At 57.3% G+C, this 57,324-nt stretch carries 51 protein-coding genes, 1 other RNA gene and 1 riboswitch (1 of these 53 only partly in view); of the genes, 34 read left to right on the top strand and 18 right to left on the bottom strand.

Annotation, left to right across the window (positions count from 1 at the left end):
• The 4 genes from ACR0D7_RS17370 to ACR0D7_RS17355 all read right to left on the bottom strand — a co-directional run.
• On the bottom strand, window positions 1-407 hold the 5' portion of the coding sequence (locus ACR0D7_RS17370; RefSeq protein WP_480680149.1) for a hypothetical protein. The gene continues 82 nt to the left of window position 1, outside the view; the window shows 407 of its 489 coding nt (coding positions 1-407); the start codon lies at window positions 405-407; its stop codon lies beyond the left edge, outside the window.
• A gap of 496 nt (window positions 408-903) precedes the next feature.
• Window positions 904-1,497, bottom strand: a complete 594-nt coding sequence (gene recR, locus ACR0D7_RS17365) for a recombination mediator RecR (protein ID WP_480680148.1) — start codon at window positions 1,495-1,497, stop codon at window positions 904-906.
• Window positions 1,498-1,561: 64 nt separating this feature from the next.
• Window positions 1,562-1,906: a YbaB/EbfC family nucleoid-associated protein gene (locus ACR0D7_RS17360; RefSeq protein ID WP_170387688.1), complete on the bottom strand. Its 345-nt coding sequence runs from the start codon at window positions 1,904-1,906 to the stop codon at window positions 1,562-1,564.
• A 160-nt stretch (window positions 1,907-2,066) separates the two neighbouring features.
• Window positions 2,067-3,824 carry a DNA polymerase III subunit gamma/tau gene (locus tag ACR0D7_RS17355; protein ID WP_480680147.1) on the bottom strand — a complete coding sequence of 586 codons (1,758 nt, stop codon included), beginning with the start codon at window positions 3,822-3,824 and terminating at the stop codon, window positions 2,067-2,069.
• A gap of 133 nt (window positions 3,825-3,957) precedes the next feature.
• On the opposite strand from ACR0D7_RS17355, the gene ACR0D7_RS17350 reads away from it, so the two are divergent.
• Window positions 3,958-4,452: a protein-tyrosine phosphatase family protein gene (locus ACR0D7_RS17350; RefSeq protein ID WP_480680146.1), complete on the top strand. Its 495-nt coding sequence runs from the start codon at window positions 3,958-3,960 to the stop codon at window positions 4,450-4,452.
• Window position 4,453: 1 nt separating this feature from the next.
• On the opposite strand, the gene ACR0D7_RS17345 is transcribed toward ACR0D7_RS17350, so the two are convergent.
• A complete protein-coding gene (locus ACR0D7_RS17345; RefSeq protein WP_480680145.1) occupies window positions 4,454-4,861 on the bottom strand; it encodes a hypothetical protein in 408 nt (135 codons plus the stop codon).
• 84 nt (window positions 4,862-4,945) lie between these two features.
• Window positions 4,946-5,166: riboswitch (cobalamin riboswitch) on the bottom strand.
• Between the two features lie 135 nt (window positions 5,167-5,301).
• On the opposite strand from ACR0D7_RS17345, the gene ACR0D7_RS17340 reads away from it, so the two are divergent.
• On the top strand, window positions 5,302-6,159 hold the full coding sequence (locus tag ACR0D7_RS17340) for an alpha/beta hydrolase family protein (protein WP_480680144.1): 858 nt from the start codon (window positions 5,302-5,304) through the stop codon (window positions 6,157-6,159).
• A 38-nt stretch (window positions 6,160-6,197) separates the two neighbouring features.
• Here the strand turns inward: ACR0D7_RS17340 and ffs are convergent.
• Both ffs and ACR0D7_RS17330 read right to left on the bottom strand, forming a co-directional pair.
• Window positions 6,198-6,296: signal recognition particle sRNA small type (gene ffs, locus ACR0D7_RS17335), an RNA gene on the bottom strand.
• A 39-nt stretch (window positions 6,297-6,335) separates the two neighbouring features.
• Entirely contained in the window at window positions 6,336-8,216 is a 1,881-nt protein-coding gene (locus tag ACR0D7_RS17330; RefSeq protein ID WP_480680143.1) for a bifunctional 2',3'-cyclic-nucleotide 2'-phosphodiesterase/3'-nucleotidase, read from the bottom strand.
• 174 nt (window positions 8,217-8,390) lie between these two features.
• Between ACR0D7_RS17330 and nudC the strand changes: the two genes are divergently transcribed.
• The gene (gene nudC, locus ACR0D7_RS17325; RefSeq protein WP_480680142.1) at window positions 8,391-9,371 is read left to right on the top strand and encodes an NAD(+) diphosphatase; all 981 of its coding nucleotides are present in this window, start codon (window positions 8,391-8,393) and stop codon (window positions 9,369-9,371) included.
• A 40-nt stretch (window positions 9,372-9,411) separates the two neighbouring features.
• A complete protein-coding gene (locus ACR0D7_RS17320) occupies window positions 9,412-9,879 on the top strand; it encodes an SRPBCC family protein (protein ID WP_170387674.1) in 468 nt (155 codons plus the stop codon).
• Between the two features lie 57 nt (window positions 9,880-9,936).
• On the opposite strand, the gene ACR0D7_RS17315 is transcribed toward ACR0D7_RS17320, so the two are convergent.
• The gene (locus tag ACR0D7_RS17315) at window positions 9,937-10,770 is read right to left on the bottom strand and encodes a prephenate dehydratase (protein WP_480680141.1); all 834 of its coding nucleotides are present in this window, start codon (window positions 10,768-10,770) and stop codon (window positions 9,937-9,939) included.
• A gap of 119 nt (window positions 10,771-10,889) precedes the next feature.
• Here ACR0D7_RS17315 and ACR0D7_RS17310 point away from each other — a divergent pair, with 119 nt between their 5' ends.
• From ACR0D7_RS17310 to ACR0D7_RS17290, 5 genes are all read left to right on the top strand, one after another.
• Complete coding sequence (locus ACR0D7_RS17310) at window positions 10,890-11,399, top strand: c-type cytochrome (RefSeq protein ID WP_170387708.1); 510 nt, start codon at window positions 10,890-10,892, stop codon at window positions 11,397-11,399.
• A 172-nt stretch (window positions 11,400-11,571) separates the two neighbouring features.
• Window positions 11,572-13,476, top strand: coding sequence for an extracellular solute-binding protein (locus ACR0D7_RS17305; RefSeq protein ID WP_480680140.1), 1,905 nt, complete (start codon window positions 11,572-11,574; stop codon window positions 13,474-13,476).
• A gap of 9 nt (window positions 13,477-13,485) precedes the next feature.
• Entirely contained in the window at window positions 13,486-14,571 is a 1,086-nt protein-coding gene (locus ACR0D7_RS17300) for a microcin C ABC transporter permease YejB (RefSeq protein ID WP_170387668.1), read from the top strand.
• Window positions 14,572-15,678 carry an ABC transporter permease gene (locus tag ACR0D7_RS17295; protein WP_480680139.1) on the top strand — a complete coding sequence of 369 codons (1,107 nt, stop codon included), beginning with the start codon at window positions 14,572-14,574 and terminating at the stop codon, window positions 15,676-15,678. It begins immediately after the preceding gene.
• Window positions 15,675-17,252 carry an ABC transporter ATP-binding protein gene (locus tag ACR0D7_RS17290; protein WP_480680138.1) on the top strand — a complete coding sequence of 526 codons (1,578 nt, stop codon included), beginning with the start codon at window positions 15,675-15,677 and terminating at the stop codon, window positions 17,250-17,252. Before ACR0D7_RS17295 ends, ACR0D7_RS17290 begins: the two co-directional genes overlap by 4 nt.
• 23 nt (window positions 17,253-17,275) lie before the next feature.
• Here the strand turns inward: ACR0D7_RS17290 and ACR0D7_RS17285 are convergent, their stop codons facing one another.
• Entirely contained in the window at window positions 17,276-19,204 is a 1,929-nt protein-coding gene (locus ACR0D7_RS17285) for an elongation factor G (RefSeq protein ID WP_480680137.1), read from the bottom strand.
• Between the two features lie 175 nt (window positions 19,205-19,379).
• Window positions 19,380-20,735, bottom strand: a complete 1,356-nt coding sequence (hemN, locus tag ACR0D7_RS17280; RefSeq protein WP_480680136.1) for an oxygen-independent coproporphyrinogen III oxidase — start codon at window positions 20,733-20,735, stop codon at window positions 19,380-19,382.
• A 49-nt stretch (window positions 20,736-20,784) separates the two neighbouring features.
• On the opposite strand from hemN, the gene fnrL reads away from it, so the two are divergent.
• Both fnrL and ACR0D7_RS17270 read left to right on the top strand, forming a co-directional pair.
• Window positions 20,785-21,540 (top strand): transcriptional regulator FnrL, encoded by a 756-nt coding sequence (gene fnrL, locus ACR0D7_RS17275; RefSeq protein WP_480680135.1) that lies wholly within the window; start codon window positions 20,785-20,787, stop codon window positions 21,538-21,540.
• A 72-nt stretch (window positions 21,541-21,612) separates the two neighbouring features.
• Complete coding sequence (locus ACR0D7_RS17270; RefSeq protein ID WP_480680134.1) at window positions 21,613-21,864, top strand: GlsB/YeaQ/YmgE family stress response membrane protein; 252 nt, start codon at window positions 21,613-21,615, stop codon at window positions 21,862-21,864.
• A 38-nt stretch (window positions 21,865-21,902) separates the two neighbouring features.
• On the opposite strand, the gene ACR0D7_RS17265 is transcribed toward ACR0D7_RS17270, so the two are convergent.
• Window positions 21,903-22,742 (bottom strand): universal stress protein, encoded by an 840-nt coding sequence (locus tag ACR0D7_RS17265; protein ID WP_480680133.1) that lies wholly within the window; start codon window positions 22,740-22,742, stop codon window positions 21,903-21,905.
• Window positions 22,743-22,938: 196 nt separating this feature from the next.
• On the opposite strand from ACR0D7_RS17265, the gene ccoN reads away from it, so the two are divergent.
• From ccoN to nusG, 11 genes are all read left to right on the top strand, one after another.
• On the top strand, window positions 22,939-24,546 hold the full coding sequence (gene ccoN, locus ACR0D7_RS17260) for a cytochrome-c oxidase, cbb3-type subunit I (protein ID WP_170387655.1): 1,608 nt from the start codon (window positions 22,939-22,941) through the stop codon (window positions 24,544-24,546).
• Between the two features lie 14 nt (window positions 24,547-24,560).
• Complete coding sequence (gene ccoO, locus ACR0D7_RS17255) at window positions 24,561-25,289, top strand: cytochrome-c oxidase, cbb3-type subunit II (RefSeq protein WP_170387652.1); 729 nt, start codon at window positions 24,561-24,563, stop codon at window positions 25,287-25,289.
• 10 nt (window positions 25,290-25,299) lie between these two features.
• The gene (locus ACR0D7_RS17250; RefSeq protein WP_170387651.1) at window positions 25,300-25,485 is read left to right on the top strand and encodes a cbb3-type cytochrome oxidase subunit 3; all 186 of its coding nucleotides are present in this window, start codon (window positions 25,300-25,302) and stop codon (window positions 25,483-25,485) included.
• A complete protein-coding gene (gene ccoP / locus ACR0D7_RS17245; protein ID WP_480680132.1) occupies window positions 25,482-26,345 on the top strand; it encodes a cytochrome-c oxidase, cbb3-type subunit III in 864 nt (287 codons plus the stop codon). Before ACR0D7_RS17250 ends, ccoP begins: the two co-directional genes overlap by 4 nt.
• A 376-nt stretch (window positions 26,346-26,721) precedes the next feature.
• Window positions 26,722-27,597 (top strand): LysR family transcriptional regulator, encoded by an 876-nt coding sequence (locus ACR0D7_RS17240; protein WP_480680131.1) that lies wholly within the window; start codon window positions 26,722-26,724, stop codon window positions 27,595-27,597.
• Window positions 27,598-27,699: 102 nt separating this feature from the next.
• Window positions 27,700-29,127 carry a cytochrome c oxidase accessory protein CcoG gene (gene ccoG, locus ACR0D7_RS17235; protein WP_480680130.1) on the top strand — a complete coding sequence of 476 codons (1,428 nt, stop codon included), beginning with the start codon at window positions 27,700-27,702 and terminating at the stop codon, window positions 29,125-29,127.
• Between the two features lies 1 nt (window position 29,128).
• Window positions 29,129-29,587, top strand: a complete 459-nt coding sequence (locus tag ACR0D7_RS17230; RefSeq protein ID WP_480680129.1) for a FixH family protein — start codon at window positions 29,129-29,131, stop codon at window positions 29,585-29,587.
• Between the two features lie 4 nt (window positions 29,588-29,591).
• On the top strand, window positions 29,592-31,769 hold the full coding sequence (locus ACR0D7_RS17225) for a heavy metal translocating P-type ATPase (protein ID WP_480680128.1): 2,178 nt from the start codon (window positions 29,592-29,594) through the stop codon (window positions 31,767-31,769).
• Window positions 31,770-31,774: 5 nt separating this feature from the next.
• Complete coding sequence (gene ccoS, locus ACR0D7_RS17220) at window positions 31,775-31,933, top strand: cbb3-type cytochrome oxidase assembly protein CcoS (protein WP_170387639.1); 159 nt, start codon at window positions 31,775-31,777, stop codon at window positions 31,931-31,933.
• An 82-nt stretch (window positions 31,934-32,015) separates the two neighbouring features.
• Window positions 32,016-32,213 carry a preprotein translocase subunit SecE gene (secE, locus tag ACR0D7_RS17215; RefSeq protein ID WP_480680127.1) on the top strand — a complete coding sequence of 66 codons (198 nt, stop codon included), beginning with the start codon at window positions 32,016-32,018 and terminating at the stop codon, window positions 32,211-32,213.
• 200 nt (window positions 32,214-32,413) lie between these two features.
• Window positions 32,414-32,947: a transcription termination/antitermination protein NusG gene (gene nusG, locus ACR0D7_RS17210; protein ID WP_170387635.1), complete on the top strand. Its 534-nt coding sequence runs from the start codon at window positions 32,414-32,416 to the stop codon at window positions 32,945-32,947.
• A gap of 133 nt (window positions 32,948-33,080) precedes the next feature.
• On the opposite strand, the gene ACR0D7_RS17205 is transcribed toward nusG, so the two are convergent.
• The 4 genes from ACR0D7_RS17205 to ACR0D7_RS17190 form a co-directional block, all read right to left on the bottom strand.
• Entirely contained in the window at window positions 33,081-33,845 is a 765-nt protein-coding gene (locus ACR0D7_RS17205; RefSeq protein WP_480680126.1) for a hypothetical protein, read from the bottom strand.
• A complete protein-coding gene (locus ACR0D7_RS17200; protein WP_480680125.1) occupies window positions 33,842-34,702 on the bottom strand; it encodes a hypothetical protein in 861 nt (286 codons plus the stop codon). The genes ACR0D7_RS17205 and ACR0D7_RS17200 overlap by 4 nt, the downstream gene beginning before the upstream one ends.
• 231 nt (window positions 34,703-34,933) lie before the next feature.
• Window positions 34,934-35,830 (bottom strand): sulfotransferase domain-containing protein, encoded by an 897-nt coding sequence (locus ACR0D7_RS17195; RefSeq protein ID WP_480680124.1) that lies wholly within the window; start codon window positions 35,828-35,830, stop codon window positions 34,934-34,936.
• A 459-nt stretch (window positions 35,831-36,289) separates the two neighbouring features.
• Window positions 36,290-37,501 (bottom strand): peptidoglycan-binding domain-containing protein, encoded by a 1,212-nt coding sequence (locus tag ACR0D7_RS17190; protein ID WP_480680123.1) that lies wholly within the window; start codon window positions 37,499-37,501, stop codon window positions 36,290-36,292.
• 383 nt (window positions 37,502-37,884) lie between these two features.
• Between ACR0D7_RS17190 and rplK the strand changes: the two genes are divergently transcribed.
• Together rplK and rplA are read left to right on the top strand one after the other, a co-directional pair.
• A complete protein-coding gene (gene rplK / locus ACR0D7_RS17185; RefSeq protein ID WP_010440985.1) occupies window positions 37,885-38,334 on the top strand; it encodes a 50S ribosomal protein L11 in 450 nt (149 codons plus the stop codon).
• A gap of 1 nt (window position 38,335) precedes the next feature.
• Entirely contained in the window at window positions 38,336-39,034 is a 699-nt protein-coding gene (gene rplA / locus ACR0D7_RS17180) for a 50S ribosomal protein L1 (RefSeq protein WP_480680122.1), read from the top strand.
• 77 nt (window positions 39,035-39,111) lie between these two features.
• On the opposite strand, the gene ACR0D7_RS17175 is transcribed toward rplA, so the two are convergent.
• Both ACR0D7_RS17175 and ACR0D7_RS17170 read right to left on the bottom strand, forming a co-directional pair.
• On the bottom strand, window positions 39,112-40,152 hold the full coding sequence (locus ACR0D7_RS17175; RefSeq protein ID WP_480680121.1) for a Hint domain-containing protein: 1,041 nt from the start codon (window positions 40,150-40,152) through the stop codon (window positions 39,112-39,114).
• 160 nt (window positions 40,153-40,312) lie between these two features.
• Window positions 40,313-41,146: an aminoglycoside phosphotransferase family protein gene (locus ACR0D7_RS17170; protein WP_480680120.1), complete on the bottom strand. Its 834-nt coding sequence runs from the start codon at window positions 41,144-41,146 to the stop codon at window positions 40,313-40,315.
• 525 nt (window positions 41,147-41,671) lie between these two features.
• Between ACR0D7_RS17170 and rplJ the strand changes: the two genes are divergently transcribed.
• The 6 genes from rplJ (at window position 41,672) to ACR0D7_RS17140 (ending at window position 52,980) form a co-directional block, all read left to right on the top strand.
• A complete protein-coding gene (gene rplJ / locus ACR0D7_RS17165) occupies window positions 41,672-42,190 on the top strand; it encodes a 50S ribosomal protein L10 (RefSeq protein ID WP_010441181.1) in 519 nt (172 codons plus the stop codon).
• Window positions 42,191-42,270: 80 nt separating this feature from the next.
• Window positions 42,271-42,645: a 50S ribosomal protein L7/L12 gene (gene rplL, locus ACR0D7_RS17160; protein ID WP_010441182.1), complete on the top strand. Its 375-nt coding sequence runs from the start codon at window positions 42,271-42,273 to the stop codon at window positions 42,643-42,645.
• A 250-nt stretch (window positions 42,646-42,895) separates the two neighbouring features.
• Window positions 42,896-47,029 carry a DNA-directed RNA polymerase subunit beta gene (rpoB, locus tag ACR0D7_RS17155; RefSeq protein ID WP_480680119.1) on the top strand — a complete coding sequence of 1,378 codons (4,134 nt, stop codon included), beginning with the start codon at window positions 42,896-42,898 and terminating at the stop codon, window positions 47,027-47,029.
• Between the two features lie 49 nt (window positions 47,030-47,078).
• Window positions 47,079-51,320: a DNA-directed RNA polymerase subunit beta' gene (rpoC, locus tag ACR0D7_RS17150; protein WP_480680118.1), complete on the top strand. Its 4,242-nt coding sequence runs from the start codon at window positions 47,079-47,081 to the stop codon at window positions 51,318-51,320.
• A gap of 219 nt (window positions 51,321-51,539) precedes the next feature.
• A complete protein-coding gene (locus ACR0D7_RS17145) occupies window positions 51,540-52,022 on the top strand; it encodes a hypothetical protein (protein ID WP_480680117.1) in 483 nt (160 codons plus the stop codon).
• 88 nt (window positions 52,023-52,110) lie between these two features.
• Window positions 52,111-52,980, top strand: a complete 870-nt coding sequence (locus ACR0D7_RS17140) for a DMT family transporter (protein ID WP_480680116.1) — start codon at window positions 52,111-52,113, stop codon at window positions 52,978-52,980.
• Here the strand turns inward: ACR0D7_RS17140 and ACR0D7_RS17135 are convergent.
• Complete coding sequence (locus ACR0D7_RS17135; RefSeq protein ID WP_480680115.1) at window positions 52,965-53,771, bottom strand: putative rhamnosyl transferase; 807 nt, start codon at window positions 53,769-53,771, stop codon at window positions 52,965-52,967. The two genes, ACR0D7_RS17140 and ACR0D7_RS17135, sit on opposite strands and share 16 nt — an antisense overlap.
• Before the next feature lie 396 nt (window positions 53,772-54,167).
• On the opposite strand from ACR0D7_RS17135, the gene rpsL reads away from it, so the two are divergent.
• The 4 genes from rpsL to ACR0D7_RS17115 form a co-directional block, all read left to right on the top strand.
• Window positions 54,168-54,539 (top strand): 30S ribosomal protein S12, encoded by a 372-nt coding sequence (rpsL, locus tag ACR0D7_RS17130; RefSeq protein ID WP_005621086.1) that lies wholly within the window; start codon window positions 54,168-54,170, stop codon window positions 54,537-54,539.
• A 15-nt stretch (window positions 54,540-54,554) separates the two neighbouring features.
• A complete protein-coding gene (rpsG, locus tag ACR0D7_RS17125; RefSeq protein WP_170446863.1) occupies window positions 54,555-55,025 on the top strand; it encodes a 30S ribosomal protein S7 in 471 nt (156 codons plus the stop codon).
• A gap of 18 nt (window positions 55,026-55,043) precedes the next feature.
• Window positions 55,044-57,161 carry an elongation factor G gene (gene fusA / locus ACR0D7_RS17120; RefSeq protein ID WP_480680114.1) on the top strand — a complete coding sequence of 706 codons (2,118 nt, stop codon included), beginning with the start codon at window positions 55,044-55,046 and terminating at the stop codon, window positions 57,159-57,161.
• A 60-nt stretch (window positions 57,162-57,221) separates the two neighbouring features.
• On the top strand, window positions 57,222-57,324 hold a 103-nt coding region (locus tag ACR0D7_RS17115; protein WP_377181647.1), incomplete at its 3' end, for a GTP-binding protein.

The raw sequence follows: 57,324 nt of genomic DNA, 5'->3' as shown, positions 1-57,324 counted from the left end.
CCTGCCGGGTTATAGACGGTCATGGTCTTGTTCTGCGCAATGGCGGCGACGAAACTTCGGTCGGTAAAAAACACAGTCGCCCCGGGCACACGGCCCTGATTGAACCCGATGGCGGTGGCATCAAAGCTTTTGCCGTCCAGTTCGAACCTGATCGGGTAGCTCTCGCCTTGTTTGATGTCGCCCCAGGCCTTGTTGTAGACGGCGAAATATCCGCGATTGTTCAGCGCGTCATAACCCAGCCGCACCACCGAGAGGTCCTGATACACCGTCTGGATCAGGCACCCGTTGCCGAGCGCGGGGTCCATCATGATGTTCCAGCCGTCGACAAAGCCTTTGTCGATGAGTTCCTGCGACAGGGCGGCGGTTGCGGTGAAGGCGGTGAGGATGAGGGCGAGAATGCGGTTCATTAAAATTTCCCAGAATGTGATTTGTGAATTTTTGGTTTCTTGTAGGTTACTGAACTCGGGCTCGGCAGACTACACCTCTATGGACTAAACGTAATCATCGGGAAGTGTCGACATGGTTGCTGTGCCAAAGATTGGCAATCCAGCGAACGATAGCATAGACGCTAAAGCTAGCTCCTGCCGAAGCCAAGAAAAAACCCGGTAAGACGAGGAACGTTAGCCCCTCCATTCCGGTGCAATTCCGACACCGACCTGTTTCTATTTCGATGTACATCGCGGCAAGGCTGATCACCATCACAACAGCCTGCAACCCTACCGCAGTCTTGAGCCATTTTAGTTTCTGAAAATACCCGAAGATTACCGCGACGGCCGGTACTGCGAACAGCAAATTCACAAAGAATTCTATAGAAAGTTCGCTTAGGTACATAAATCAAATACCAAGTTATTTCCGATAGTAATAAAACAAACAAAATGACAATATAGCATTAAAACTATGCGTCTATAACTCCTTCCGCGCCCGCAACGCCGCCGTGATCGTCCCGTCATCCAGATAATCCAGCTCGCCCCCAATCGGAACACCTTGCGCCAGCGAGGTCAGGCGGACCTGCCCCTCCAACTGATCGGCGATGTAATGGGCGGTGGTCTGACCATCGACAGTGGCGTTCAGGGCGAGGATGATCTCGGTAATGCCCTCAGCCACGACCCGATCTTTGAGACGGGGAATGCGCAGATCGTCCGGGCCGACGCCGTCCAGAGCAGACAATGTGCCACCCAGAACGTGATAGCGACCTTTGAACACGCCCGCGCGCTCCATCGCCCAGAGGTCGGCGACGTCTTCGACCACACATAGCTCTCCGGTCGCGCGGGCCTCGCTGTCGCAGATGTCACAGATATCAGTGGTGCCCACATTGCCGCAATTCAGGCATTCGCGGGCGGTAATGGCGACTTGTTGCATCGCGTCCGACAAGGGAGTCAGCAACAGGGCGCGCTTGCGGATCAGGTGCAGTACCGCGCGGCGGGCCGAGCGGGGGCCGAGGCCCGGCAGCTTGGCCATCAGGTCGATCAGATTGTCGATATCGCTATTCGAACTCACGGCCCGGGCTCCTGCAAAGGGGCCGGGCAGGGGTGCCCGGCCTGGTGTTCGTCAGGAATGCCTATCAGAACGGCAGCTTGATGTCTGCGGGCAGGCCCATGCTTTCGGTCAGTTTTGCCATCTCGGCCTGAGAGCGCTCGGCCGCTTTGGTCTGTGCGTCCTTGATGGCAGCTAGGATCAGATCCTCGACAACTTCCTTATCGTCGCCGTTGAAGATCGACGGGTCGATGTCCAGACCTTTCAGCTCACCTTTGGCGGTGGCGGTGGCCTTTACGAGGCCAGCACCGGATTCGCCAACAACCATCAGGTTGTTCAGCTCTTCCTGCATGTCGGTCATTTTGGTCTGCAAATCCTGTGCGGATTTCATCATCTTGGCCATGTCGCCCAGACCGCCGAGTCCTTTTAGCATCAGTATTCTCCTGTAAATCTATTTGCCGCCTAAATACGGTCGGCATGCGCGCGGCACAAGGGTCGAGGGGCCCCGGCCTGTCGTCTAGGTCTTTGGCAAAACCTTTCCTTCCGATCGCCCGTGGCGGGCGCGGGAGGGTTTCGAGTTACCCAAGAGAGGCTCACTCCTCTTCGAACGGGTCCCATTCGTCTTCGACTTCGGGCAGGGCTTCGGTTTCGACTTTAGCGGCGCGTTGTTCCGGTGTTTCTATGTTTGTGATCCGCGCTTTCGGAAATTGGGCCAGAACTGCCTGCACCAGAGGGTGCTCTCGGGCCTGGGCCTTCAACGCCTCATCTGCCGCGTTTTCTCTTTCATAGATCGTCTCGCCACCGCCTTCATTGACGACGGTCACGGCCCAGCGGTTGCCTGTCCAGCGTTGCAGCGCAGAGCCCAGACGCTGAGCCAGTTGGCCGGAGGCACGCTCGGTCGGCTGGAACTCGATGCGACCGGGTTGATAGGCAACCAGCCTCAAGGATCGTTTGACCTCGTCCAGCAGAACGCCATCCCGGTTTGCGCGGATCAGTTCGACCACATGGTCGAAGGTTGGATAGCGTGCCAGAGCCGCTTGCGCATCCTGTGCCAAAGCGGCGCTTGGCCCGCCGGACCCGCCGCTGGCGGGGGCTGCATAAGCAGACGTCACTGTTGCCTGAGGTTGAACGGCCGCATGAGATGGTGTCGGTATCCCACCACCGGGCCCGCCATTTGGAGGTGGCGGAGTGTCCTGCAACCGCTTGATCAGCTCTTCCGGGCTGGGCAGGTCGGCCACATGGGTCAGGCGGATCACCGCCATCTCAGCCGCCATCATAGCGTTCGGTGCGGCGGAGACCTCTTCCAGCGCTTTCAGCAGCATCTGCCACATGCGGGTCAGTACACGCATCGGCAGGGCTTCGGCCATTTGCATACCCCGCGCGCGTTCGTCCGGGGATACGGTGGGGTCGTCGGCAGCATCCGGCGTGATTTTGACAACCGATACCCAATGGGTGATTTCGGCCAGATCGCGCAGCACAGCCAGCGGATCGGCGCCTTCGGCATATTGCCCGCCCAGTTCGGTCAGCGCTCCCGCAGCGTCGCCGCGCAGGATCATGTCCATAAGGTCCAGCACCCGACCACGATCGGCCAGGCCCAGCATCGCGCGCACCTGATCCGCGCTGGTTTCCCCAGCCCCGTGCGAGATCGCCTGATCCAGCAGCGAGGTCGCATCCCGCGCCGAACCTTCCGCTGCGCGGGTGATCAGTGCCAGCGCGTCATCCGCGATCTGAGCATTTTCGGCGGCTGCAATTTTTCTGAGCAGGCCGATCATGTCCTCAGGCTCGATCCGGCGCAGGTCGAACCGCTGACAACGCGACAACACCGTAACCGGCACTTTGCGAATCTCGGTGGTGGCGAAGATGAACTTCACGTGCTCGGGCGGTTCTTCAAGCGTCTTGAGCAGCGCGTTGAAGGCGCTGGTCGAGAGCATGTGAACCTCGTCGATGATATAAATCTTGTAGCGCGCGCTGGCGGCGCGATAGCGGACGCTGTCGATGATCTCGCGAATATCATTCACACCGGTCCGGCTGGCGGCGTCCATTTCCATCACGTCGACATGGCGGCCTTCCATGATCGCCACGCAATGCTCGCACTGGCCGCAGGGTTCGGTCGTTGGCTTGCCCTCGCCGTCCGGCCCAATGCAGTTCATGCCTTTGGCGATGATCCGCGCCGTGGTGGTTTTGCCGGTGCCGCGGATACCGGTCATGATGAAAGCCTGAGCGATCCTGTCAGCCTCGAATGCGTTTTTAAGCGTGCGAACCATCGCGTCCTGGCCAACGAGGTCGGCAAAGGTTTCCGGACGGTATTTACGGGCAAGAACCTGATAGGCGGGGCTGGGCGTGTCGTTCATGTCTGCTCTGTCGGATTCGGGTTCCGATGCAGCGTAGAGACCCCTGCGCCCCGCGTCCACAGCAGGCTTGGGTGAATTTCGGTTTGCAGGGCAGATTGCGCATCTTACAAGCTGTGTCTGAGGAGGACCCGGAGTGAGCCAGTTTGCAATTTACGCTGTACGCGTGGGAAATGGCACCGTTGCCCTGTCGCCGCTGCCGGGGCGCGGTGGCTGGTATGCGCGGGATATGGGCGTCATTCGCGACTGGCAGCCGACTCTTGTGATCTCGATGACCACCGAGTTTGAAATGCAGCAGGAGGGCACAGGCGGTTTTGGTGATGACCTGCGGGCGCACAATATCGAATGGGCACATTTGCCGGTTGCGGATTTCGGAGCGCCGTCCACAGCGACAGATGCCGCCTGGTCTAAGGTCAGCGCAGCTGCCACGCGCATTCTGTCCCGCGAGGGGCGGGTGCTGGTGCATTGTCGGGGCGGCTGTGGCCGGTCCGGGATGATTGCTCTACGCCTTATGGTCGAGCATGGCGAATCCCCAGAGAAGGCGTTGAACCGTTTGCGAGCAGTGCGGCCCTGCGCCGTCGAGACCGATGGCCAAATGGATTGGGCCAGCCTTCCGCAGACAAGCGGCTAGTCTATAGCGCGAGCTGTTGTTCTGTCTGGGCTACCGGCTTGGAGGGAATCGCCGTGACCTCTAGCATGGCGCAGGGCAGCGCGGCCAACATTCCCGCAGGGCGCATGACCATGTCAGGGCCGAACAACATATCCGCGTAGTCGTCCAGCGATTCGAGTGACGCATCATAGCTTGTGCCACAAAAGACCCGAATCTGATCCTTTTGCGCTCGGAACCGTGCGGTGCAGCCTTCGGCGCAATGGGTCAGGTCGCTACTGCCGTTGAACTCAAACTCAGGGGTCGTTGCAAGGGCGGCGGCGTCCATCGCCTGTACAACAGCGCGCGCCATCTGCGCTAGTGCCGGGCAGTTTCCTCCGGTGCGTTGGCAGACCGTTGCGGTGAATTGGTGTGTCCTTGTCTTCCAGATCATCTTGCGCCCTCCGCGCGTGGGACGAGGGGCATGGATCAGGTGTGACAGCGTGCTGACAACCTGCCCGGACACCCCGCCCGAGTTTCGGTTTTTCGTTCGATGGCAGGTCTCCTGACTTGCGGGTCATTGCTTTGCCTACCTTCCCAGCCTTGTGGCCAGTGGTGTTTCGGCATTGCTCACCGCTTACAGTTGCGGGGGCAGTCGCGGCTTTGGTTCGTTCCGGCATAGCCAAGCAGAACCGCACCGTGTTCCCTTTTCATCCCGCCCCGAAACCGGGGGCGGGAACCATCACGTCATCGCTAATTGGTTCGGGTGGTTTGAGTCAAGCGGCCTTTGACCATGGCCGAGCGGACGTTTGGTCATGCTGAAACGGGATTGACTTGAAGGGGTGATCCGTGCGGTTTGAAAGGGTGAACTGATTAGTTCAGATTGAGGGCGACATGCTGGACAACGCAAAGGCCGTATTGACCGAGGACTTTCTGTTTCAATCAGGTTCGACCAATTTGTCAGCTCGGTTGTACCTGCCGATGAATGAGCCCCAGACCGCTGTGATCATCCATGGCGCGACCGGCGTACCGCGGGATTACTACCAGCATTTCGCCCGCTGGCTCGCTGCCGATCGTGGCATGGCCTGCTTGACTTATGACTATCGAGATTTTGGTCATTCGCTTGAGGGGCCGCTCAAGAATTCACACGCCACGATGGCGGATTGGGCATTGATCGACATGCCCGCCGCTCGGGCCGAGATGCGGCGGAGGTTCCCCAACGCGCAACAGTGGAGCATCGGCCATTCCGTCGGCGGGATGCTGGGGCCGATTCAACCTGATATCGACCAAATCGACCGTATGATCTGTGTCTGTTCCGGCCCGGTTACAGTGTCAGATCATCCCTGGCCCTACAGAGCATTGGCTTTGCTGTTTTGGTACGGCCAGGCACCCTTGGCCGTCAAAGCTCTGGGATATTTGCCCGGCAAGGCGTTGGGGTTCGGGGCAGACTTGCCCGCTAGCGTCTATTGGCAATGGCGCAGTTGGTGTACCGCGCCGCGCAACTACCTGCCCGAAATCGGCGTTACTTTGCCCGACGCGCGCTGGACGCAAATGGATACGCCAGTGGATTTGTTTACTTTTGAGGATGACGACGTTGTTCCGCCAAAAGCGGTTTGGCGACTGGCTGATCTTTATGGGCCCAATGCACGTCGCCATCTGCTGTCACCGACTGAGTTTGGCTTGTCCAAGGTTGGCCATATCGGCGCATTCGCGCGTCGCAGCGCGGCCGTCTGGCCACGGTTAATCGACTAATCTACTGGCCCGTTTGGTGCGAATATGTTGGGGAATTGAAGTGAGAGGTTGGACATCGACCCAAGCGGGGCTCGTTGTGGCTGCTTCCTTCCGGACCTGACCAGGTTGGCGAGGCGCTCGCCCGCGCCAACCTCTCATCGGTCGATATAGGCAATGACCGGGGAAAAGACAAGCCGTCAGAGCGTCAAGCGGATCAGTAGAAAACCTTCATCGTCTTTACCGACCACTTGTGGGTTGTATTCTGCCAACTCTTCCAGATGCGCTTGGGCCATTGGTCCGGTGCGCAGCAACGCCTTTGAGCCGGGCTGAGACATCAGGTGAAAGGGGCGCGGGGCGTGCTGCAGCGGGTCTTGTGGCAGATCGCCGGACAGGTAATCCCGCAAGATGCTCTGGATCGGTAGCATGGGCAGCGCAATGGGTTCTGCCTGTTCGACAAAGGGGAAATGACCGCCCCCATTGGCGCGGTAATTGTTCAACGCGACAACAAAGTGCTGATTGGGCAACAACCGCCGACCTTCGAAGTGAATATTGCGAATTCGTCGATGCGCCGGGTTGATCAGGCGTCCGCTGGCCTTGAAACGCGGGGGCTGCGACAGGTCGATCTGGTAGGTAAGCCCCAACAAGACATCAAAGTTATGCCCCGCCCGGTCCAAGGCAATCAGTTCGTCTTGCTGCCCGGGCGAGATCTGGTTGAAAACCCCGGCGGACATTTCCAACCAATCGCTGATCTGCTCGGCAGTCACCACCACCGCCTGTAATTCATTAGGGAAAACATACAGATCGTTGACATGGCGCAAACACAGTTGGCCAGAGGGAACGTCCGTGTAGTGCCTGGGGCCAGCCCTGCCTCCGAATCTTGAAGGCGCTACCGCTGACAAAAGGGGTAACTCGGCAAGGCTTGTGCCGTGCAGATAGGGACGCAGGGCAGCGGCTTGGGCTGCTGCGGCCAAGGTAAGTCCACGGTCCGGGGCGCAAAAGCTAAAATAACTGTGGAGAGGATGGTCGCTATGACCTACGGGTTGTGCCGCACGACGGCGTGTTTCCGAATGCGCCTCGGAAAAAAGGCATACTAATTCAGGGTCTTCTGCGACCGGTGTGGGCATGCTTCCCGTTGCCGTTGGGCAGATGGGTCGCAACTCGGATTTGTGGTCGTGAACTTTCCACTGTCCGGTGTCCTCGCGGTGTAGCGTCAGGTCAATCACACCCAGATTCGACCCCGCTGCGCCGGGCATGACTACGGGTTTTCCGTGCACCCGGCCCGAACTGGCGTCGACATGGTCCAATCCATCATGCGCCTGACCCGGCAGAGTAAGGTGTGAATGCCCTGCGATCAGAGCGTCGATACCATCAATCGCCGCAAGAGGGATGATCGCGTTTTCCAGACCCGGTTGAGGGGTGGCGGATCCAAGTCCCGTATGCGCCAAAGCAAGGATCAGATCACAATCTTGTGCCAACAAGTCCCGCACCTGTTGTTGGGCGCATGACAGAATGTCATCCATAACGACTCTGCTCTTCAGCCGCTGCGTTTCCCATTTTGCGGTCTGAGGCGGTAGCACCGAAAACACGCCGATCTTTAACGATACGTGTCGGCCGAACTGATTGGTTGTCCGGGTCAAAATGGTCTGATCCTGCCAAGCGGACCTCGTATCCAGGCGGCGCGCGTTGCTGCAAATCACCGGGCAGGTCGCATCAGCGGTCACGCCATCCAAAGCATCCAGTCCAAAGCTGAAATCATGATTCCCGAGGCCGACGGCATCATAGCCGAGCACATTGAAGGCGCGCATCAGGATATGCGGGGTATTTGTCGGCTCGACTGCCCATTCTCCGACGGGTGTACCTTGCAGCGAATCTCCGTTGTCGAACAGCAGGGTGATTGCGCCGTCCGCCTCAGCTTCGCTTCGCGCGTCACGGATCAGGGTGGCTGTGCGGCTGAAACCGATCGTTGGGTCGGGCTTATCTGAATAGTAGTCGAATCCCCGAAGGTTCATATGCAGATCGGAAGTTGCTAGAATCCGGATCTTCAGCGAGGCGTTCGACGGGAGAGAGGAATGTGACAATCTTCTACTTTTGGCAGTTATATGTTAAGCATTTTCTCCAAAAAGTATAACAAATGCAACTTGTAACGCGGGCCTGTGATCATTTGACGGCCTCAGGTTTTCGGGCATCTAGAATTCCCATTGCACTGCCGGTGAAGCCGTGGCAGCCCTGTGCCGTCGTCCAGAGGATTTTCTATGAAACACGCAGAACTTGTGACATTTGGCAGCTCGGGTCTGGATCGTGCGGCGCATATTCGCGGGGATATGGAACAGCTGGCGCAGGCGCGTGCCCACCTGCAAGCGTCATGTCTGCTGCTTTGGCGTGGCAAGCCATTGGTTCAGGGGGAGGGGCTGGATCAGCTTGGGCTTATTCCAATGTCCCACGGGCTGGTTGAAAATGGCCCCGGCGGAAGTGTTGAAGAACCCGTGTTTCTTGGGCTGTCCGACGGCGATCCGGTTTTTGCTTTGGATATCTCGGGCTGGTCGCCCGAAGGGCTGGACATGTCGCAGATCGGCGGCTTTATCGATCCGTCCGAACAGCAGCACCCGGACCTTCCCCAAGGCTATGTGTTTGCCGAGCTGCGCCGGATCATGACCCGCCTCTCCGCACGGGATGCGGAATTGGCGGCGGCGGCCAAAGCGGTCATTGGATGGCACGAAACCCATCGGTTCTGCGCGCGCTGCGGTGCGGCCAGCGAGGTTGCACAAGCTGGATGGCAACGCAGTTGTCCTGCGTGTGGAGGTCAACATTTTCCGCGGACTGACCCGGTTGTCATCATGTTAATCACACACGGAGATGCGGTGCTGGTTGGTCGATCCCCGGGGTGGCCCGAGGGGATGTATTCGCTGCTGGCCGGTTTCGTAGAGCCCGGTGAAACACTAGAGGCTGCGGTGAGGCGTGAAGTGATGGAAGAGGCGGGCGTGCCCGTAGGGGCGGTCAGCTATCTGTCCAGTCAGCCTTGGCCTTTTCCAGCTTCGCTGATGTTTGGTTGTGCGGGTGAGGCGCTGTCGCGCGAGATCACCATTGATCCGGTGGAAATAGAAGACGCGATGTGGGTTAGCAAACCTGAAATGCTGCAGGCTTTTGCCGGGGAACATCCAAAATTGCTGCCCGCCCGCAAAGGGGCCATTGCGCATTTCCTGCTGCGAAACTGGCTTGCGGATACGCTGGACTGACAAAATACTGACCTAACAGGAAACAGAGCGACAAACCGCCATGCAGTTTAAAGCGCGCGAAGATATCGAAGCTCCCATCAATTCGGTGTTCGAAATGGTTGCCGATTTTGAACGTTTCGAGCGTATGGCCATACGCCGCGGGATCGAGGTGCGACGGTTGTCAGGCCATATGGGTGTCGTACCGGGAACGCAGTGGGAAACCGAATTCAAGCTGCGCGGCAAACCGCGTCAGGTCGCGATCCAGATGGCCGAGTGTGAACCGCCTTCGCATATGCGGTTTGAAGCGTCGAGCAAAGGTATGAACGGCGTTACGACCGTTGAGTTTCTGGCGCTATCGCAGCGCCGCACTCGTCTGAGCATTGATATGTCGTTGGCCGCCAAATCTCTGCCAGCGCGTCTGTTGCTGCAATCAATGCGGCTGGGTCAGGCCCGTTTCCGGCGGCAGTTTCAGGTGCGGCTCAGTGAATTTGCCCGCGAACTGGAAGAGCGTCATCTGCATGGCACCTGATTGAATCGAGGCCCATTTGCGCCAGAAAATTCAATTCAAGTAGCGCATTCTCAACCGTTAGCCACGCGGTTCAGCCGCCGGATATACGCCCAGAACTTCGACATTGGTGGTGAAATGCTCTAGTTCATCCATGGCCAACTGCACGCTTCGGTCGTCGGGATGACCGACGATATCGGCGTAGAACTGGGTCGCGGTGAACGAGCCGTCGACCATGTAGCTTTCCAATTTTGTCATGTTGATGCCATTGGTGGCAAAGCCGCCCATCGCTTTGTACAGCGCCGCCGGAATATTGCGGACCTGAAAGACAAAGCTGGTGATCATCCCATGCGGCCCGCGCCGGGTCAGGTCGGCCTCGCGTGACATGACCAGAAAGCGGGTCGTGTTGTTGTCTTGATCCTCGATATGACGAGCCAGCACGTTCAGGCCATATATTTCCCCTGCCAGCTCACTGGCCAGAGCAGCTGAATGCAGATACCCTTGTTCCGAAACTTCGCGCGCGGCACGTGCGTTGTCGGGGCTGACGCGGCCACGGATGTTGTGTTCTTTTAAGAAACCTGCGCATTGCGGCAGCAGAACCAGATGCGAATGCGCCTCGGTGATATCATCCAGTGTCGCACCCGGTACGGCCAACAGGTTGATATGTACGCGCACAAAGGCCTCATCGATAATGTGCAGTCCGCTATGCGGCAGCAAACGGTGAATGTCGGCCACCCGGCCATAGGTGGTGTTTTCGACCGGCAACATCGCCAGATCGGCCTCGCCCGACCGAACCGATTCGATCACATCTTCGAAAGTACGGCAGGGCAGCGCCTCCATATCGGGGCGGGCATTGCGGCAGGCCTCGTGACTATAGGCGCCGGGTTCTCCCTGAAATGCGATGCGATTGGTCATTTGGTCGATTCCGTGCAACAAGTTCGTGAATTGGGCGTTTAGTCGCGGTGTCTATACCTTGCCTCTTGCAAGGGGAAGCCTTAGACACCCCGCAGACAGCTGAAATGGACTCGCGATCAATGTTCGACACGATGACAGTTACCAAGGCCGCCGCAGGCCTGTTTGGCACCTTCCTGGTGCTGCTTCTGGCCAAATGGGGTGCCGAGGTTCTTTACCATGCGGATGGGCATGGCGAGACGGCCTCTTACATTATCGAAACCGAAAGCTCTGGTGAAAGCGCAGACGGCGAAGAGGTGGTCTTCGAAGACCTGCTTGCCGCAGCGGACCCTGAGAAGGGCGCAAAAGTATTCCGTAAATGCACCGCCTGCCACAAGCTGGAAGACGGCGCAAATGGCACTGGCCCCTACCTGTACGCAATTGTGGATCGCCCCGTTGCGTCGGCGAAAGGCTTCACCGGATATTCGGCTTCGATGCAGGCGCATGGCGGCAACTGGACACCCGAAGCACTGGACGCGTTCCTGACCCGCCCCAGCGCCTATATCTCGGGTACATCAATGAGCTTTGCCGGCCTGAAAAAACCGCAGGAACGTGCCGATCTGATTGCTTACCTGCAAACTATCGGCAACTGATCGCGTGATCAGCCACTGAATTCAAAAGCCGCTGCCCTGTGCAGCGGCTTTATTTTTGCTTAAGAACATCTTCACAAAGCGTTCACGCATTCTAAACTTGAACCTGACAGCGCTGGTCATTTAGCTGGCGCGTATAAGATTAAAGACACAGGCGAAGCAGGGGATAAGCAATATGAGATCCAAAAGAGTTTCCGTTCAGGCGCGCGCATTGGATTTCAGGGGCTCGATACATGCTTTGATGGCGGGTTTTTTTCTGGCTTTTTTGGCCGCGACCCAGCTATTTGCCGAAGAGAAAATCATCAAAAGCCACGGGTTCTCGGAATTTGGCGATCTTAAATACCCCGAAGGATTCGCTCATTTCGACTATGTGAACCCGAATGCGCCAAAGGGTGGCGAATTGTCTTACGGCGCGCAGGGTACGTTCGACAGCTTTAACCCGTTCACACGGCAGGGTCGCGCCGGAGCACGGTCGGCGGATCAATACGAATCTCTGTTGTTCCCATCTTATGACGAGCCTGCATCTTATTACGGTCTGCTGGCCGAAAGCCTCGAATACCCGGAAAGCCAGGATTGGGTGATCTTTAACATGCGCCCCGAGGCGCGTTTCTCGGACGGTACTCCGGTGACCGCCGAGGATGTTGTGTTTTCCCACAACCTGCTGCTTGATCAGGGACTTAAGTCTTACGCAGACGCCGTGCGCAAGCGAATCCCCCGTGCCGAAGCGCTGGATGAACATAGGGTCAAATTCTATTTCGCGCCGGATATTCCACGCCGGGCCCTGATTTCTCAGGTGGGCGGTACGCCGGTGTTTTCCAAAGCCTGGTTCGAGGCTGATCCAGAAAATCGGCGTCTGGACAAGTCACGCCTTGTGCCGGGGATCGGTTCAGCGCCCTATGTGCTGGACAGCTACGACATCAACCGGCGCATCGTGTACAAGCGCAACCCCGATTACTGGGGCGATGACATCAACGTAAATGTCGGCCGCAACAACTATGACACCATCCGGATCGAGTATTTCAGTGACTCGATTGCGGCGATGGAAGGGTTCAAGGCGGGGACGTTCACTCTGCGGCAGGAAAATAACTCGAAAAGCTGGGCCACGGCCTATGACTTTCCGGCGATTTCCAATGGCAATGTGATCCGGGCCGAGTTGGAAGATGGAAACGTGCCGTCCGCGACCGGTTTCATCATGAATCTCGACCGCCCGCAGTTCCAAGACCCCCGTGTCCGCGAGGCGGTGCAGCTCGGTTACAACTTCGAATGGACCAATGAAAGCCTGCAATATGGGTTGTTCCAACAACGCAGTTCGTTCTGGGAAGGCACGCATCTAGAAGCCAAGGGCTTGCCCGAAGGGCGTGAGCTTGAGGTTTTGCAGGCTTTGGGTGATGCGGTCGATCCCGCGGTTCTGACTGAAGAACCCGTGAGTGCCCATGAGTCCCGCCCCGCACGCCAGAACGACCGCCGCAACCTGCGCGCTGCCATGAAACTGTTGGATGAGGCAGGCTGGTTGGTCGGCGATGACGGTATCCGCCGGAACGATAAGGGTGAGGTGTTGTCCATTGAGTTTCTGTCGGATCAGCCGACTTTGGATCGGATCATTCAGCCTTTCGTCGACAACCTGCGCGCCATGGGTATTGATGCGAATTACAACCGCGTCGACAACGCTCAGTTCACCCTGCGTCGCCGCGACCGGGATTTCGACATGATAAACGGCGGTTACCGGAAATCGCTGCAGCCCTCGACGGGGCTTTACCAGCAGTACGGGACTGAGGCGGCGTCATATTCCGTGTTCAACCCGTCGGGCGCGCATGGCCCAGACATTGAGCCGTTGATCGATAACATAGTTGCCGCGACCGAAAGCGAAGAGCTTTTCGCCAATGTCCGCGCACTGGACCGCGTGTTGCGCGCCAAGCGGATCATGGTGCCCACATGGTATCTGGGCAAATACTGGGTGGCCTATTGGGATATGTATGAATACCCCGAAAATCTGCCGCCTTATGCGCTGGGCGTGGAAGACCTGTGGTGGATCAACTCCGAGAAAGAAGCCGAGTTGAAATCGTCAGGCGCGTTGAGGTAATTCGCCCCCATGGGAGCATATATTCTAAGACGCCTGTTGCTGGTCATCCCAACCCTTCTTGGGATCATGATCGTCAACTTCACACTCGTTCAGTTCGTCCCCGGTGGGCCGATTGAACAGATCATCGCCCAGATGGAAGGCGGCGGTGACGTATTTGAAGGCATTGCCGGAGGCGGCAGTGACATCGAGCAGCAGACCGGCGGCGCCAATGATCGTTACGTCGGCGCGCGTGGCCTGCCGCCCGAATTCATAGAAGAGCTTGAGAAAGAGTTCGGCTTCGACAAACCTCCGGTTGAACGATTCCTCAACATGATGGGCAACTACCTGACGCTGGATTTTGGTGAGAGCTATTTCCGCTCAATCAGTGTGACTGATCTGGTGTTGGAGAAGATGCCTGTGTCGATCTCTCTGGGGCTGTGGTCGACATTGATCGCCTATCTGGTGTCGATTCCGCTGGGCATTCGCAAGGCGGTCAAGGATGGATCACGCTTTGATACCTGGACCAGCGGCACCATCATCGTGGCCTATGCTATCCCCGGCTTTCTTTTTGCGATCCTGCTGCTTGTCCTATTTGCCGGTGGCTCATACTGGCAGATCTTCCCGCTACGGGGGCTGACCTCGGACAATTGGGACAGTCTCAGCCTGATTGGCAAGGTCGCGGATTATTTCTGGCACATCACCCTGCCTGTCATTGCCCTGACGATTTCCGCCTTTGCGACGCTGACGCTGCTGACCAAGAACTCGTTTCTGGATGAGATCAAGAAGCAGTATGTCATGACAGCGCGCGCCAAAGGTTTGAGCGAAAGCAAGGTTCTCTATGGTCACGTTTTCCGCAACGCGATGCTGATCGTCATCGCGGGATTCCCTGCGGTGTTTATTGGCGTGTTCTTCGGAAGCTCGATTATTATCGAGACGATCTTCTCGCTGGACGGTTTGGGCCGTCTGGGGTTTGAGGCCGCCGTGGCCCGCGATTATCCGGTGATCTTCGGCACGCTGTTCATTTTCGGCCTGATGGGGCTGGTTGTCGGCATCATCAGTGACCTGATGTATGTGCTGGTCGACCCGCGCATCGACTTCGAAAAGCGGGAGGGGTAAATGGCCTTGTCCCCACTCAACCAGCGCCGCTGGCGCAACTTCCGCCGCAACGGCCGGGCGTTCTGGTCGCTGATTATCTTCTCGGTTCTGTTCGGCCTGTCGCTGTTTGCCGAGTTCATTGCGAACGACAAACCGATCCTTGTGCAATACAGGGGGGAGTTCTACACGCCGATCTTCAACTTCTACCCCGAGACCGCGTTCGGCGGCGACTTCCAGACCGAAGCGATCTATCGCGACCCCGAGGTTCAGTGCCTGATCGACAGTGGCGGGCTTGAGGAGTGCTTCGACGACCCCGAAGGCATCATTGATCAGATTAAGGCCGGAACATTTGAGGCTGAAGGATATGAAAAGGGCTGGGCAATTTGGCCGCTGATTCCGTATTCCTTCAATACCAGCGTGGATCGTCCGGGGGCTGCGCCGCTGCCGCCCAATGGTCAGAACCTGCTGGGTACAGATGACACCAAACGTGACGTTCTGGCTCGAGTAATCTACGGTTTCCGCCTGTCGATCCTGTTCACGCTGATGGTTACCGGTGTCGCCAGCATGATCGGTATCTTCGCGGGTGCCATTCAGGGGTTCTTTGGCGGTTGGCTCGATCTTGTTTTCCAAAGGATCATCGAAATCTGGTCGGCCACACCCTCGCTCTACGTCATCATCATCATGTTTGCCATTCTAGGACGAAGTTTCTGGCTATTGGTGGCGCTGATGATCCTGTTCAGTTGGACCGGGTTAGTGAGCGTTGTCCGGGCCGAGTTCCTACGTGCGCGTAATCTTGAATATGTCCGTGCGGCACGGGCGCTGGGCGTGGGCAACATGACCATCATGTTCCGCCACATGCTGCCCAACGCGATGGTAGCGACGCTGACTTTCATGCCGTTTATCGTGACCGGCACGATTGGCGGCTTGGCTTCGCTGGATTTCCTAGGCTTCGGCCTGCCCTCATCGGCCCCGTCGTTGGGGGAACTTACCTTGCAGGCGAAACAGAACCTGCAGGCCCCGTGGCTGGCCTTCACCGCCTTTTTCACCTTTGCCATCATGCTGTCGCTGCTGGTCTTCATCTTCGAAGGCGTCCGCGATGCGTTTGATCCCAGAAAGACCTTCTCATGAGCCTGTTGGATGTGAACAACCTCAAGGTCTCGTTCAAGCAAGACGGACAGGTGAGCGCGGCGGTCAAGGGTGTGTCCTTCACCGTGGATCGGGGTGAGACCGTCGCTTTGGTGGGTGAATCCGGTTCGGGCAAATCCGTCACCGCCCTGTCCACAGTGTCCTTGCTGGGCGATAGCGCCATTGTCGAGGGCTCCGTCAAATACGATGGCGACGAGATGATCGGCGCCTCGCAGGACAAGCTGATGGATGTTCGCGGCAATGACATCAGCTTTATATTTCAGGAGCCGATGACTTCGCTGAACCCGCTGCACACGATCCAGAAGCAGATGGCCGAGTCGCTGGCTCTGCACCAGGGGTTGAAAGGCGATGCAGCGCGCGAGCGGATTGTGGAACTGCTGACCAAGGTCGGTATTCGTGACCCGCGCGAGCGGTTGGACAGCTATCCGCATCAACTCTCGGGCGGGCAGCGGCAGCGTGTCATGATCGCGATGGCGTTGGCCAACAAACCGGACATTCTGATTGCGGATGAGCCTACTACAGCATTGGATGTGACCATTCAGGCGCAGATTCTGGAGCTGCTGGCCGAGTTGCAGAAATCCGAGAATATGGGGATGCTGTTCATCACCCACGACCTCGGAATCGTGCGCCGGATTGCTGACCGGGTTTGCGTGATGAAAGACGGTGAGATTGTTGAAACCGGCGCAACGGCTGAGATTTTTGACAACCCACAGCATCCTTATACGCGCAAGCTGCTTGGGGCCGAACCTTCGGGTCAGCCTGATCCTGTCTCACCCAGCGCGGAAGAGGTCGCCCGGACCGATCACCTGAAGGTCTGGTTCCCAATTCAGCGCGGGTTTCTCAAGCGGACCGTTGGTCATGTGAAAGCAGTGAATGACGCGACCCTCAGCGTCCGCGCCGGTGAAACGCTGGGGATCGTCGGCGAAAGCGGATCGGGCAAGACGACGCTTGCCTTGGCGATCATGCGGTTGATCGCATCCGAGGGGGGCATCACCTATCGTGATCAGGACGTGCGCCGCTGGTCCACGCGTCAGTTGCGGCGGCTGCGCAAGGACATGCAGATCGTGTTTCAGGACCCGTTCGGCAGCCTTAGCCCACGGATGACCTGCCAGCAAATCATTGCCGAGGGGCTGGCGATCCACAAAGTTGACCCCCACCGCGCCCCGCGCGAGCTGGTCGCCGAAGTGATGACCGAAGTGGGCCTCGACCCGGCGGCGATGGACCGCTATCCGCATGAATTCTCGGGCGGGCAACGTCAGCGTATCGCGATTGCACGTGCAATGGTCCTGCGCCCCAAACTGTTGGTACTGGACGAACCGACCAGCGCACTGGACATGACGGTACAGGTGCAGATCGTCGATCTGCTGCGTGATCTGCAGCGGAAATACGGTCTGGCCTATCTGTTCATCAGCCACGACTTGAAAGTTGTGCGGGCTATGTCGCACAAAGTGATCGTCATGCGGAATGGCGATGTGATCGAAATGGGCGCGGCTGAAGACCTGTTCGAGAATGCCCAGACCGACTATACCCGCGAACTGATTGCAGCGGCGGGCTGAAAACAGCCCGCCACGTGCGGAATTCAGGCGTTTGCTTTCTCGCGGTCGGTTGATTTTGGCACCGGTCCGCGTAGTTCTTCATAATGATCGAATGTCAATTTGACCCATCCGGTGCCGCGCGTGGCGCTGGCAAGGGTGCGGTGCAGTTCGTCTTCGGCCACGGCAGGTAGTTGGGCGTTGAAAATTTCCCAGCCCGAGGCATTGGGATTGCCCTCAAAGCCCAGAACCTGACCCTGCAAGGAACTGATCGTGGGAACCAGATCGCCGACGAAATCCGAAGGCAGGTGAATCTCGGCGTTCAGGATGGGTTGCAGGACGACCGGTTTGGCTTGTGGCAGGGCCTCGCGTACAGCGTTTTTGCCTGCGGTTCGGAACGCATAGTCCGAGCTGTCCACGTTGTGGTGTTTACCATCGCTGAGCGTGACCTTCACGTCAACCACGGGAAAGCCTTCCGGCCCCTGCGCCAGCGCGTCCTTGGCACCGTGTTCGACGGACGGGATATAGTTTTTGGGCACTGCACCTCCCTTGACGATTTCTTCGAACTGAAACCCGGACCCGCGCGGCATGGGCGCGACCGAGATTACCACGTCGGCGAACTGCCCTGCGCCGCCCGATTGCTTGCGATGGCGGTGACGATGTTCGATCGGCGTGCGGATGGTCTCGCGATAGGCGGTCTCAACCGGATCGGTGGCGATCTCGATACCGAAATCTTCGGCCAGTTTGCCCGAGACGCGCCGCATGTGCTGCGGCCCCTGAGACCCCAAAACGGCGTGACCGCTGAGCTCATCCTGCGCCAAATGCAGGCCCGGGTCGATCTCGACCAGACGAGACAGCGCGTTGGACAGGCGCACGTCATCACGCTCGTGCGCGGGTGACACGATCTGCCGATGTGCCGCCGGGTGTGAGGCTGCCCATTCAGGCAGTGGGGTGGCTGACGTACTGTCATAAAGGTTGCCGGGGTTCAGGTGGTCGGACTTCACCGCAAGCCCGATTTGTCCTGCGGGCAGTTCGGAGATCTGTGTCTTGGCGTCCAGCGTTGTCAGGTTGCCCACCGTTTCACCGCCCAGATTTTCATGTGCCTTCACACCTGCGCCCAGCCCGCGCAGGACCACGATCTTGCCGATATGTTTCTTCACATCCGCAAACCCGGCGATGGCGCGGGCATTTTCTTCGGCTTCATCGCGACCGGCGGCGATGTCGAATTCCGGCGCTTCGTGCCGCAGGGCTTTCATCAGGCGGGTCAGCCCATTGCCGTGGCTGGCTGCGCCCAGGCAGGCGGGAATCAGCTGGTGGTTCTGCAGCACCTGTGCGGCCAGTTCATAAACCTCGGCACTGGGTGGCTGCTTGTCCTCAATCAGCTGCTCCAGCAGGTTGTCGTCGAAATCCGACAGGGTTTCCAACAATTCCGTGCGGGCTTCCTGTTCGCGATCCTCGACCGATTGAGGCAGCTCGATCAGGGCCGAGGGCTGCCCTTCCTGATATTTCCACGCCCGCTCAGATATCAGGTCGACTGCGCCGACAATATCTTCGCCTTCGCGGATCGGCACTTGCCGCAGGGCTATGTGGTGGGTGCAATAGGTTTGCAGCGCCGAGATGATGTCGCGAACCCGGCCGTTGGGATTGTCCATCCGATTGATGAACAGAAAACAGGGTATGCCAGCCTCTTCGACCAGACGCAGGTAGGGCGCGCAGAGCACAGCAGCGTTTGGGTCGGGTGGCACGACCACTACAGCGGCATCCGAGATTGCCATGGCGGGTCCGACATAGGCCAGATTGTCGCCGCCGCCATCTACGTCGATGGCGCACCAGGGCTCGTCCAAATAAGAAAAACCGTGCAAATGCACGGTTCCGGATACGTCGAATGTGGTGGGCCGCCCGTCGAGGCGGCTAATAGCCTCGACCAGAGTGGTTTTGCCCGATTGGCTGGGGCCGAGGACGGTGAAAACGCGCATGGGTGCTGTCCCTCTTTCAAATTGCAGATCGGCTGCACGAAAGGGAAAGCCTTACGCGAAAGCGTTGGCATGAACTGTCTGGTACTTGGCCTGCCTCAGGCGCGGGCGAGTACCACCCGCCCTGCAAGTTTGGAAAAAACTGACCCGCCGCGTCAAGCCCTGACCTTCTATCGGGTCAGATTGCCGAGCTGTGGCCAGCTTTGCTCAGATCATAAGCGTCGAAACTGCCAGCAATCATGCGGGTCAGCGGGCGCGCCTCGATCGGGATGAACAACCCGTCCTCGGTAATCCGCAGCAGGCCGTCAAAGGCGGCATTGGCCTTTTGGTACATGCCCTGCAGCTCGGCCTTGGTAATGTCGTGGTCGCGCAGTATCTCGGAGCTATTGATCTGGAAGTCGCACATCAGCGCCTCGATCAACCGGGCGCGCAGGACGTCTTGCCCTTTGAACAGGTGGCCGCGCGAGGTCGAGAACCGTCCTTCGCGGATCGCCTTGGTGTGGGCCGAAGTCGCAGGCGCGTTCTGGGCATATCCCTGCGGAAAGCGCGAAATCGAGCTGGCACCGACGCCGATCAGGACATCGGCCTGATCGTCAGTGTAGCCTTGGAAGTTCCGCTTAAGCTGCCCGGCTTTCAAGGCACGGGTCAGGCCGTCATCCTGCGTGGCAAAGTGGTCGATGCCGATCTCGGCGTAATTGTCCCACATGAACAGGCGGCGGGCCGTGTCAAACAGGTCCAGCCGTTCTTCTGGTGTGGGCAGCGCGTCTGAAGGGATCAGCTGTTGCCGTTTGGCCATCCAGGGAACATGGGCATAGCCGTAAAGTGCTACGCGATCCGGGCTGAGCGACAGCAGTTTCTGCACGCTTTCCGTCATCCGTGCCTTGGTCTGGTGCGGCAGCCCATACAGGATATCGGCGTTCAGGCTTGTGATTCCGCGGGCGCGGATCATATCCACGGCTTCGCGCGTGGTGTCATAGCTTTGAATGCGCCCAATGGTTTTTTGAATCTCGGCGTCGAAATCCTGCACCCCGATTGAGGCGCGGTTCATCCCGGCCTCGGCCAATGCGTCGAGGCGGGCCTCATCAATCTCGTTTGGGTCGATCTCAACTGAGAATTCGGCGTTCGGCCCCAGTGGCACCACCTCAAGAATCCGTGCCGCCAGTTCACGCATCAAATCCGGGTTCAGCAGGGTTGGTGTGCCGCCGCCCCAATGCAGGCGCGACAGGGTGACGCCCTCGGGCAGGCGCGCGGCCAAAAGATCCAGTTCGGCCTTCAGAACGTCCACATAGGCAATCACCGGATTATCGGTCTGCGTACCTTGCGTCCGGCAGGCACAGAACCAGCACAATCTGCGGCAGAATGGTACATGGATGTACAGCGAAACTTGACTGCCGGGTTTGATCCCGGAAATCCAGTCACCATAAAGACTTGCCTCCACGTCATTGCTGAATTGGGGCGCGGTGGGATAGCTTGTGTAACGCGGGACTTTCGCGTCAAATAGTCCAAGCTTTGCCAATTGAGGTTTCACAGTCATGGCGATACCTTTATGGGACGGCCCGCCAAGTTGCTTTGACCAAGATCAAATGGAAACGCGCATGACACCGATATTCAAAGTCGACCACACGAACTGTGAAGATTGCCCCATCCGGCATCGCGCAGTGTGCGCGCACTGTGATGCGGATGAGTTGGAAGAGCTTGAAGGCATTAAGTATTACCGCAGTTTCGAAGCTGGTCAGACGATCATCTGGTCCGGGGATCAGATGAACTTTGTTGGTTCTGTCGTGTCTGGAATCGCGTCTTTGACGCAGACGATGGAGGACGGGCGTACTCAAATGGTAGGTCTGTTGCTGCCCAGTGATTTCGTCGGGCGCCCCGGGCGCGAATCTGCGCCCTATGACGTACAGGCGACCACTGATCTGGTCATGTGCTGTTTTCGTAAAAAACCCTTTGAAGAGTTAATGAGCTCAACGCCGCATATCGCGCACCGCTTGTTGCAGATGACGCTGGACGAGTTGGATGCAGCCCGCGAATGGATGCTGGTATTGGGACGTAAGACCGCACGCGAGAAAATTGCCAGCCTGTTGTCGATCATTGCCCGCCGCGATGCGTCGATCAGCCAGAAGGGCAATGTTGGCCCGATCGTGTTTGATCTGCCACTGACCCGCGAGGCGATGGCCGATTATCTGGGCCTGACGCTGGAAACGGTAAGCCGTCAGATTTCGGCCCTGAAAAAGGATCAGATCATCTTACTTGAGGGCAAGCGCCACGTCACAATCCCGGATATGGGGCGCCTGATGGAAGAGGCTGGTGACGATTCGGATGGCGGGTTTCCGATTTGATGCTTGCCGCGTGACTGTGCTTTGACGTCATGTTTAACTGGCCCTGAACGAGGCAAACTTCAGGAGTAAGTAATGGTATTTAGTAGCATTCTGGCGATGCTTTTCATTGGCGCGGTCGCCGGATGGCTGTCAGGCAAAATCATGGAAGGCCGTGGTTTTGGCTTGATCGGCAATATTATTGTTGGCGTCGTCGGTGCATTTCTGGCCGGTTTGATTTTCCCGGCTCTGGGTTTCTCCATTGGTGGGGGTGTCTTGTCCTCGATCCTATTTGCGACCATCGGCGCAGTGATCCTGCTGTTCCTGATTGGGCTAGTGAAGAAATAGAAAACCGCCCCAAAGGGCGGCTTTTTAGGAAGGTTCACCTAGTGCGCCAAGAACACTGGGACCGAAGCCTGCTCCAACATGTTTCTGGTGGCGCCGCCCAGAATGGCCTCGCGGAATCGCGAATGCCCATAGGCCCCCATTACGATCATATCGGCCTGGGTGTCCGAGGCGTGCCGGTTTAGGATATCGGACACGCGGGTCATCGTCTTGCTGAGCACGTCGATCTCACATTTCACACCATGGCGGGCCAGCATCTGTGACAGCATTCCGCCGGGGTCCGAGCGATCGGGGCCATGGCGCGGCGGGTCAATCACTACAATGCGCACCAGATCGGCTTGAATCAGGAAGGGTAGGGCACGTCGGGTGGCCCGCATTGCCTCGACACTTTCGTTCCACCCAAGCAGGATTGTGCCGGGGCGGTCGAACGGAGTCGTATCGTCGGGCGTGACCAGAACCGGCGCATGACCTTCGAACATGGCGGCTTCGATGATCGGCTCGGCCTCGGCGCCGCAATCTTTTCCATAGGGTTGTGGCAGAATGACAAGATCCGAGAAGCGGGAACGATGGGCCACATGGCGCCCGATATCGGCGATCTGTGCTACGCCACTTTCGGCGGACCAGCGGGTCCCTGTCTTACCCAGATAGTTCTTTGCATAAGCCAGAACTTCTTCGGCTTCAGCGTTTGCACGGTTGAGTGTTTCCTGAAGAATCAGCGCATTAGCACCGGCATAATAGTACCCTGTCTGGCTGCGGTCGACGCCCAGACACAGTGCTTCGGCATGTGCATCCTGCGCATGCGCCAGAGCGGCCATCTGTGCCAGTGCCGGTCGGCTTTGCTTTGCATCTGTGATGACTGTGAGAAGCGATTTATACGCCATATTGACCTCGTGCCTTGAACGCGCGTCGTGCTGCGGCTTGATGCCTCAGCAGACAATACACGATAGTCATAGAATTCAGGCTATTGTCTTGACACAGATCAAAGCAGTTCCGGCCTCTGTCGGACAAAACAACAGCCAGTCAAAAAGGTCCTGCGACACATAAAGAATCGCGCGGGGCATGGCAAAGGGACGCAATATGTCAAATTACATCAAGCTGATCGTGCTTGGTCTCGTCGTGGTATTTGCCGCGATCGGGTCCAATTATGCACGCGATTTGGCGTATCAGGTGCATGCAATTCTGGTGATGCTGATCGCCGGTGGTTTGTTCATCTGGACGCTTCGAAACACCGATGAGCCAGATATTCTAGTCGACCGCTCGGGTGAGTACATGGATGACGTGATCCGCTATGGCGTGATTGCGACCGCCTTTTGGGGCGTGGTCGGGTTCCTGGCGGGGACCTTTATCGCGTTTCAGCTGGCCTTCCCGGTGCTGAACTTCGAATGGGCTCAGGGTTATCTGAATTTTGGCCGTTTGCGTCCGCTGCACACCTCGGCGGTGATTTTTGCGTTTGGCGGCAACGCGCTGATCGCGACGTCTTTCTATGTGGTGCAACGCACCAGCGCCGCGCGCCTGTGGGGCGGCAATCTGGCGTGGTTTGTGTTCTGGGGTTACCAGCTGTTCATCGTGCTGGCTGCGACCGGCTATGTTCTGGGCGGCACCCAGTCCAAGGAATATGCGGAACCCGAATGGTATGTTGACCTGTGGCTGACCATCGTCTGGGTTGCCTATCTGGCCGTGTTCCTCGGCACCGTGGTCAAGCGGAAAGAGCCTCACATCTACGTGGCAAACTGGTTCTATCTCGCGTTCATCGTCACTGTTGCCATGCTGCACCTTGTCAACAACATGACCATCCCGGTCAGCATTTGGGGTTCGAAATCAGTCATCGTCTGGTCGGGCGTTCAAGATGCCATGATCCAGTGGTGGTATGGCCACAACGCCGTGGGCTTCTTCCTGACCGCAGGCTTCTTGGGCATGATGTATTACTTCATTCCGAAACAGGCCGAGCGTCCGGTGTTTTCGTACAAGTTGTCGATCATCCACTTCTGGGCGCTGATCTTCCTGTATATCTGGGCCGGTCCGCACCACCTGCACTATACCGCGTTGCCGGATTGGGCCTCGACGCTGGGCATGGTGTTCTCGGTCATCCTGTGGATGCCTTCGTGGGGTGGTATGATCAACGGTCTGATGACCCTGTCGGGGGCCTGGGACAAACTGCGCACCGACCCGGTGATCCGGATGATGGTGATCTCGGTCGGCTTCTACGGCATGTCCACGTTCGAGGGTCCGATGATGTCGATCCGCGCTGTGAACTCGCTCAGCCACTACACCGACTGGACCATTGGTCACGTGCACTCGGGCGCGCTGGGCTGGAACGGTATGATCACCTTTGGTGCGCTGTACTTCTTGGTGCCCGTCCTGTGGAAGCGTGAGCGTCTGTACTCGCTGCAAATGGTCAGCTGGCACTTCTGGCTCGCCACTATCGGCATCGTTCTCTATGCCGCGTCGATGTGGGTCACCGGTATCATGGAAGGCCTGATGTGGCGTGAAGTGGATGCCAACGGCTTCCTGGTGAACTCGTTCGCCGACACCGTGGCCGCGAAGTTCCCGATGTATGTGGTGCGTGCTCTGGGTGGCGTGTTGTTCGTCGCTGGTGCTGTGATCATGTGCTACAACCTGTGGATGACTGTGCGGAAAGCGCCGGCCAAAGAGGCTAGCCTGACCGTCGCGGTCCCGGCTGAATAAGGAGGGCCGGAGCAATGGCAATTCTCGACAAACATAAGATCCTCGAGACCAACGCGACCCTCCTGCTGGTATTCAGCTTTTTGGTCGTGACCATCGGTGGCATCGTTCAGATCGCACCCCTGTTCTATCTTGAGAACACCATCGAGAAAGTGGAGGGCATGCGCCCTTACACACCTTTGGAAATGGCGGGGCGTGAGATCTACATTCGCGAAGGCTGCTATGTGTGCCACAGCCAGATGATCCGCCCGATGCGGGATGAGGTTGAACGCTATGGCCACTACTCGCTGGCGGCTGAATCGATGTATGACCACCCGTTTCAGTGGGGTTCCAAACGCACCGGGCCTGATCTGGCGCGTGTTGGCGGCCGCTATTCCGATCAGTGGCACGTAGACCACCTGCGTGACCCACAGTCGGTGGTGCCTGAATCGGTCATGCCGAAATATGGCTTCCTTGAGCATCGCAAGATCGACGGCAAGTATATCGCCGACATCATGAAGGCGAACGCGGTTGTGGGTACGCCCTATACCGAAGAGATGCTGGCGAACGCTCAGGCCGATTTCCGTGCGCAGGCCGACCCGGACAGTGATTATGACGGGCTGCTGGAGCGTTATGGCGACAAGGTCAGCGTTCGCAACTTCGACGGTCAGCCTGAGCTGACCGAAGCGGATGCGATGGTCGCTTATCTGCAGATGCTGGGAACGCTGGTCGATTTCTCGACCTTCACCCCGGACGCAAGCCGATAAGGAGGGTGTGATGGAAGAATATACACTCTTACGGCAGTTCGCGGATAGCTGGATGCTGCTTGTGCTGTTTGTCTTCTTTGTCGGCATTATTGTCTGGGTTTTCCGCCCCGGCGCCAGCAAGGAATACAAGGACACCGCCAACATCCCCTTCCGGCACGAAGATAAACCCGCCACATCCAAGGAGGCGCGGCCATGAGCAAAACACCTGAAAAACTGCCGGGCGACCCTAAGACAACCGGGCACAGCTGGGACGGTTTGGAAGAGTTCGACAACCCGATGCCCCGCTGGTGGCTGTGGACCTTCTACGTCACCATCATCTGGGGTGTGATCTACACGATCATGTATCCCGCATGGCCTCTGGTACAGTCGGCAACGGCTGGCGTGACCGGCTGGTCCTCGCGCGGTGAAGTGCAGGAAGAAATGGTTTCCTTTGAAGAGGCCAATGCGCCTTGGAACGCCAAGCTGGTCGAAACGCCGCTGGAACAGATTTCGTCCGATGCTGAACTGCAGCAATACGCAGTGAACGCAGGTGGCGCGGTGTTCCGCACCTGGTGTGCACAGTGTCACGGCTCGGGTGCACAGGGTGCGCCAGGCTTCCCGAACTTGCTGGATGACGCATGGCTGTGGGGCGGTACGCTCGAAGATATCGAGTTCACCATTGCCCACGGTATCCGGAACGAAGAAAGCGACGATGCTCGCTATTCTGAGATGCCGGCCTTTGGCGAAATCCTCGAGAAGGAAGAAATCGCCCAAGTGGTTCAGTACGTGATGTCGCTGACCAATGCACAGTCTGATGAAGCGGCGGCACAGGCTGGCAAGGTTGTCTTTGAAGACAATTGCGCAGCCTGCCACGGCGAAGACGGTACTGGCGACGTGTTCCAAGGCGCACCGAACCTGACCGATGCGATCTGGCTCTATGGCGGCAGTGAAGAAGCTCTGACCGAAACGGTCACTTACAGCCGCTTTGGCGTGATGCCTGCTTGGGAAAACCGTCTGACCGATGCGCAAATCCGCGCTGTCACGGCATACGTCCACCAGTTGGGTGGCGGTCAGTAAAGGCAAAAGAATACCTTCGGACGGCTCGCCGCCCGAAGGTTGAGGCACCGGCTGTTCCATCTGTTCGCGCGTTTCCTGAACAGCCGGTGCTACAACCTCAGACTAGTGACCCGTTTTGGTCCGGTCCATAGTGCCTGTTATTTCGAACAGGAATGTGAAGCGCGCTTTGTTTTCTTCCACCAGTACTCATCGAGCGCCCTCTCGCGGTACTCAGGTGTTTTGCAGTTATCCGTCTGGGTGGCAACCAGAAAGGATTGGGCGAGAATCGATAGCATCTTATCTTTCCTTTTTTGTTCTTCCGATTGAGTTCAAGATTGATTTTTCGGGGCGGAAATGCGACTCAATTGTAATTCGGTTATGTAAGTATGGATTACATATGGACTGGATGAAGATGCCGCCACTTTCATCGCTGAAAGCCTTTCATGCCTTTGCCCAAACCAGGAACGTGGTAAAGGCTGGTGATTTATTGAATGTTAGCCACGCTGCCATTAGTCAGCAGTTGCGTGCGCTCGAAAAACATCTTGGTACCGCCCTGTTGGATCGGCGCGGGAAGTCACTGCGGCTAACAGCCGAAGGCGAAAAACTGGCCCGTTCCCTGCAGCTTGGGTTTGGTGCCATTGGAGATGCCGTCGCTGATCTGATGCACCTTGCTGAGGATCGCCCCGTTCATGTTTCATTGACCCCTACTTTTGCCGCTTCTTGGCTGATGCCACGCCTGCCGGCGTTTCAGGCTCTCCATTCAGATATCCCCTTGGCGCTGGATCCTTCGCCCAAGATTGTGAGTTTGCGCCCGGGTGGAGTGGATGTGGCGATCCGGTACGGCGATGGCGATTGGCCGGGCCTGAATGCGGAACTGTTGCTGCAAAGCCCTATCGTGATTGTTGCCGCGCCCTCATTATTGGGTGGTAAGACGTCATTGACGCCGGATGAGCTGAGCCAATTGCCCTGGCTTGAGGAGCTTGGCAGCACTGAAACCACCACTTGGCTGGCCCGGCACGGCGCCGAACGAGGCCCCAGCGCAGGTCGGATCGCAATGCCCGGAAATCTGGTTTTGGAAGGGGTGCGGGCTGGTCAGGGCGCGGCAGTCACGGTGCGACATTTTGTTGAGGCCGATATTGAAGCTGCACGTGTCATTGAGCTGTTTCGAGAGCGTGGCACGCTTGGATACCACATTGTTACCGGAAATACGCCGTTGCGCCCTGCGGTCAAAACTTTTGTTGGCTGGCTCAGGCGACAAGCTGGTAAGATGTGACAAAAGGTGTCTGTGCGATGCGCTTTTGACCCATGTCAAAGTGGCTATCTTTGTGTTCTGGAAGAAGACGCCTATTATACCAGCCATATCTGGAGCCAGCTCGTGAGCGATTCCGACCCCGCCCCCAGCCTTTACGCTGCAAGGGAGCCGATTTTTCCCAGACGCGTGTCCGGGCCGTTTCGAAACCTGAAATGGATCATCCTCGCGGTAACGCTGGGCATTTACTACATAACGCCGTGGATCAGGTGGGATCGTGGACCCAGCCTGCCGGATCAGGCAGTGCTGCTGGATCTGGCAAACCGGCGTTTTTACTTTTTCTGGATCGAAATCTGGCCGCATGAGTTTTATTTCGTGGCAGGCCTGCTGATCATGGCGGGTCTGGGGCTGTTTCTGTTCACCTCGGCGCTGGGACGTGTCTGGTGCGGCTACGCTTGTCCGCAGACTGTATGGACCGACCTCTATATTCTCGTCGAGCGTTGGATCGAAGGTGACCGGAATGCGCGTTTGCGTCTGCATCGTCAGGAAAAACTGGATTTCCGCAAGGTCCGACTGCGGGTGACGAAATGGACCGTCTGGCTCTTGATCGGTCTGGCGACGGGCGGGGCCTGGGTGTTTTATTTCGCAGACGCGCCGACGTTGCTGCGCGATCTGGTCACCGGCAATGCACACCCGGTCGCTTACACTACTGTTCTTATTCTGACTGGTACGACCTTTTTGTTCGGTGGGTTTGCCCGCGAACAAATCTGCATCTACGCCTGCCCGTGGCCGCGTATCCAGGCCGCAATGATGGATGAAGACACTCTGGTCGTCGGCTACCGTGAATGGCGGGGTGAGCCGCGCGGCAAGGGTAAGCGAACAGCCGATTCCGAGTTGGGTGATTGCATCGATTGCATGGCCTGCGTGAACGTCTGCCCGGTGGGCATCGACATTCGTGATGGTCAGCAATTGGAGTGTATCACCTGCGCGCTGTGCATCGATGCTTGCGATGACATGATGGCCAAGATCGGGAAGCCGCGCGGCCTTGTCGACTATATGGCTCTGAGTGACGAGACACGTGAAAAATCCGGTCAGCCGCCAAAGAATGTTTGGAAACATATCCTGCGGCCCCGGACCATCATGTACACGTCCATGTGGGCGGCGGTCGGCTTTGCCTTGTTGTTCGCCCTATTCATCCGCTCGGATATCGACCTGACCGTGGCACCGGTGCGCAACCCGACCTTCGTAACCCTGTCAGACGGCACGATCCGTAATACCTATGATGTGCGTCTGCGCAACAAACATGGCGAGGACCGTCTGTTCAAACTGTCCCTCTCTGGTGACTCCGCGATGCGAGTGGTGATCGAAGGCACAAACCTTGATACCGTCAACGTCACGGCGGATACTGCTCAGCTGCAACGCGTGTACATCATTGCGCGTAAGGAAACTGGTCCGGCGGCTGCGGATTCGACTCCGGTCCGGATCTGGGTCGAAGATCTGAAGAGCGGTGAGCGCGCCTCGAAGGACACCACGTTCAACGGACGAGGAAACTAAAATGGCCGAGCGTCAGTTTACCGGAAAGCATGCCCTTGCGGTATTTGTCGCGGCCTTTGGTGTAATCATCGCCGTGAACCTTGTGCTGGCCTACAGCGCGGTTAAAACTTTTCCGGGGCTCGAGGTCAAAAATTCCTATGTCGCAAGTCAGGAGTTCAATGAGCGGCTGCAGGAACAGCAGGCGCTGGGTTGGGACATCCGGGTTGAGGTCAACGGCGGTCTGTTGATTCTGTATATCACCGACAAAACTGGCGCTCCGGTCGAAGTGGCCGAACTGCAGGCCGTAGTCGGGCGTGCCACTCACGTGAAAGAGGATTTCTCGCCTGATTTCACTTTTGACGGTCAGGCCTACTCGACCCCGGCAGCGCTGGGTGAGGGGAACTGGAATATCCGCCTTGTCGCCAAGGATCGGGACGGGTCGGAATTCGCGCAGCGTGTGCCGCTATATGTGAAGGGGTGACCGGATGGCGGCGCAACTGACATCTGGCACAGCAGCTTGTCCGGGGTGCATTGCCAGTCCGGCGGAACCGGCGCAGCCCATCCCGCAGGATGTACAGATAGCGTTGTCGCTGCCGGGTATTCATTGCTCGGCCTGTATTGCAACCGTTGAACGTGAGCTGAACGCCCACCCGGGGGTTGAGAGCGCAAGGGTCAACCTGACGCTCAAGCGTGCAATGATCAAAGCTGCGCCCGATCTGCGCGCCGTCGACCTGATCCCGGTGTTGGAGCGTGCGGGCTTTGAGGCGCATGAATTGGACCCCGGTGCATTGTCGGCCACGCAAGCGGATAAGGCAGGGCGTGATCTGCTGATGCGGCTGGCCGTGGCCGGGTTCGCATCGATGAATGTGATGCTATTGTCGGTGTCGGTCTGGTCCGGGGCATCAGACGCCACGCGCGATATGTTCCACTGGATATCGGCGGCGATTGCGTTGCCTGCGATTGCGTTTTCCGGACAGCCTTTCTTTGCAAATGCCTGGTCGGCTTTGCGTGTTCGAAGGCTGAACATGGACGTGCCAATTGTTCTGGCAATCGTGCTGGCGCTGGTGACATCGCTTTGGGAAACCGCGTTAAGCGGTGAGCACGCCTATTTCGACGCGGCCCTAACGCTGACCTTTTTCCTGCTGGCCGGTCGTTATCTGGACTACCGCACTCGTGCCGCAGCGCGGTCTGCGGCTGAGGAACTGACTGCGCTTGAGGTGCCGCGCGCCATTCGACTGGTCGGTGATGCGGAAGAAGAGGTTGCCGTTGCTGCGCTGAACGTCGGTGATCTGATCCTCGTACGTCCCGGTGGTCGTATGCCGGTGGATGGCGAGATTGTCTCGGGTCAGTCGGAGCTCGACCGGTCCCTGCTAACCGGAGAAACCCTGCCTGTCTTCGCCGAAGCGGGTCTGAGTGTCAGCGCAGGTGAGGTCAACCTAACCGGCCCGCTGACCATCCGCGCGACGGCGGTGGGCGAGGAAACGTCGCTGCATCGTATGGCCGATCTGGTGGCCATCGCTGAATCCGGCCGGTCGCGCTATACCTCGCTGGCGGACAAGGCGGCCAAACTTTACGCGCCGGGTGTGCATATCCTGTCGGCGCTCAGCTTTCTGGGCTGGTACATTTATTCTGGCGATATCCGCACTGCGTTGAACATCGCCGCTGCCGTTCTGATCATAACCTGCCCCTGCGCGCTGGGTCTCGCGGTCCCTGCGGTGACCACAGCAGCCTCAGGGCGCCTGTTCCGCAAGGGGATGCTCATCAAGCATGCCACCGCGCTGGAACGTCTGGCTGAGGTCGATACGGTCGTCTTCGACAAGACCGGTACGTTGACCTCGGGTGCGCCTGAAATGACTAACCTGGGGGACCATTCCCGAGTTGATCTTGAGGTCGCTCTGGCTTTGGCCGAGGCGTCCTCGCATCCACTGTCGGTTTCGCTGGCTAAATCCGCGCGGGAGGCCGGGATCAAACCGGCTCGCTTGACCGGTGTTGTCGAAGTGCCGGGATATGGCACCGAAGGCTCCTATCATGGTCAGCTCGTCCGTCTGGGCCGGGCGGTGTGGACCGGCGCGGACGAAGGTAATCAAACCGCTGCTTGGTTATCAATCTCGGGGCAAGAACCGGTGGCCTTTCTGTTCTCTGACAGCTTGCGCCCTGGCGCTGCTGAAGCTGTGCAGGCGTTCCGGGATGCGGGCAACGAAGTCCTCCTCATTTCAGGTGACACGCAGGGCGCAGTTCAGGGCCTGGCTGAAAAGCTTGGGATTGAAAACTGGATCGCACAGGCTTTGCCACAGGATAAGGCCGCCCGCGTGCAGGAACTGAGCGAACAGGGTCGCCGTGTGCTGATGGTTGGCGATGGCTTGAACGACACAGCCGCACTGGCGGCTGCGCATGTGTCGATCTCACCCGCCTCGGCGCTGGACGCCGCGCGGGTAGCGTCGGATATTGTGCTGCTGGGCAACGATCTGGCCCCGATTGCCGACGCCTGCGACACCGCCGTCAAAGCGACCAAACGGATTCGCGAGAACTTCCGTATCGCCACCGTCTATAATATTATTGCAGTGCCGCTGGCGGTGGCCGGTTTAGCCACGCCTTTGATTGCGGCGCTGGCGATGTCGACCTCGTCCATCACTGTGTCCCTGAATGCCCTGCGCCTGAGGTAGTTGATATGGAAGTTCTGGCCTATCTGATCCCGATTTCCCTGTTTTTGGGAGGGGTTGGCCTTGTGGCTTTTATCTATACGGTTCGGTCCAACCAATATGACGACCCCGAGGGCGATGCGCGCCGCATCCTAAGTGATGAATGGGACGACAAGCCCAAGCCCTGATCCGTCGCGTCCAACCGCCCTTGAAATTGCCGCAATGCCCGGTTATGTCCGGCCTATCCGCTAGCAGAGAGAACCAAGCCAAATGGCAACTATGAATCCGATCCAGTTCATTCAGCAAGTCCGTGCCGAAGTTGCAAAGGTCGTCTGGCCGACCCGTCGCGAGGTTCTGCTGACCACGGTCATGGTGTTCATCATGGCGGCTTTGACGGCCGTGTTTTTCGCGCTGGTTGATCTAGGCATTCGCGGCGGATTGCAACTGGTCCTTGGCATGTTCGGCTAAGGTGGTTCCGGCAGTGCGGAAACGCCACTGCCCCCTTGCACAGCGCGCAATGTCAGAGTAGTTGACACGGTACTATTCGGAATGGGCGTGCGGCGATTCGGGCTGCGCGCCGCTTTTTATTCCGGGTCACGTGATAGAATTTCAATGACGGTGCTTCAGGCATTCCGAAGGCACCGAAGGCAAACAAGGACGACAGGTTCATGGCGAAACGGTGGTACTCGGTCAGCGTTCTTTCGAATTTCGAAAAGAAGATCGCAGAACAGATCCGCACGTCTGTGGCCGAGCAGGGCCTTGAGGACGATATCGACGAAGTTCTGGTGCCCACCGAAGAGGTGATCGAAGTGCGCCGGGGCAAGAAGGTTACGACCGAACGCCGCTTCATGCCCGGCTACGTGCTGGTGCATATGGAAATGTCCGATCAGGGCTATCACCTCGTGAACTCGATCAACCGCGTCACCGGTTTCCTCGGCCCGCAGGGCCGCCCGATGCCGATGCGCGATGCCGAGGTGAACCAGATCCTCAACCGCGTTCAGGAAGGTGAAGAAGCGCCCAAGCTGATGATCACCTTCGAGGTCGGCGAGAAGGTCAAGGTCAACGATGGCCCGTTCGAGGATTTCGACGGCATGGTCGAAGGCGTGGACGACGAGAACCAGAAGCTGAAGGTATCGGTTTCGATTTTTGGCCGTGAAACCCCGGTCGAGCTGGACTTTACGCAGGTTACGAAGCAGGGCTAATAAGCCCGCCAACTTATTTATTGACGCCGCGCTGCCACGAGCATCGCGGCGTTTTTTGTTTTCATGACAACCCAGTTCTCAAGCTCGAAAGCGAAAGGAAGGTTACTACAAGACCCATCAAAGTGCTTTGCGGTTATGGCGGGCCGGGAATCAGTTTTCTTTGTTGAAGGACTGTAAGAATGTCGAGAATTGTCGACGGGCTGATATCCACAGAGCCGTCCAAGAATACACCAAGCCCGCCGTCTCCGATCTCCTTTGGGCCGCCATTTTCATAAACCGGGTCAAGTGACGCAAGTTCCGCGGGCAGTTCAGGACACAACGGGGTTTCATTCAAGACAAGGTCTACGGCGGCCAGCATCAGTTCCTTTACAGAGTCGAGAGTATCGTCTTCCAGAAGTTGCTCTCGCTGCGCTTCGGGGGCTGTAAGGGTAAGATCAATCAGCTTGAAATAGGCGCAGTTGTTACGCAGCTCGACAGTCGCTTGGGTGGACATGTTCGCCAGGATAGCCCTTTTTTGTTCACCTCGCTGAAAGTCGCGTTCGCTGGTTCGGCTGCATTCGAAGATCGTGATGGTCACGCCCCCGTCCAGACCGATTGTCTCGTCCTGGGCTTGAAAGCTCAAATCATCAAGACGCACTTGCAGGCCGCAATTGTCGACAATCGCATTGTCTGCCATGCGCTCTGGCACAATTTTCTGTATTTCACGCAGATCGAGCAGAGCCCCCACCCCGATCCGTGTGGGGGCCGTAGCGGTTAGATTCAGATCAAGCGTGTACGGCAGTTCCGTATCACGAACCGGTAGGGTCGCGTCGATGTCAAAATGCACCTGTTGAGCGTTGGCATCTCGGGCATCCAGTGCAGCTGCCATCAAAGCCGGTATCAAAAACCAAAGCCTCATTCCGCAAACTCCAATACGCCAAGTTCCTTCAGCCCCCCGAGGACTTTGACTATCGTTTCGGCGCTGACATCCGCGGACCCGACAACGGCTGCCCCCATCCCTCCAGGAGCGATTTCGCGTGTGCCTCCGGATTCATAGATCGGGTCGAGAACGGTGAATTCTTCGGGCAGCGGCGGACAAACCGGATTGGCAGCCAAGAACTCGCCACCCTTTTCCAGAACGGCTTCGTTGATGCGGTTGGTCAGCCCGAAAAGGTTGGAGATAGCGCCGATGAACCCGCGGGGGTCAAGATCAACTCCTTCAATGCTGAATGTAAGGCATTGGTCCTTTACCACGGCTTTGGCAATCGCAACCGCGTCTACGGTCGCGCCAAAGTAACGAAAGCCTGGTTCTTCATTCCGTTTGCACCGCGTGAATTGGGCACGGGCTGACCCTTCGACCTTTACGGTTTCACCTATGGCGGTAACGTCTCGGATCTCGAGATAGATCTGACGTTTACAGCTTTCTTCCAAAGGACCTGTCAGTATTTCTGGTGCTTTTTCCTGCAATCCGCGCAAGTCCATGAAGGCCTTCAACCGCAAACGGGTCGGGCTGGCTTCTTCGAGGCCGCTGTAGACGGTGAAGGGAACGGGAATATCGCGCAGCGGAACTTCCTTGGTCAGTTTGATCTGAAACCGACCGGCATAGGTGGCAGGATCAATTCCCGATGTTGCAAATGAAGCAGTGTTATTAGAGCCATCGGCTTGGGTGGCCGTTTCGGACGTTGCACCCTGATCTTGGGCCTTGCTGCCACATCCCGGCAACATTGCTAACAAAACGCAAATCAGCAGTCCTTTATTTGTTCGAGATGATGCCATCCCAGATCACCTCTTAAATAGGTAAGTCGCCTCAAGATACTCGCCAGCGTCTCTTAAGCAACTGAAGTATTCAGATTATTTGTTTCGTTCTGCGAACTCCGACCAGTATTGGAGCATGGTTGAGCCTGAAACGGGCCAATTGAGAGCATGGGCGCAATCGCTTGCCTTCTCTGGTACTCCGTCAATGACGGCCTGTTCGTGGGTTTCGACGGGATGGAACCTGTGATGCTCTTATTTTCCAGACGCTAGCCAATTGCTGCATTCCGGCCCGAGCTCTGCCAAGGACCTAGCCTCATAGCGGGCTTTGTCCTCTTCTGGGAGAACCTCACGCCACCGACCGTTCACGCCACGGTGGATGAATGTCTCTGCTCCACCATCCCAAAATATGCCACCTCCAGGGACAGACTTACTCGCATGTGCTTTCATGTAGTCAAAGGAACAGTGCTTGAGAATCGCATCCCAACGGCTTTCGTCGATCTCAATGTCGAGGAAATCTGCGATGCGGCGAATTTCCCCCGGCATGTCGCGTTTAAGAGCTTCAAAATGGATGAGTTGCACGTTGGGTAGATCGCGTATCTCCCACCATGTTCGAATATTTTCCCAGAAAGGCCACATCGGATGACCATCACTATCCAACCATTCCCTGAAGTACTGAACAGTATCTCGTGTTGGTCTTTCGATCGGTGGGCCTACCCGACCGGGCGTTTCATTTAGAACTTCATACCAAGTGTCGTTTGCGTTCGCATGATGGTTATGAAAGCTCCATACTACGTCCCGTCCATCGCGCCCAATGTATATGTATTTGGCTTGTTCTGAAAATACGAGCGCATCCACCGGCAAATGTGTTTTCAAGAAGCGGCGGTGCGTTTGCGATGCGACTGCTGGCAACTTAACCTCTTTGGGTGGCACCCGAAGGTCTAGCCACGGCGACATCTCAGCGACGTCGAGATCTTCTGCACCATTGAATATCAACTGAGCGACGATCTGCTGAACCCAAGTCGTTCCCGACTTTGCATAGGTAGCGATGATGATATCGTCATCACGAAACTCAAAATCATTCCACATGGTGGAGTCAAAGTGGTGGTTGTGAAACTCCCGTGTTTTCTTTGGTGATTCAAATCCTTTCATTTTCCCGATCCCTCCAGCGCCGTAAAAGTACTAGTCTGCCACAAAACGCCAATCCGAGAAAGAATCCGCGGCAATACTAGGCCCTGAAGTTGCTAAGATAGATTGGGATAAGCACGCGCTTTTCGGGCCCAAAGCGGTTTCGCCAAGCTGTAACGCCCGCCTCTTGCCAGCCCCACAGTTTCCCTGTTCATTCCACGTGTATTTTCTTCGGGCGAGATACTCTTGTGGAAATTTCAGGGAATGCATTTCTGGCTCGGAGCACGCTAAACAGACCAGGTCAGGCGCGGCTGTCAGTCCTCTGTTTTGACCTTCGGCCTGTCACCTCGGTTGACCTGGATTTTGCACAAGCTACGAAGCAGAGCAATCTTACCGGCTAATTTTGTAAGGCCGCGACGCGATTTGAAACGAAGCAAGATTTGGTTTCAGCATCACAGCCGTCCATACCGTATTTGCATCGACTTATTGCGCCTGCGTCATCGCCGCTCGGAGGAGTTGCGGTCGGTCGGATTGGGACGGTAAGAAGACAGCTTGCGATCCAGCGTCCAAAGCCGAAAGGCTCGCATCATACCACTGCATGGCAAGATCGGGACGTTCCCGCACTCCGAAACCTTCGCGCAGATGGTGTCCGATCAGCTCACCGTAGGCTGGCTCGCCCATTGCGACCAGCATCAGTGCGGATCCAACCGCGGTGTCCATGTTGTCCTGACGGTATCCAATTGCCAGGCAGACCTTGCTTGTAGCCGCAAGATCTTCGGGGCTTAGTCCGGACTCCAACGCAAGTTGCCGCATCTGGGTTTCCGCGTCGTTTTTCGAGCTGAGAGACAAGGTGTCAACTTGCGGTGCCAACATGTCACCATACGCTTCGCATTGGGCGCTAACCTGATCCGGCGTCAGCCCCTGGATATCCTGCATCAGATCTTCGCCGTGCGCCATCGCATAGCTACGAGCAAGGCAGAACTGCTCGCTGAGCGCAAAATCAGGATCGGACATGTTCGATAATGTTGTGTAGCCGCCATTTGTTGATGTCTGCAGCATTACCCCGCTACAGCGATTGGCCAGCGACGGTCCTCCGGTGCCGCCTGAGAACAGGCTCGGCAGGCTGGCTGACTCTGTATCCGAGGCATTCGTCCCGGGCTCGGTCTCTTGGGGTGTTGCGACCGGGATTGCTTGTGCCGGAGGTTGAGAAGCCGCTGTCAACGCAGAACCCGATTGAACTTGATGGCGGTATTCCATCAGAAGCGGTTGACCCGCTAGCTGGGTAGAGGCTTGTCCGCCGCTTGTCCCCCAATAGTAAGCCTGCATCAGGAAGTCACGCTGATAAGGTTGGAAGTCATAGCCATTCACGGGATATCCCATTGAGACTTGATAGCGTTCGATTGCTGCACGTGTGCCGCGGCCGACCTGACCATCGACGCGTCCTGCGTTGTAGCCGAAGTAATTTAGAGCAGTCTGAGTCTGCGCGCCCTGTGAGGTCGACGGAATGCCCGATCCATAGGTCCGAGTCGTTGTTTGTGTCTTTTTCTTTTGCTGGTCTTTGCCGATCAGATATCCGGCAACGCCGCCGACGACAGCGCCACCCAAGAAGTCACCTGCGTCAGCCCGTGCTAATTGAGGTGCGGTCGTAGCAAGGGAAAGCGCGATGCCAAGCGTCATAATAAAACGAATGATCATAATTAGCCTCCACTGAAAAACTCTACTTTCTCTGAGTATAGCACGGCAGATAGTATTAATGTGATACAAAGGCCGAACCTCGACCGATGAGTAGGTTAAAACGATCTTTTTACTGCGCTATTAAGTTCTTAGTGAAATACGGCTCATCATTAATAACGGTCCACATTCCTTGAGCCGTCGATTGCCCTATTGGAGCTCGATTCGATGGTTTTGAATTCAGAAGCCATGGCACTTGCCAACCCCCGCATTCCCCTGTAAACGCCGCCTCTATCGTCTTCGGGCGAGATTCTCTCGTGGGAGGTTGCTGGGATCGCGATCCCGGATCGGACCACGCAACATAATCTGGTCGGGGCGCGCCCTGACTTAGTTGAAAGGAAAACCAAATGGCCAAGAAGCTTGCTGGTACAATGAAACTGCAGGTTCCTGCAGGTCAGGCGAACCCGTCGCCGCCAGTTGGTCCGGCGCTGGGTCAGCGCGGCATCAACATCATGGAATTCTGCAAGGCGTTCAACGCCAAGACCGCAGACATGGAGCCCGGCGCTCCGTGCCCGACCGTGATCACCTACTATCAGGACAAGTCCTTCACCATGGACATCAAGACGCCGCCCGCGTCTTACTACCTGAAAAAAGCAGCTGGTCTGAAGCCGGTCGGCAAGCGTAACCGCCCCCGTGGTGCGGAAAACCCAGGTCGCGAGACCGTGGCCACCGTGACCTCGAAGCAGGTTCGTGAAATAGCCGAAGCCAAAATGAAAGATCTGAACGCCAACGACGTCGAAGGCGCAATGCAGATCATCCTGGGCTCGGCCCGCTCTATGGGCATCGAGGTGAAGTAAGATGGCAAAACTCGGTAAACGTACCCGCGCTGCGCGCGAAGCTGTCGCCGGCAAGGAAAACCTGTCGATCGAAGAAGCAGTTGCCCTGGTTAAGTCCAACGCAACCTCGAAATTTGACGAAACCATCGAAATCGCGATGAACTTGGGCGTTGACACCCGTCACGCAGACCAGATGGTTCGCGGCGTTGTCGGCCTGCCGAACGGCACCGGTAAAGCGATGCGCGTTGCTGTTTTTGCTCGTGGCCCCAAGGCGGACGAAGCGAAAGAAGCAGGTGCGGACATCATCGGCGCAGAAGACCTGATGGAAACCATTCAGGGCGGCACCATCGAATTCGACCGCTGCATCGCAACCCCGGACATGATGCCGATCGTCGGTCGTCTGGGTAAGGTTCTGGGCCCCCGCAACCTGATGCCGAACCCCAAGGTCGGTACCGTGACCATGGACGTGAAAGCGGCCGTGGAAGCAGCCAAGGGTGGCGAAGTTCAGTTCAAGGCGGAAAAAGGCGGCGTTGTGCATGCCGGTGTTGGCAAAGCGTCTTTTGACGAAGCCAAACTGGTTGAAAACGTCCGTGCATTTGTTTCGGCTGTTGCCAAGGCCAAGCCGTCGGGCGCCAAAGGCACCTACATGAAGAAAATCGCGCTGAGCTCGACCATGGGCCCGGGTGTGACTCTGGATGTGGCGGCTGCCGCGGGCGAATAAGCTCGGATTATATACTTGAAATGAAAACCCGGGTTGCGGAAGCAGCCCGGGTTTTTCAATTTCAGACCTGCCTTATTTCAAAGATAGGCGCGCAGAACGCTGGCTTCACGCGCATTGATTGTTGGGGCTACGGTGTGCTGGAAGGCATCACTAATCGCCTCTACCGACGGGAAAAGTGCTCTGATTTCAGCTCGCTGAGGAGAGGACAGCGCGTACTTAGCACCTTGCCCGAAATAGAAGCTTTCCGTCAGCGCGCCGTTCGACCGAACAATCTGATGTCGGTCGAACATGAAATGCACATAGGTGACGCGGTCTGTTTCGCGGATCGAAATTCCCGGATGGCCACACAGGTGTTTGGCAGCTACGAAAACTTCGGGGGACCCGAATAGCATGTCCGTCGCTGGTGCCTTGATGAGCACCCGGTGTTCTTGTGATACGATGAGGTCGCGTGTGTTACCGAGCGCCCCGGCCTCAATCAACACGGGAGCAAAAGCACCAACGCCTGACACCTCTGTTGTTCCGATCCACTGCACCGGTTGCAGCCCGTTGTCGCGGGTCCAGACGAGTTGACCGGGTTCAAGGTTCTGCACTTCTTCAACACCATCTGCGGTGTCTATCAGTGTCCCGGCACCAAAACACGTGATGAAGTCGGAATAGCTCGAACTGCCAGTGTTAGAGCCCCCGACTTTGATGTAGGAGGTTTCTGGCTCCAGCGGCTCTGAGGTACCATAGCCCCAGACATCCTGAGTAACGCCGTTCTGGGAAAACACATAGACGTCAATCTCGGGGCCGGTTGGGTTTCCATTCTCGTCCAGTGCGCGCACCGTGATGATGGACTCAGATTCGACCTGGGTTCCGTTGGCGACAAGCCCACCACCGTCGGTAATGACATGATCGTCTTCTTGATCATCATTGAACACATTGGGGCTGCCACCGGTATCGTCCAATGTGACCGTTGTCCCTGTGCCGCCGGAATAGACAAAGATCGTTCCGTCCGGTGTGTCCGAGTTATTGATGATCGAACCGCCGACAGTGATATCGTTGGCGTCGGCAGAGCCGGGAACGAAGGTGGCAATGAGGCTGGAGCTGTCCTGAGCGAAAAAACTGCGGAGAACCATCTGTGTGATCAACTTTCCTGATACTTGTTACGGCGACTCAAATGCGGCGAGCTCGCTCTTTTTCTAAATGGCATAGAGAAAGCGTTAAACCACGCCAGTCAATGTTGTTATACGCAGGAACCTGTGCACATTTGCGTCAAAAGGGCCTGAGCAATCCGGATCAACCGTTTTGAAACGCGATCCGCAGCCGGTCGCCCAGCCGATGTCGCCTGTCTTCTTCATATGTGCTACAGACGTGTTTAATGTGCCACAAAGACAGCCAGTCTTTCAAAAGGCGCGCGCGCAGGCAGAAATCCAGAATCTCCATGTGAATAGGGTGCCGATAGCGACGAAAAAACATGTCCTTGTTGTGTTTCAGAATGCCGCTGCGATCTACGGCGCTGGGTGTTGCGTCGCGAAAGATGTCAGCCTTCAGGAAGTCAACGATGTCATAGACCGCCAGTTTTTCCCGCGCCTCGGTAAAATCCAGGCCAATCATCTCACCTCGGCCGATCAGCAGGTTTTGACCGTGAAAATCTCCGTGCGAAAACACCTGTGTTTCTGGAATGCCTTTTAACAGCAGCACATCCCTTTCCAGCATTTTGGCCATTGGTTGACCTTCGTTCCGAATGTGGTGTGGAGCTTCGGTCAGTAATGCGTGGATGCCGTCGGTCATCCAGCGCGGGCGAAATCCATATTCCTTGGGCGGCTGGACGCTGTGCAGATCATGCAACCATGCTCCGGCGCGGCGGTAGATCTGAGCGACCTGATCGTCATCGGTGCTGTTGTGGACCACATCAACGCAGGTGGGGCGATCGATGAACTCGGTGACAAAGAACATGCCTCTTGGCGACATATAGCAGGGGCGCACCACGCGTGATGCCTTGTGTTTTTCAAATGCCTGAGTCAGGCGCACCAGAAGGTCGAATTCGTTTTGGAGCCGCCCTGTTTCTGGCGAAGCAGTGTCAATTTTCAATGCAAAATGCTGTTTTGGCCCTTTGATCCGTAACACCATGCGGGTTTCGTAAAAGTCGTGCGACCTGTATATGCATTCAAATGGTAGCACTCCACTTGCCGCAACATAGCATGAGAACTCCTCGACAAAGGCTGTGGCACGTCTGTGTTCATCTTCGGTGAGGGCCAACATGCTTGGGGGCAACCAGAAAGGGGCTAAACAAAGGGTTCTGCGTATGACAGGACCCTAGGCGGCAGGGCATGTCAATCGCCGCCAAAAGCAATGTCTTGCGAAACCTTTAAACGGGCAATTTACCCCTTGGAAACCCCGCGCATCTGCCCTAAAGAGAACTGCGGAATAAAGCGTGCGATTCGTCGTGCGCTTTATTTCGTTTCGTCCAAGACGGTGGGTGGGTCCATCTGGCCCCTTAATTCCCTGCCTGAGACGGGTAAGACCAAAGAATTCTGAGGGTCCAACCCTCGGGCGCATTTTGGCCAATCCCGTAACAACGGACCTGAACGCCGGAGCGAAGGCTGCGGCAAATATGAGCCGGGGTGAGATATCGCCCCTAACTTGGAGAGAACTGTGGATAGAGCCCAGAAAGAGAAAGTGGTCGAGGAACTCGGCCAAATCTTCGAAAGCTCTGGCGTCGTAGTGGTTTCGCACTACGCCGGTCTGACAGTTGCCGAGATGCAGGACCTTCGCGCACGTGCTCGTGACGCGGGTGGTGCCGTGCGTGTTGCCAAGAACAGGCTCGCCAAAATCGCCCTTGAGGGTAAGCCGTGTGAAAGCATGGCCGACCTGCTGACAGGGATGACCGTTCTGACCTATTCCGAGGACCCCGTGGCAGCAGCCAAAGTGGCCGAGGACTTCGCCAAGGATAACAAGAATTTTGAAATCCTCGGCGGTGCTATGGGCGAGAACGCTCTGGACCGCAAAGGCGTCGAAACAGTTTCGAAAATGCCGTCTCGTGAAGAGCTTATTGCTTCGATCGTTGGCTGCATTGGCGCACCTGCTTCGAACATCGCCGGCGCGATTGGCGCACCTGCAAGCAACATCGCAAGCATCCTTTCCACCATCGAAGAGAAGGCGGAAGCTGCGTAAGCGGTTGGCACTGAATGATCTGCGTAGGGGAATGCCCCTGACGTTGGAACACACACTGTAAAACGGAAAGAGCTAATACAATGGCTGATCTGAAAGCACTCGCAGAAAGCATCGTGGGTCTGACCCTGCTGGAAGCACAAGAACTGAAAACCATCCTTAAAGACGAATACGGCATCGAGCCCGCAGCTGGTGGCGCCGTAATGGTCGCAGCTGGTGGCGACGCCGGTGGCGCAGCTGAGGAAGAAAAAACCGAATTCGACGTCGTTCTGAAGAACGCCGGCGCTTCGAAAATCAACGTGATCAAAGAAGTTCGCGGCATCACCGGTCTGGGCCTGAAAGAAGCCAAAGAGCTGGTCGAAGCTGGCGGCAAGATCAAAGAAGGCGTGTCGAAAGACGAAGCCGAAGAAGTCAAAGGCAAGCTGGAAGCAGCTGGCGCCGAAGTCGAGCTGGCCTAAGCCAATCGACAGGTGCATCGCTGATGTGCCGCAAAATTTGGCTGGGCCCGGAGAAATCCGGGTCCAGCCGAACCTGTCTTAGAAAGGGCCTCACACTTGGGGCGTTTTCTAAGACACGGTTTTTGGATCGGGAGGCTACCATTCGGGACGGTGGCCACGAATTGATCTGAACGTGTTGTCTCTAATGTGCAAGATGCCGGGGCCCGACGGTGTCTTTGTCCGCTGAGAACATCGAAAGGTGACATCTGACATGGCTCAATCGTTCCTTGGCCAGAAACGTCTTCGGAAATATTACGGCAAAATCCGCGAAGTGCTGGAGATGCCGAACCTCATTGAGGTGCAAAAATCTTCTTATGATCTTTTCCTCCGCTCCGGCGATGCAGAGCAGCCTACTGACGGCGAAGGCATCAAAGGTGTGTTCCAGTCGGTTTTCCCGATCAAGGATTTCAACGAAACCTCCGTTCTGGAGTTCGTGAAATACGATCTGGAAAAACCCAAGTACGATGTCGAAGAGTGTATGCAGCGCGACATGACCTACAGCGCGCCGCTGAAGGTCACCCTGCGTCTGATCGTATTTGATGTCGACGAGGATACCGGCGCCAAGTCGGTCAAAGACATCAAGGAGCAGGACGTGTTCATGGGCGACATGCCCCTGATGACGCCGAACGGGACGTTCATCGTGAACGGCACCGAGCGTGTGATCGTCAGCCAGATGCACCGCTCGCCCGGTGTGTTCTTTGACCACGACAAGGGCAAGACCCATTCCTCGGGCAAGCTGCTGTTTGCCTGCCGCATCATCCCGTATCGCGGCAGCTGGCTGGATTTTGAGTTCGACGCCAAGGACATCGTGTTCGCCCGTATCGACCGTCGCCGCAAACTGCCTGTGACAACCCTGCTGTATGCGCTGGGTCTGGATCAGGAAGCGATCATGGACGCCTATTACAACACCGTGTCCTACAGGCTGGACAAGAAGAAGGGCTGGATCGCACCGTTCTTCCCCGAGCGTGTTCGCGGCACCCGTCCGACTTATGATCTGGTTGACGCGAAATCCGGTGAAGTGATTGCCGAAGCGGGCAAGAAAGTCACCCCGCGCGCGGTCAAGAAACTGATCGAAGAAGGCGTCGTCACTGACCTGCTGGTTCCGTTTGATCACATCGTTGGCAAGTTTGTCGCCAAGGACGTCATCAACGAGGAAACCGGTGCGATCTATGTCGAGGCCGGTGATGAGCTGACACTGGAATATGACAAGGACGGCGACCTGATCGGCGGCACCGTGAAGGAGCTGATCGACGCAGGTATCACCGAAATCCCGGTTCTGGACATCGACAATATCAATGTTGGTCCGTACATGCGCAACACCATGGCGGCAGATAAGAACATGGGCCGGGACACCGCGCTGATGGATATCTACCGCGTTATGCGTCCGGGCGAGCCGCCCACCGTCGAAGCGGCTTCGGCCCTGTTCGACACTCTGTTCTTCGACAGCGAGCGCTATGACCTGTCTGCCGTTGGTCGTGTGAAGATGAACATGCGTCTGGCCCTGGATGCGCCGGACACCCTGCGCACCCTGCGCCGCGAAGACATCGTGGCCTGCATCAAGGCGCTGGTGGAACTGCGCGACGGCAAAGGTGACATCGACGATATCGACCACCTCGGCAACCGCCGTGTCCGTTCCGTCGGCGAATTGATGGAAAACCAGTACCGCGTCGGTCTGCTGCGCATGGAGCGCGCGATCAAAGAGCGTATGTCGTCGGTCGAGATCGACACTGTCATGCCGCAGGACCTGATCAACGCGAAACCGGCTGCTGCTGCTGTTCGCGAATTCTTCGGCTCGTCGCAGCTGTCGCAGTTCATGGATCAGACCAACCCGCTGTCGGAAGTCACCCACAAACGCCGTCTCTCGGCGCTTGGCCCCGGTGGTCTGACGCGTGAACGCGCGGGCTTTGAAGTGCGTGACGTCCACCCGACCCACTATGGCCGGATGTGCCCGATTGAAACGCCGGAAGGTCCGAACATCGGTCTGATCAACTCGCTGGCGACCTTTGCCCGCGTGAACAAGTATGGCTTTATCGAAACACCGTACCGCGTCGTCAAAGACGCCGAGGTGACGGATGAGGTCCACTACATGTCCGCGACCGAGGAAATGCGTCACACCGTGGCGCAGGCGAACGCGACGCTGGATCAGAACGGCAAGTTCATCAACGATCTGGTTTCGACCCGTCAGGCTGGTGACTACACCCTCGCCCCGCGCGAGAACGTGGACCTGATCGACGTGTCGCCGAAACAGTTGGTTTCGGTTGCGGCATCGCTGATCCCGTTCCTTGAAAATGACGACGCCAACCGCGCTCTGATGGGCTCGAACATGCAACGTCAGGCGGTTCCGCTGCTGCGGGCCGAGGCGCCGCTGGTCGGTACCGGGATCGAGGAAAAGGTTGCGATCGACTCGGGCGCTGCGATCCAGGCGAAACGCGCCGGTATCATCGACCAGGTCGATGCCCAGCGTATCGTTATCCGTGCCACCGAAGATCTGGAACTGGGCGACGCTGGCGTTGACATCTATCGTCTGCGCAAGTTCCAGCGGTCGAACCAGAACACCTGCATCAACCAGCGTCCGCTGGTGAAAGTGGGCGACACGGTCGGCAAAGGTGAAGTGATTGCCGATGGTCCGTCCACCGATATCGGTGAACTGGCCCTGGGTAAGAACGTGGTCGTCGCGTTCATGCCTTGGAACGGTTACAACTACGAAGACTCGATCCTGATCTCGGAACGTATCGCGCGTGATGACGTCTTTACCTCGGTCCATATCGAGGAATTCGAAGTCGCCGCACGTGACACCAAGCTGGGCCCGGAAGAGATCACCCGTGACATCCCGAACGTCGGTGAAGAAGCGCTGCGCAACCTCGACGAGGCGGGCATCGTTTACATCGGAGCGGATGTTGAGCCGGGCGATATTCTGGTCGGCAAGATCACTCCGAAGGGCGAAAGCCCGATGACCCCGGAAGAAAAGCTGCTGCGCGCCATCTTTGGTGAAAAAGCATCTGACGTGCGCGACACCTCGCTGCGCGTGAAGCCGGGCGATTACGGTACGGTCGTTGAGGTTCGCGTCTTCAACCGTCACGGCGTCGAGAAAGACGAGCGTGCGCTGCAGATCGAGCGTGAGGAAGTCGAACGTCTGGCCCGTGACCGGGACGACGAGCTGGCAATCCTGGACCGCAACATCTATGCGCGTCTGCAGGGCCTGATCCTGGGTAAAACCGCCGTCAAAGGCCCGAAAGGCGTCAAGGCAGGCTCGGCAATCACCGAGGATCTTCTGGAAACCCTGACCCGTGGTCAGTGGTGGCAGTTGGCACTGGAAGACGAGAAGGACGCCCAGATCGTCGAAGCGCTGAACGAGCAGTACGAAGTGCTCAAGCGCGCTTTGGATGCCCGTTTCGAAGACAAGGTCGAGAAGGTTCGCCGTGGCGACGACCTGCCGCCGGGTGTGATGAAGATGGTCAAAGTCTTCATCGCCGTGAAGCGTAAGCTGCAGCCGGGCGACAAGATGGCCGGTCGTCACGGGAACAAAGGTGTGATCTCCAAGGTTGTTCCGATGGAAGACATGCCGTTCCTGGCCGATGGTACTCCGGTTGACTTCTGTCTGAACCCGCTGGGTGTGCCGTCGCGTATGAACGTTGGTCAGATCCTTGAAACCCACATGGGTTGGGCCGCGCGCGGTCTGGGTTTGAACATCGACGACGCACTGGGTGAATACCGCCGTTCCGGCGACCTGACCCCGGTGCGCGAAGCGATGAAGCTGGCCTATGGCGAGAATGTCTATGAAGAAGGCATTGCCGACATGGACGAAGGTCACTTGATCGAGGCTGCGGGCAACGTGACCCGCGGTGTTCCGATCGCGACCCCGGTTTTTGACGGTGCCAAAGAGGCTGACGTCAACGACGCGCTGGTGCGTGCAGGCTTCTCGGAAAGCGGTCAGTCGGTTCTGTTCGACGGTCGCACCGGCGAGCAATTCGCACGTCCGGTGACCGTGGGCATCAAGTACCTGCTGAAACTGCATCACCTTGTGGACGACAAGATCCACGCGCGTTCGACTGGGCCGTACAGCCTGGTTACCCAGCAGCCGCTGGGTGGTAAGGCGCAGTTTGGTGGTCAGCGCTTTGGTGAGATGGAAGTCTGGGCTCTGGAAGCTTATGGCGCCGCCTACACCCTGCAGGAGATGCTCACCGTGAAATCCGATGACGTAGCCGGCCGGACCAAGGTCTATGAGTCGATCGTCAAGGGCGAGGACAACTTTGAAGCGGGCGTACCGGAATCGTTCAACGTTCTGGTTAAAGAAGTCCGTGGCCTCGGCCTGAATATGGAACTCCTGGATGCGGAGGAAGAGTAGGGGCGGCAACGCCCCACACTCATCCCATCCCAATTTGTAAGGACGCAAAATGAACCAGGAAATCACCAATAACCCGTTCAACCCGCTGACGCCGCCGAAAGTCTTTGACGAAATCAAAGTCTCATTGGCGTCGCCCGAGCGGATTCTGTCTTGGTCCTATGGCGAGATCAAGAAACCCGAAACCATCAACTACCGAACGTTCAAGCCCGAACGCGACGGTCTGTTCTGCGCGCGTATCTTTGGCCCGATCAAAGATTACGAATGTCTGTGTGGCAAATATAAGCGGATGAAGTATCGCGGCGTTGTCTGCGAGAAGTGCGGTGTGGAAGTCACTCTGCAGAAAGTCCGCCGCGAGCGTATGGGCCACATCGAACTGGCCGCGCCTGTCGCACATATCTGGTTCCTGAAATCGCTGCCGTCCCGCATCGGTCTGATGCTGGACATGACGCTGCGCGATCTGGAACGCGTTCTGTACTTTGAAAACTACGTTGTCATCGAGCCCGGTCTGACCGACCTGACCTACGGCCAGATGCTGACCGAAGAAGAGTACATGGACGCGCAGGATGCCTATGGCATGGACGCGTTCACCGCGAATATCGGTGCCGAAGCCATTCGTGAGATGCTGGCCCAGATCGATCTGGAAGCCGAAGCCGAGCAGCTGCGCGCTGATCTGGCCGAAGCAACCGGTGAGCTGAAGCCCAAGAAAATCATCAAGCGCTTGAAGGTTGTTGAATCCTTCCTCGAGTCGGGCAACCGGCCTGAATGGATGGTTATGACCGTGATCCCGGTCATTCCGCCGGAACTGCGTCCGCTGGTTCCACTGGATGGTGGCCGTTTCGCGACCTCGGATCTGAACGATCTGTATCGCCGCGTTATCAACCGGAACAACCGTCTGAAGCGTCTGATTGAGCTGCGCGCGCCTGACATCATCGTCCGCAACGAAAAGCGGATGCTGCAGGAATCCGTTGACGCTCTGTTCGACAATGGCCGTCGTGGCCGCGTGATCACCGGCGCCAACAAGCGTCCGCTGAAATCGCTGTCGGACATGCTGAAAGGTAAGCAGGGCCGCTTCCGTCAGAACCTTCTTGGGAAACGCGTCGACTTCTCGGGCCGTTCGGTCATTGTGACTGGCCCCGAGCTGAAGCTGCACCAGTGTGGTTTGCCCAAGAAGATGGCGCTGGAGCTGTTCAAGCCGTTCATCTACTCGCGCCTTGAAGCCAAGGGTCTGTCTTCGACCGTGAAACAGGCGAAGAAACTGGTCGAGAAAGAGCGTCCCGAAGTGTGGGATATCCTCGACGAGGTGATCCGCGAACACCCTGTCATGCTGAACCGTGCGCCGACGCTGCACCGTCTTGGCATTCAGGCGTTCGAACCGGTTCTGATCGAAGGTAAAGCGATCCAGCTGCACCCGCTGGTCTGCTCGGCCTTTAACGCCGACTTCGACGGCGACCAGATGGCCGTTCACGTCCCGCTGAGCCTTGAGGCCCAGCTGGAAGCCCGTGTTCTGATGATGTCGACGAACAACGTTCTGTCGCCTGCAAACGGCGCGCCGATCATCGTTCCGTCGCAGGATATGATCCTGGGTCTGTACTATGTGACCCTGGAACGCGAAGGCATGCCGGGCGAAGGCAAGGTCTTTGGCTCGATCGAAGAAGTTCAGCACGCGCTGGACGCGGGTGAGGTGCATCTGCACTCGAAAATCACCGCGCGGATCACGCAGATCGACGACGAAGGCAACGAAGTTCAGAAGCGTTTCGAGACCACTCCGGGCCGTCTGCGTCTGGGTGCCTTGCTGCCGATGAACAACAAAGCGCCGTTCGAGCTGGTTAACCGTCTGCTGCGGAAGAAAGAAGTGCAGCAGGTGATCGACACCGTCTACCGTTACTGCGGTCAGAAAGAGTCGGTTATCTTCTGTGACCAGATCATGTCGATGGGCTTCAAAGAAGCGTTCAAGGCTGGCATTTCGTTCGGTAAGGACGACATGGTTATCCCGAACGACAAGTGGGGCATCGTCGATGACACCCGCGGTCAGGTGAAGGACTTTGAACAGCAGTACATGGACGGCCTGATCACTCAGGGCGAAAAGTACAACAAAGTTGTCGATGCCTGGTCGAAGTGTAACGACCGCGTCACCGAAGCCATGATGAATACCATCTCGGCGTCGTCGCGTGATGAGGCGGGTGCCGAACAGGAACCGAACTCGGTCTACATGATGGCCCACTCCGGTGCGCGTGGCTCGGTCACTCAGATGAAACAGCTGGGCGGAATGCGCGGCCTGATGGCCAAGCCGAACGGTGACATCATCGAGACGCCGATCATCTCGAACTTTAAAGAAGGTCTGACCGTTCTCGAGTACTTCAACTCGACCCACGGTGCCCGTAAGGGTCTGTCGGATACTGCTTTGAAGACGGCGAACTCGGGTTACCTGACCCGTCGTCTGGTGGACGTGGCACAGGACTGCATCGTTCGTGAGATCGACTGTGGTACTGAGCGTGCGATCACTGCCGAAGCAGCCGTGAACGATGGTGAGGTTGTTGCCTCGCTGGCTGAGCGCGTGCTGGGTCGTGTGGCTGCTGACGATGTTCTGCGTCCGGGTACGGATGAGGTGATCGTTGCCGCAGGTCAGCTGATCGACGAACGCATGGCGGACACCATCGACGAAGCCGGTGTTGCATCGATGCGTATCCGCTCGCCTCTGACCTGTGAGTCCGAGGAAGGCGTCTGTGCAACCTGCTACGGTCGTGACCTCGCACGCGGCACCATGGTGAACACGGGTGAAGCTGTCGGTATCATCGCCGCCCAGTCCATCGGTGAACCCGGTACGCAGCTGACGATGCGGACCTTCCACATCGGTGGTGTTGCGCAAGGTGGTCAACAGTCGTTCCAGGAAGCCAGCCAGGAAGGTGTTGTTTCCTTCGAGAACCCGCAGATTCTGGTCAATGCGGCAGGCGAAAGCCTTGTTATGGGCCGAAACATGAAGCTGGTGATCAGCGACGAACACGGCGAAGAGCGTGCCAGCCACAAGCTGGGCTACGGCTCCAAGCTGTTCGTCAAGGACGGCACCAAGGTTGCCCGTGGCGACAAGCTGTACGAGTGGGATCCCTACACCCTGCCGATCATCGCCGAGAAAGCCGGTACCGCGAAATACGTTGACCTTGTTTCGGGCCTTGCTGTCCGTGATGAGACCGACGATGCAACCGGCATGACCCAGAAGATCGTGATCGACTGGCGCGCGGCTCCGAAAGGCAGCGACCTGAAACCCGAGATCATTCTGGTCGGTGAAGATGGCGAGCCGGTCCGCAATGATGCGGGCAACCCGGTTCACTATCCGATGTCGGTGGATGCGATCCTGTCGGTCGAAGACGGCCAGACCATCGAAGCCGGTGACGTTGTAGCGCGTATCCCGCGTGAAGGTGCCAAGACCAAGGACATCACCGGTGGTCTGCCGCGTGTGGCCGAATTGTTCGAAGCCCGTCGTCCGAAAGATCACGCGATCATCGCAGAAGCCGATGGTTACGTGCGCTTTGGCCGCGACTACAAGAACAAGCGCCGCATCAGCATCGAACCGGCGGATGAGTCGATGGAAACGATCGAGTATATGGTGCCCAAGGGCAAGCATATCCCGGTCGCGGAAGGTGACTTTATCCAAAAGGGTGAATACCTGATGGATGGTAACCCGGCTCCGCATGACATCCTGTCCATCATGGGTGTCGAAGCGCTGGCGGATTACATGATCGACGAGGTGCAGGACGTCTATCGTCTGCAGGGCGTGAAGATCAACGACAAGCACATCGAGGTCATCGTGCGCCAGATGCTGCAGAAGTGGGAGATCCTGGATTCAGGCGACACCACCCTGCTGAAAGGCGAGCATGTCGACAAGCAGGAGTTCGACGCGGCCAACGAGAAGACCATCGCCCGCGGTGGTCGTCCGGCACAGGGCGAACCGATCCTCTTGGGGATCACCAAGGCCTCGCTGCAGACGCGTTCGTTCATCTCGGCGGCGTCGTTCCAGGAAACCACTCGTGTTCTGACCGAAGCTTCGGTTCAGGGCAAGAAAGACAAGCTGGTTGGCCTGAAAGAGAACGTCATTGTCGGTCGTCTGATCCCTGCCGGTACTGGTGGAGCCACCCAGAGTGTGCAGCGGGTAGCTCAGTCGCGCGACAACGTGGTGATCGAAGCCCGTCGGGAAGAGGCCGAAGCCGCCGCTGCCTTGGCTGCGCCCACCATCGATGACGACATGGTCGGCGACGAGTTGGATGTTCTGGTCGAAACACCGGAAAGTCGCGAGTAAGCGAACCCATATTGTTAAGATCAGGCCCTGCGATTTTGCAGGGCCTTTTCTTTTGGTCGGCAGGCATGACTGGTCGTGAAATGGGGGTTCGGCCGAGCCACCACGGTTTTTGCTGTGTGCAACAGATCTATTGCATCTTTGGGGTGTGTATCCCTTGAGTAGATGCAACTCACGATATAGTACTTGAGGCAAAATTGTTTGAAAGTATTGAGTTTATCTATGGCTACAGAGCAGAGTTCGTTTCAGGATCGTATTGAGCGTATAGAGAAGAAAGCAAAAGAAACCGCCAGCAAAGCGCCACCTCCGAGAGTCGAAAGTATCTGGCAACGGCTAGGATACCCCGCATCGTTTATCGGGGCCTTTTTTCTTGGTATTTTTGCGGCCTTCCTGACCCGTTACATTCAGTATCACTTGGTTGGTGTCCCAGGCAGTGGCCAGTTGGGTGTTCAGGAGATCATTGGTATCGGCCTTGCTAGCTGTGCGGGCTTTTTCGTTTCATTCTTTCTGAAAGACCGGCAGAAGGAATTTGCCAGCTGCGTTACGGCGGGTGTACTTCTGACAACCTTCACCTACCACAATCTGGTTTGGGAATATCCTGACGTCTTTGAGCGGATATACGGAAAGGATTGGGTGGAATTTGTTGAAAAACTGACCGAGCCATCCAGCTTGTATGTGTTCGGTAACGTTATCAAACTGAGCTGACCGGGTCTGGTTCCAGCTTTGCCATATTGACATCCCCTTACGGACTCTTGCCAATACCGCGCATTACCCCGTGTGGAGCCCGCGCAGTATGACCCCGAACGTGAAAGGCGCGCTGCTGATGATGGGCAGCATGGCCGCCTTTACGGTGAACGACACTCTGGTCAAGATCGTTGGCCAGCATATGCCGCTGTTTCAGTTGATCGCGTTGCGCGGTTTGCTGGCCAGCTTTCTGATTTATCTGCTGGCCCGCCAATTGGGTGCGCTGCATCTGAACTTCCCTCGTCACGACAAATGGTTGATCGCGCTGCGCAGCCTGTGCGAACTGGCCGTGACCTTCTTTTTCCTGACTGCGCTGATGCATATGCCGCTAGCCAATGTGACGGCAGTTCTGCAGGCTTTGCCCCTGATGGTCACTTTGGGCGCGGCACTGTTTTTCTCGGAAACTATTGGTTGGCGTAGGATGGTCGCGATTGCGCTGGGATTTGCGGGGATGTTGTTGATCGTCCGACCTGGGTCTGACGGTTTCAGTATCTATTCTCTCTATGCGTTGGCCGCGGTGCTATCGATCACGGCGCGGGATCTGATCACCCGGCGCATATCGATAAAAGTGCCTTCGATGGTGGTGACGCTGGCAACCTCTTTGTCGATCACCGTCGTAGCCCTGATCGTATCGGTATTCGAAGGTTGGTCTCCGGTGCCGACACAGGCCGGTATTCTGCTGGTCTGCGCGGCGTTCTTTATTCTGCTGGGGTATATGTTCAGCGTCATGGTCATGCGCGATGGCGAGATCGGTTTCATCGCGCCGTTCCGGTATTCCGGCCTGCTCTGGGCGCTGGTGCTGGGCTGGATCGTATTCGGGGATTGGCCGGACAGTGTCACAATGATCGGGGCCGCTCTTGTTGTGGGCGCGGGGATGTTTACCCTGTTCCGGACACGGTCGCGTCAACCCGCCGAGTGAACCCTCTGGACAGCGTCCTGCTCGATGGCGAAACGCGCGATGAACTCACCTTCCTGTTCAGGCGTCAGCGGCAGCAGTTCGGCCTTGCTGTTGCGGGCATGAGGGGAATCATTGAACTGGTTCAGGGTTCGCACCCACATCGGAGCATCCGGGTAGCTGACAACGGGCATAAAGTTTCCGATCCGGTGATGGGCGAAATTCATGATCGTCAGCTCACAACCGCCGCGCACGTACATGCCCATCCCCACCCCCAGAAGCGGCTGGTATTTCTGAGCGGCAAGAATGCCGTCAGGACCGAAACGCGCAAGAAAGCCGCTGTTATAGTCAATTGTGACCGTCCGGTTGTTCTCGATCAGCCCCTTGGCCTCGTCAGCGGCAATGCGAAGGCGCTCAACGAAGTCCACTGACACGGCGTCGTCGTCATCGTGACGGAATTGCAGGCAGGGTGCATCGGGGTTGTTACGCGCAGCGTTTAGGACCTCTTTCATCACCTTGCGTTGCCGCATCGGCTCACGGGCGATGATACTGACCTGTTTCATGCTGGCTGTCAGGTCATGCAACCGGTCCAGCGAGGGTTTTGGCAGGCATTCCCCAATTACAATGAGAAGCTGAAAATCCTCATCGGTCTGCTCCTTGAAACAGGGAAGGGTGGTGGTTTCGAACAGGCGAAAGCGTTCTTCCAGCCGAGCGGGGTTATAAAGGTACTGCCTGCGTTCTTCGATCGTGTCATGCTCTACCTGAAAGCCACCATAGGCAGGATAGGAAAAGCGGCACAGGCCGATAACTTGCATGATTCATCCGTGGCTCAGAGTGGTAACGGGACTATGCCCTTGCGGCCTGAGACCCGCAACAACTGTCGTGCTGGAAATCCCCATTGCGCGCTGATAAGCCCTTGTGAACTGGCCTTCGGGGTCGTCAATCGGGCGCACTGTTGACACTCGGGCCGACTCCCCCTATTACGCGCGTCATCTCGGTGCCGGGGGCCGCCCCATAACCGATTCCAGTAATGTACTGGTCAAGGCCCGGACAATTTTACAGTTCGCGCCCTCTGATAACCAACCGCGACGTTCACCTCGGAATGGGAACGCTCGCGGGTTTTGCGCTTGTGGACGCATAAGTGCAGCAAGTTTAACCGCACGCAATGCGCGTGCATGTCATGTGTGTTGCAAAACGGGGAAGAAACCGGAATGCCAACTATTCAACAGCTGATCCGCAAACCGCGGCAGCCGAAAGTAAAACGCTCGAAGTCCATGCACCTGGAGCAGTGCCCGCAGAAGCGCGGCGTCTGCACCCGCGTGTACACCACCACGCCGAAAAAGCCGAACTCGGCGATGCGTAAGGTTGCCAAGGTGCGCCTGACCAACGGGTTCGAGGTGATCTCGTACATCCCCGGTGAAAGCCACAACCTGCAGGAACACTCGGTTGTTCTGATCCGTGGCGGCCGTGTGAAAGACCTTCCCGGTGTGCGTTACCACATCCTGCGCGGTGTTCTGGATACTCAGGGCGTCAAAGATCGTAAGCAACGCCGTTCGAAATACGGCGCGAAGCGTCCCAAGTAAGAAGGAGAGGCTGATATGTCACGTCGTCACGCCGCCGAAAAACGCGAAGTCCTGCCTGACGCCAAATTTGGCGACAAGGTACTGACCAAATTCATGAACAACCTGATGATCGACGGCAAGAAGTCGGTCGCAGAGCGCATCGTTTACAACGCCTTTGACCGCGTTGAGACCAAGATCAAGCGCGCCCCTGTCGAAGTCTTCCACGAAGCGCTCGACAACATCAAACCGTCGGTCGAGGTTCGCTCGCGCCGCGTTGGTGGTGCAACCTATCAGGTTCCGGTCGAAGTGCGCCCCGAGCGCCGCGAAGCACTGGCCATCCGCTGGCTGATCACTGCTGCGCGTGGCCGCAACGAAAACACCATGGAAGAACGCCTCGCCGGTGAGCTGCTGGACGCTGTACAGTCCCGCGGTACCGCCGTGAAGAAGCGTGAAGACACCCACAAGATGGCCGAGGCGAACAAAGCCTTCAGCCATTATCGTTGGTAATCCAAGAGGCTTAGACCAATGGCACGCGAATATCCGCTCGAACTGTACCGTAACTTCGGTATCATGGCGCACATCGACGCAGGTAAGACCACCTGCTCGGAGCGTATCCTGTATTACACTGGCAAATCCCACAACATCGGTGAGGTGCACGACGGTGCAGCCACCATGGACTGGATGGAGCAGGAGCAGGAACGCGGCATCACCATCACCTCGGCTGCGACCACCACCTTCTGGGAACGCACCGAGGACGGTCAGACCGCCGATACCCCCAAGCACCGCCTGAACATCATCGACACCCCCGGCCACGTTGACTTCACCATCGAAGTCGAACGCTCGCTGGCGGTTCTCGACGGTGCCGTCTGCGTTCTGGACGCAAACGCCGGTGTTGAGCCCCAGACCGAAACCGTGTGGCGTCAGGCTGACCGCTACAAGGTTCCGCGTATGGTATTCGTCAACAAGATGGACAAGATCGGCGCAGACTTCTTCAACTGCGTTCGCATGATCGAAGATCGCACTGGCGCACGCGCTGTTCCGGTTGGTATTCCGATCGGCGCCGAAACCGAGCTGGAAGGTCTGATCGACCTGGTCACCATGGAAGAGTGGCTGTGGCAAGGCGAAGATCTGGGCGCAAGCTGGATCAAAGCACCGATCCGCGACAGCCTGAAAGACATGGCTGACGAATGGCGCGGCAAGATGATCGAAGCGGCCGTCGAAATGGACGACGACGCGATGATGGAATACCTGGAAGGCAATGAACCCGACGTTCCGACCCTGCGCGCCCTGCTGCGCAAAGGTACCCTGGAAATCGCGTTCGTTCCGGTTCTGGGTGGTTCGGCGTTCAAGAACAAAGGCGTTCAGCCGCTGCTCAACGCTGTGATCGACTATCTGCCCAGCCCGCTGGACGTTGTTGATTACATGGGCTTCAAGCCCGGCGACGAGGAAGAAGTTCGTGACATCGCCCGTCGTGCAGACGACGACATGGCCTTCTCGGGTCTGGCGTTCAAAATCATGAACGACCCCTTCGTTGGCTCGCTGACCTTCACCCGGATCTACTCGGGCACCATGAACAAGGGTGACTCGATCCTGAACTCAACCAAAGGTAAGAAAGAGCGCATCGGTCGTATGATGATGATGCACTCGAACAACCGGGAAGAGATCGAAGAAGCGTTTGCAGGCGACATCATCGCGCTGGCGGGTCTGAAAGACACCACCACCGGTGACACCCTGTGTGACGCGAAGGATCCGGTGGTTCTGGAAACCATGACCTTCCCCGATCCGGTGATCGAGATCGCGGTCGAGCCCAAAACCAAGGGCGACCAGGAGAAGATGTCCCAGGGTCTGGCCCGTCTGGCCGCCGAAGACCCGTCCTTCCGTGTGGAAACTGATCTGGAATCGGGTCAGACCATCATGAAGGGCATGGGCGAACTTCACCTGGACATCTTGGTGGACCGTCTGAAGCGCGAGTTCAAGGTCGAGGCGAACATCGGTGCGCCGCAGGTGGCCTATCGTGAGACCATCGGTCACGAAGTCGAACATACCTACACCCACAAGAAACAGTCGGGTGGTTCGGGTCAGTTCGCCGAAGTGAAGATGATCATCTCGCCGACAGAGCCTGCCGAAGGCTATTCGTTCGAAAGCCGCATTGTTGGTGGTTCGGTGCCCAAGGAATACATTCCGGGCGTTGAAAAAGGCATCAACTCGGTCATGGATAGCGGCCCGTTGGCTGGCTTCCCCGTGATCGACTTCAAGGTTGCGCTGATCGACGGTAAGTTCCACGATGTTGACTCGAGCGTTCTGGCGTTCGAAATCGCGGCTCGTATGTGTATGCGTGAAGGCATGCGCAAAGCTGGCGCGAAACTGCTGGAACCGATCATGAAGGTCGAAGTGATCACCCCGGAAGAATACACCGGCGGTATCATCGGCGACCTGACCTCGCGTCGTGGCCAGGTATCTGGACAAGAGCCGCGCGGCAACGCGATCGCCATCGATGCGTTTGTTCCGCTGGCCAACATGTTCGGCTACATCAACACTCTGCGTTCGATGTCGTCGGGCCGTGCCCAGTTCACCATGCAGTTCGACCACTACGATCCGGTTCCGCAGAACATCTCGGACGAGATTCAGGCGAAATACGCATAAGCGAAGATTTGAGGGAGCTCCGGTCAGGGGCTCCCTTCATTACCGAAAAAGGAGGCCATCATGGCAAAGGAAAAGTTTGAGCGTACAAAACCGCACGTCAACATCGGCACGATTGGCCACGTTGACCACGGCAAGACCACGCTGACCGCAGCAATCACCAAGT

The organism is Ruegeria sp. BB7 (assembly GCF_056539365.1).
This window is presented reverse-complemented; position numbering and strand designations above follow the sequence as displayed.

Excerpts from the sequence above, each read along its gene's own strand:
- ACR0D7_RS17360 (WP_170387688.1), bottom strand. The coding sequence starts at position 1,906 with ATGCTAAAAGGACTCGGCGGTCTGGGCGACATGGCCAAGATGATGAAA.
- ACR0D7_RS17355 (WP_480680147.1), bottom strand. The coding sequence starts at position 3,824 with ATGAACGACACGCCCAGCCCCGCCTATCAGGTTCTTGCCCGTAAATAC.
- ACR0D7_RS17345 (WP_480680145.1), bottom strand. The coding sequence starts at position 4,861 with ATGATCTGGAAGACAAGGACACACCAATTCACCGCAACGGTCTGCCAA.
- ACR0D7_RS17340 (WP_480680144.1), top strand. The coding sequence starts at position 5,302 with ATGCTGGACAACGCAAAGGCCGTATTGACCGAGGACTTTCTGTTTCAA.
- nudC (WP_480680142.1), top strand. The coding sequence starts at position 8,391 with ATGAAACACGCAGAACTTGTGACATTTGGCAGCTCGGGTCTGGATCGT.
- ACR0D7_RS17320 (WP_170387674.1), top strand. The coding sequence starts at position 9,412 with ATGCAGTTTAAAGCGCGCGAAGATATCGAAGCTCCCATCAATTCGGTG.
- ACR0D7_RS17315 (WP_480680141.1), bottom strand. The coding sequence starts at position 10,770 with ATGACCAATCGCATCGCATTTCAGGGAGAACCCGGCGCCTATAGTCAC.
- ACR0D7_RS17310 (WP_170387708.1), top strand. The coding sequence starts at position 10,890 with ATGTTCGACACGATGACAGTTACCAAGGCCGCCGCAGGCCTGTTTGGC.
- ACR0D7_RS17305 (WP_480680140.1), top strand. The coding sequence starts at position 11,572 with ATGAGATCCAAAAGAGTTTCCGTTCAGGCGCGCGCATTGGATTTCAGG.
- ACR0D7_RS17300 (WP_170387668.1), top strand. The coding sequence starts at position 13,486 with ATGGGAGCATATATTCTAAGACGCCTGTTGCTGGTCATCCCAACCCTT.
- ACR0D7_RS17295 (WP_480680139.1), top strand. The coding sequence starts at position 14,572 with ATGGCCTTGTCCCCACTCAACCAGCGCCGCTGGCGCAACTTCCGCCGC.
- ACR0D7_RS17290 (WP_480680138.1), top strand. The coding sequence starts at position 15,675 with ATGAGCCTGTTGGATGTGAACAACCTCAAGGTCTCGTTCAAGCAAGAC.
- ACR0D7_RS17285 (WP_480680137.1), bottom strand. The coding sequence starts at position 19,204 with ATGCGCGTTTTCACCGTCCTCGGCCCCAGCCAATCGGGCAAAACCACT.
- hemN (WP_480680136.1), bottom strand. The coding sequence starts at position 20,735 with ATGACTGTGAAACCTCAATTGGCAAAGCTTGGACTATTTGACGCGAAA.
- fnrL (WP_480680135.1), top strand. The coding sequence starts at position 20,785 with ATGGAAACGCGCATGACACCGATATTCAAAGTCGACCACACGAACTGT.
- ACR0D7_RS17270 (WP_480680134.1), top strand. The coding sequence starts at position 21,613 with ATGGTATTTAGTAGCATTCTGGCGATGCTTTTCATTGGCGCGGTCGCC.
- ACR0D7_RS17265 (WP_480680133.1), bottom strand. The coding sequence starts at position 22,742 with ATGGCGTATAAATCGCTTCTCACAGTCATCACAGATGCAAAGCAAAGC.
- ccoN (WP_170387655.1), top strand. The coding sequence starts at position 22,939 with ATGTCAAATTACATCAAGCTGATCGTGCTTGGTCTCGTCGTGGTATTT.
- ccoO (WP_170387652.1), top strand. The coding sequence starts at position 24,561 with ATGGCAATTCTCGACAAACATAAGATCCTCGAGACCAACGCGACCCTC.
- ACR0D7_RS17250 (WP_170387651.1), top strand. The coding sequence starts at position 25,300 with ATGGAAGAATATACACTCTTACGGCAGTTCGCGGATAGCTGGATGCTG.
- ccoP (WP_480680132.1), top strand. The coding sequence starts at position 25,482 with ATGAGCAAAACACCTGAAAAACTGCCGGGCGACCCTAAGACAACCGGG.
- ACR0D7_RS17240 (WP_480680131.1), top strand. The coding sequence starts at position 26,722 with ATGGACTGGATGAAGATGCCGCCACTTTCATCGCTGAAAGCCTTTCAT.
- ACR0D7_RS17230 (WP_480680129.1), top strand. The coding sequence starts at position 29,129 with ATGGCCGAGCGTCAGTTTACCGGAAAGCATGCCCTTGCGGTATTTGTC.
- ACR0D7_RS17225 (WP_480680128.1), top strand. The coding sequence starts at position 29,592 with ATGGCGGCGCAACTGACATCTGGCACAGCAGCTTGTCCGGGGTGCATT.
- ccoS (WP_170387639.1), top strand. The coding sequence starts at position 31,775 with ATGGAAGTTCTGGCCTATCTGATCCCGATTTCCCTGTTTTTGGGAGGG.
- secE (WP_480680127.1), top strand. The coding sequence starts at position 32,016 with ATGGCAACTATGAATCCGATCCAGTTCATTCAGCAAGTCCGTGCCGAA.
- nusG (WP_170387635.1), top strand. The coding sequence starts at position 32,414 with ATGGCGAAACGGTGGTACTCGGTCAGCGTTCTTTCGAATTTCGAAAAG.
- ACR0D7_RS17205 (WP_480680126.1), bottom strand. The coding sequence starts at position 33,845 with ATGAGGCTTTGGTTTTTGATACCGGCTTTGATGGCAGCTGCACTGGAT.
- ACR0D7_RS17200 (WP_480680125.1), bottom strand. The coding sequence starts at position 34,702 with ATGGCATCATCTCGAACAAATAAAGGACTGCTGATTTGCGTTTTGTTA.
- ACR0D7_RS17195 (WP_480680124.1), bottom strand. The coding sequence starts at position 35,830 with ATGAAAGGATTTGAATCACCAAAGAAAACACGGGAGTTTCACAACCAC.
- ACR0D7_RS17190 (WP_480680123.1), bottom strand. The coding sequence starts at position 37,501 with ATGATCATTCGTTTTATTATGACGCTTGGCATCGCGCTTTCCCTTGCT.
- rplK (WP_010440985.1), top strand. The coding sequence starts at position 37,885 with ATGGCCAAGAAGCTTGCTGGTACAATGAAACTGCAGGTTCCTGCAGGT.
- rplA (WP_480680122.1), top strand. The coding sequence starts at position 38,336 with ATGGCAAAACTCGGTAAACGTACCCGCGCTGCGCGCGAAGCTGTCGCC.
- ACR0D7_RS17175 (WP_480680121.1), bottom strand. The coding sequence starts at position 40,152 with ATGGTTCTCCGCAGTTTTTTCGCTCAGGACAGCTCCAGCCTCATTGCC.
- ACR0D7_RS17170 (WP_480680120.1), bottom strand. The coding sequence starts at position 41,146 with ATGGTGTTACGGATCAAAGGGCCAAAACAGCATTTTGCATTGAAAATT.
- rplL (WP_010441182.1), top strand. The coding sequence starts at position 42,271 with ATGGCTGATCTGAAAGCACTCGCAGAAAGCATCGTGGGTCTGACCCTG.
- rpoB (WP_480680119.1), top strand. The coding sequence starts at position 42,896 with ATGGCTCAATCGTTCCTTGGCCAGAAACGTCTTCGGAAATATTACGGC.
- rpoC (WP_480680118.1), top strand. The coding sequence starts at position 47,079 with ATGAACCAGGAAATCACCAATAACCCGTTCAACCCGCTGACGCCGCCG.
- ACR0D7_RS17145 (WP_480680117.1), top strand. The coding sequence starts at position 51,540 with ATGGCTACAGAGCAGAGTTCGTTTCAGGATCGTATTGAGCGTATAGAG.
- ACR0D7_RS17140 (WP_480680116.1), top strand. The coding sequence starts at position 52,111 with ATGACCCCGAACGTGAAAGGCGCGCTGCTGATGATGGGCAGCATGGCC.
- ACR0D7_RS17135 (WP_480680115.1), bottom strand. The coding sequence starts at position 53,771 with ATGCAAGTTATCGGCCTGTGCCGCTTTTCCTATCCTGCCTATGGTGGC.
- rpsL (WP_005621086.1), top strand. The coding sequence starts at position 54,168 with ATGCCAACTATTCAACAGCTGATCCGCAAACCGCGGCAGCCGAAAGTA.
- rpsG (WP_170446863.1), top strand. The coding sequence starts at position 54,555 with ATGTCACGTCGTCACGCCGCCGAAAAACGCGAAGTCCTGCCTGACGCC.
- fusA (WP_480680114.1), top strand. The coding sequence starts at position 55,044 with ATGGCACGCGAATATCCGCTCGAACTGTACCGTAACTTCGGTATCATG.